Raw genomic sequence first — 56,590 nt, 5'->3', positions numbered from 1 at the left:
GCCCCACAGGGCCGAGACGGGCAGCGGGTGCAGGAACGCCAGCTCGCCGTCGTGCGGCACGACGAGCAGGCCGTCCGGCTTGGCGACGCGGCTGGCGACCTTGGCGAGGAACTTCGTCCGCGCCACCCCGACGGTGATCGGCAGCCCGGCCCGCTCGGCGACGTCGGCACGCAGCCGTTCGGCGATGTGACTCGGCCGTCCGCCGATCCTCGCCAGCCCGCCGACGTCGAGGAAGGCTTCGTCGATCGAGATGCCCTCCACCCACGGCGTGGTGTCGTGGAAGACCTCGAACACCGCCCGGCTGGCGGCCACATACGCCGACATCCGCGGGCGCACGACGACCGCGTGCGGGCACAGCCTGCGGGCCTGCGCGCCGCCCATCGCGGTGCGGACGCCGTAGGCCTTGGCCTCGTAACTCGCGGCCAGCACGACCCCGCCGCCGACGATCACCGGCCGCCCCTTCAGCGCGGGGTCGTCACGCTGCTCGACCGACGCGTAGAAGGAGTCGAGGTCGGCGTGCAGGATGGGCCCCTCGTCCGTCATAGAACATATGTTCTACGATCGGGCGCCGGTGCGTCCAGCTTCGGGGCTCAGCGGCGGGTCTCGTACCTGGTCAGGAGCACGCCGCCGGGGAACGTCCGGGTCTCCACCAGGGCCAGGTTCACCCAGTTGTCCAGGGGCGCGAAGAACGGGGCGCCCCCACCGATCAGGACCGGATGGGTGACGATCGCGTACTCGTCGATCAGCCCGGCGCGCATGGCCGCCGCGGCGAGGGTGGCGCCGCCGACGTCCATGGGGCCGCCGTCCCCGGCCTTGAGCCGGGTGATCTCGGTGACGGCGTCGCCGGTGGCCAGGCGGGCGTTCCCGTCGACCGTGCCGATCGTCGAGGAGAACACCACCTTCGGCATGTCCCGCCAGCGCTGGGCGAACTCGATGTGCGCCGGGGTGGCGCCCGGCTGCTGGTCGGCGGTCGGCCAGTGGGAGTTCATCGTCTCCCACAGCCTGCGGCCGTACAGCGCCAGGCCCATCGCCCCCACCCGGTCGGACCACCACTGGAACAGCTCGTCGCTCGACACGCCCCAGCCGAGGTCGTCTCCGGGCGCGGCGACGTAGCCGTCCAGGCTCAGGTTCATGCCGTAGGTCAGTTTCCGCATGGCGTCAGCCTTCCAGCACGGCATGCGTCGGCGACACCGGCTCCCTGCCGCATGGCCGGCGCCGCTCGCCCGCCCGCCCGCCTGCCGCGGCGGGTGCGCCGCCGGCCGAACTGAGCGTTTTCCCGGTTGTCCACCCTCCGTCGCCGCGCCCACACTCGAAGCCATCGAACAGCCCGACCACTGGGGGCGACATGACCGAGAAGTGCCGATGCGGCGACCACCACGCGTGGGCCGCGCCGAACCCGCAGGACCGGCCCGCCGCGGCGCGGCAGCCGCTGCTGGCTTCGACGCTGGCGCACGAAGACCGGGTGGAGGACGCCGGCGGGATCGACCCGACCGACCGCGTCACGTGCCGCACGCACCGGCGTTGGCTGCACGAGTGCGTGTCCTCACCGGTCCACGCCAACCCGGCGATCGGGTACCGCTGGTGCCGCCGCTGCGACCACCAGGCCCTGGTGGCGGTGGACGAACTGGCCGGCGAGGTGGCCATCCACTGCGGCCTCTGCGGTCGCAGCCCGCGGAGCCGCGCCAACCGGGAGCTCGTGGAGTTGTGCCGTCGTAGCCTTGCGCTGGCCCGCTCGGGCCGGTTCCCGGAGATCTCCGCCGCGGCGTGACTGACCTGCGGCTCGGGCGGTTCCCGGAGGCCGCCGCGGTGTGACCGCCGTGAGGCGCGGGCGGTCCCCGAGGCCGCCACCGCAGCGTGGCTCGGCCCGGTTTCCGGATCTGCCGCCGGGGCGTGGCTGCCATGCGGCTCGGGCACGTCCCCGAGGCTGCCGCGTGACCGCCATGCGGGTCGGGCGGTTGCGGGAGGCCGCCGGGGCGTGACTGCCATGATGCGGAGGTGCCCGAACTCGGAACCACCGCGCTGGTGATCCTGCTGCCCGCCGCCGAGCCGGTGCTGGACGCGGCCCGGCGGGTCGATCCCGCCCTGGTCCGTCCCGGCCTGCCCGCCCACGTGACGGCGCTGTACCCGTTTCTGCCGGACGGCTCCCTGACCGACGAGGTCTTCGCCGCGGTCCGCTCGCTCGCCGCAGCAGTCCCCCCGACTGACGTGCGGCTCGCCGAGTTCGTGACGGCACCCGGCTTCGCGGCGATCCCGACGCCATCGCTCCAGCCGATCGCCGACGCGGTCTGCGCACGCTGGCCGGAGGTCTTGCCGTACGGCGGCCGGTTCGGCCCCCGCCCGGACCCTCATCTGACAGTGGCGATGGGTGGCGACGACGAGGTGCTCGAGCGGGTCGCCTCGGAGGTTCGGCCGCTGCTGCCGGTGGACGACAAAGCGGAGGCGCTGCAGTTGGTGGCCCTGACCCAACGGGGCTGGGAGCCACGGCTGTCGGTGCCCTTCGGCGGGGCGAACAGCGCAGCGAATGCCTTTGTGGAGTGAGTACACCTTCGCAGTGAATGCGCTGCCGCAGTCAATGCGCCCACGGGGCAACTACACAACTGTAGTCACTACACCTTTGGACTTGATGCAGATTTGAAGTTGCTAAACGAGGGCAGCCAGCAGCGGTAGCTCAGCGTGTCGGGTGGGTCGTCTCCGTCGCCGCCGCGTCTTCGAGGTTGCGGTATGCGCGGGCGATCGCCCTCAGCCGGGCCACGTCCGCGGCGAACGGTTCCGTGGACGCGGCGGGCGGTTCGGTCTCCTCGCGCTCGTCCGGGAGGTCGCGCACGAGCCGCGCGGCCGCGGGCGGCGGGAGGTCCGGGGTCACGCCGGCGAGGATCAGGCCGTCGTTGGTTTCGCTCATCGCCGTCAGGAGGCGCTCGCGGCGGGACTCACCCCCCGGGTCGATGCGGACGATCTCCGGGAACCGCCGGGTCAGGTGGGTGCGCAGCGGCCGCAGGAGGCGGAGCGTCCGCGCGTCACGGCGCGCCGCCACCAGACCCGGTACCGCCGGGATCGTCAGCCCCAGGACGATCAGCAGTACCGACACCGCCGGAAAGCCGACGTCGAGGGTGCAGGGCAACGTCGAGAACGGGCCGCGGCACAACGTTTTCGCCGGGTGGTCGGCCTGCAGGGCGTGGATCGTCGCGACCACCTTGCCGGCGAGGTACGCGACCGCGAACGCCGACGCCAGCAGCAACAACACGAGCCCGGCCCGCAGCGCGCCGCCGCTCGCGCGGATCGTCACCGCGGCCACCACGCCGATGTCGAGGACGGCGAACCCGAGGTAGACGGTGTAGGTGAAGACATAGACGACCAGCGTCGGGTGGGTGCCGTACAGCGCGTCGAACACGCCGACGCCGCGCGGCAGGTCGGACGTGCTGAAGAACGTCACGACGAGCAGGGTCAGCGCGACCACCAGCGCGACCACCCGGGTGCGCCGGCCGCGGTCGCGGGTGCCGCTGATCTCCGCGACGGTCAGCCCGATGCCGTACGCGGCGACCATCGTCGCCAGGTTCGACAGCAGCCGGCCGAGGCTCGGGTAGATCTCGCTTTCGACCAGCTGCGCGCGGTTGGACAGGAAGCAGAACGCCGCACCCAGCGCGATGAGCGAGACAGCCAGGCCCGAGCCCGCGCCGGTGCGCCGCGCGCGGACGGCCCGCCAGATTCCGACGAACAGGGCGAAGAGCCCGACTCCGACGAACAGAATGTCGATCACGGAACCGCACTATCCCAGGAGTGCCGCCAGCCGCCTAGCCTGGTCGGCCGCCCGGCCGGACGCACCCGGCTGAACGGCGGGTGGTTCGCTGGTCGCGGCGCTCATCAGGAGCACGGCGATGAGCTCGGCCTCGTACTCGTCGGTGCCGCTCGTCACGCGGGTCAGCAGGTGCGACAACGCCCGCGGCGCGAGGTCCGGGGCGAGCTCGGCGGCCTCGGCCTCCGACATCAGGCAGGTGCCGGTGTGCGCGCACAGCATGTGGGCGAGCTCGTGGGCGATGATGTGGTCCTGGTGCAGCGCCGACGTGTGCTCGGTGTAGGCGATCAGGTCGTAGTCCGGGCGGGCCTGCCACGCGCCGGAGGGCTGCCCGGGCCGGTAGCGGACCGGGACGAGGTCGATCTCGCGCCCGCGCCAGGTTTCGAGGCCGTCGACCCAGGCGTTCATCGACCACGGCCGCGGCAGCGGGACCGCGGCGAGCACGGCCCGCACCCGCTCCCTGGCTCCGGCACGGAGGTCCGTCAGGCCGCGCTCGTCGATGGGTCCTCCCCACTCACCGGGCGCCAGCCGGGTGCACCGGGGCGCGATCACGGACGAGGTCATCGTAGCCGACCGCGGACGGTCACTCCGGCTTCCGGCGCCGGCCTTCGCGGCGCCGGGTGTCGTCGTAACTGCTGAGCTGGTCCAGCAGGGCTGTCACGGTTTCGCGGTCGCGCGGGGAGAGCCGCATGGCCCGCTGGGCGAGGTTCCGGGCCTCGTCGTCGCGCCACGCGACGACGTTCTCGACCTGCCTGTCGACCTGCCCGGCGACGTCGTCGTCGAAGAAGTACGTCACCGGCACGCCGAAGAACTGGGCGAGCGCCTGGATGTGTGAGCGCTTCGGGTCCTTGCGCGCGCCGACGGCGAGCTGCTGCACGTGGGTCGCCGACATGGTCACACCGGTCTGCTCGGCGACGCCGTGCGCGATCTCGCGGTACGAGTACGGCTTGCGGTCCGGCGGGTGCACGGTCGCGATCAAGTGCGCCAGCCGTTCGGCGAAACTGCGCTCCTCGCTCACCACACACCGCCTTCAGCCCATGAAACGTGACACTCGTCAGCGTAGCTGTCCCGAAAACTTGACACAGCCTGTCCCGGAAAGACTACGATACTCCCGATAGGTGTTTCGAAAACAGGACGCAGGACCCGGGGTGGCGCAGCGGCCGCGGGGTGACTCACGTGGCCGCTGGGGGTGGCCACGCGCCTAGCCCCCCTCCGCCGCGCCGCCCCGTTTCAGCGCGCTCCACGGCCGCTGGGTGGCAAGAGAGAGCTCCTTTCCGCCGCGCCGGCCCGCTTCGGCGCGCTCTCATGGCCGCCGGGATGGCCAACCGCCTAGCCCTCCCTCCCCGCGCCGCTTCGGCGCTCGGGTGGCAGCCGCATAGCCCTTCCCCCTGCGCCGCCCCGCTTCAGCGCGCTCCCATGGCGGCGGCCAGGTTCGTCAGGTCGTTGCGCAGTCCCGGGACCGCGTCTTCGGTGACGCACCCGGTGGAGAACTCGACGTAGAGGTCGTGGTCTTCGGGGATGTCCACGTCGAAGTCGAGGTCGTCCGGGCCGTAGTGCTGGAGGTACTGTCCGGGGTCCATCCCGGCCGCCTGCCGGAGGCGGTCTTCGGCGGCGTCGGCCGCCGCCTCGGGCAGCGTGCGGCTCTCCAGCTTCAGGTGCAGGTCGGCCGCGTCCGGGGCGGGGCCGAGGATCAGGTCGTTGGTGCGGTCGCACGGCCATTCGGTGAAGTCGCGGGCGACGCCGGACAGCGGCGCGAAGCCGGACAGGTCGCCGGTCAGGTCCCGGATCGCCGCCGACGTCGGCTCCGCCGGGTACGGCCCGCGGTAGAGCGACTGGTCGAGCAGCTGCAGCCCGAACCAGCCGCCGAAGAACAGCCAGAGGCCGAGCCCGAACGCGAGGAAGCCGCCGCCGACACCCAGCCGGGGCGACCGGTCGTGCGCGAAGGCCGCGGGGTCGACGCCGTACCGCGGCTCGAGGTCCGGCCGCGCGTCGCGCACCGCCGTGACGAACCGGTCGGCGGTGCGGTCGTCGCGCCACCGGACGCGGGTGCGGCCGGCCCGGGTGCCGAGTTCGACGACCTCGCGATCGAAGTCGCCGGCCGGGCGCAGCGCGACGATCAAGCCGATCAGCAGGGACGTCGGCAGCCAGAAGGCCAGCCAGAACGGCTTGGCCGACACGGTGCCGCGCCGCAGGTCCGTGATCTCTTCGTAGGGGACTCGGTCCGTGCCGAACACGACGGCGCCGGGCTCGAACACGGCTTCGCGTGGCCAGCCCCGGCCGAGGACGTAGGCGACCACGGCGACCAGCACGTCGAGCACGGCGCCGATCCAGAAGAACGGCCGCGCCGGGGCGACGGTGATGCCGTAGCCGTGCCACACCCCGAAGCCGAGCGCGACCGCGACGAGGACCCAGGTCCACCGGCGGGCGTGGGACAACGGGAGGACGCGCGTGGCGACGGCAAGGTCCGACATTCGTCGGAGCGTAGGGTTCGCGGGATCGGGCCGGTGCGGCAAAAGTGCCGCCCTGGCGCGGGCTTCGGCCTGATTCGCCGGTCGACGGCGCGCCTCGGCGGCGCCGGGCTCGCCGCCTGAGCCGCGGGGCGGGTGGTGCGCCTCTGGCGGAGGTTCCGGCCCTCGCCCTACTTCGCCAGCAGCCGGCGCACCACCCCCGGCGTAGCGCCCGTGTGCTCCCGCACCGTGCGCGTCAGGTGGGCCTGGTCGGCGAAACCCAGCTCCGCCGCCAGTACCGCCAGGTTCCGCTCCCCCGCGTCCAGCCTCTCGAGCGCCCTGCTCACCCGGAGCCGGTTGCGGTAGCGGGTCAGGGAGACGCCCGTCTCCCGGGGGAACGCCCGGCTCAGCCGGTACGGCGAGACGCCCAGGGACTCCGCCAGCGGGAACAGCCCGGCCGCCGACGGGTTGTCGGCCGCCAGGGCCTCGCGGGCCCGGGCGACCAGACCTCGGTCGTCCGCGCGGCTCTCCCCCGCCGGGGTCGGGGCCGTGGCCGCCTGGGTGATTGCGTGGCCGACCAGACGCAGCAGCTGTTCCGCCAGCGCGTAGTCGGGGTCGGCGGCGGACGCGACGGCTCGGCGGTGGGCCAGCTCCAGCGAGCCGTCGACGTACACAGTGGACCGCGTGCGCCGCTCACCCGCGAGGCGCCGCCACAGCTGCTCGCCGAAGCCCACCGAGGTGCAGACGTCGCCGCCCGCCGGGTGGGCGAAGCTCTCCTCGTCACCGGGCGCGACGAGGTAGGCCGCCGTCGGGTCGGCGTCCGCGACCACCCCGCGCGCGCGGCGGCGGAACCGGCCGCTGCGCACGAGCACCACCCGGTGACCGGCCGACACCTCGGGTGGCGACCAGCCGGGGTGGTCGTCGGCGCACCGGACCACGCTCACCGTGTAACCGGGGCGGGCCACCACTTCGACTGCTTCGAGCACGGAACAGACCCTACGCCGGGGGTACGACAATTCCCGCCGCGCAAGGATCTTCAAGACCGCGACCCGGCCCGCGGGCAGGCTGCCGGACGTGAAGCACGCGCACCTCGACTTCCGCATCGGCGACCTCGACGGCGCCGTCAAGGAGTTCGAGGCGCTCGGCGCCACCCGGCCGGAATTCCAGCCCGGTGGCGCCGACTGGGTGGTGCTCGCCGATCCCGAAGGCCACCTCTTCTGCCTGGCCGAAGGCTGAAACCGGGGTTCAGGTGCGGTACACGCCGAACTCGTACAGCGAATAGCCGTAGCCCGAGCCGCGCTGGGTCCCGTCCACGCGCACGTACCTCGCCGTCGCCGAGACGGCGAGGTCGTCGGCGCCGCCGTCACCGGACGTCGTCGCGTACACCGGGCGCCAGTTCGCCGCGTCGTCGCTGACCTGGATCTCGTACGCCTTCCCGAACGCCGACTCCCAGACCAGCTGGACGTGGTCGAACGACTGCCTGCTGCCCAGGTCGACCTGCAGCCACTGCGGATCGGCCCACGCGCTCGCCCACCGCGTCGCGCCGTTGCCGTCGGTCGCGGCCTGCGGCGGGTAGGGCGCGCCGGGGCCGTCGGCCTGGTAGGTCGAGGCCGTGGTCGCCGCGCCGCGGGCCAGGTTCGTGCCGGGCACCGGCGGGGCGACCACGCGCAGCGAGCGCGTCTCGATGCCGACGTTGCCGTGGCCGTCCCGGGCGTAGAGGTAGAGCTTCCACACGCCCAGCTGCTGCGGCGCGGTGACGGTGAAGGGGCCGTTCCCGGTGAACTGCGCCGGGACCAGGCCCGCGGCGTTGTTGAGGTACTTGCTGTTGTAGCCCATGGTGTAGCCGACCGGGTCACCGTCCGGATCGGACACCGCCGCGGTCACGGTGAACGTGGAGCCGGCCGGGACGTCCGTGCTGCGGCTGAGGTTCATCGACGAGATCACCGGCGGGGTGTTGCCGCCCGTCTGTCCACTGTAGATTCGGCGGACGGCGTACCAGGAGAGCCGCTTCTCGTTGCCGGTGGTGATGTTGAACCAGACGCCGCCGAAGTCGCCCTCGGTGCCGTAGTGGAACAGCGTCGCGCCCAGTGCCACGCCGGGGTGGGCCAGCACGCAGTTCCAGGCGTTGACGTACCCGTCGCGCTTCTGCTGGTCGGTCGGCTCGGCGGGGACGCCGTTGACGTCGTTCGGCACTTCCCACTCGCCGGCCGGGCCGGTCTCGGTGATGATGTACGGCTTCGTGTACCCGCCCGCGAGCCAGTCCTGCTTCACCTGGCACACCTGGGCGTAGGAGTTGACGGAGTACAGGTCGAGGCTCGGCGCGTAGGCCTTGTAGTACGGCCACGCTCCGGTCCACGCGTCGGTCGAGGTCACCGGGTGGTTCGCGTCGATCGCGTGGATGGCCTGCGCCACCTGGTCGACGAACCGCGTGTAGGCGATCCGGTTCTGCTCCAGCTGCGCGCCGGAGTAGCAGTTCTGCATGCCGAGGATCGACTCGTTGCCGACGTTCCACATCAACACGCCCGGGTGCGCCCTGTAGGCGGTCACCCACTTCTGGATCTCGCCGAGCATCGTGTTCTTGTAGTTCGTGTCGGTGGTGTAGTCGACGCAGCCGCCGCTGCCCGGCCCGCCGCCGGGCTGCAGCCAGAAGCCGCTGACGACCTTGATCCCGTTGGCCGCGGCGGCGTCCAGCAAGGGCTGCGTGGTGCCGTCGGTGCCCCAGGTCCGGACCGTGTTGACGCCGATCGAGTGCAGCTCGGGCATCCGCGTGGCCGCCTCGCCGACCGGCGGGCCCCAGGTGAGGCCCTTGACGGTCCACGGCGCGCCGTCGACGGTCAGCCGCCAGTTCCCCTGGGTGCCGGTCACCCGCGTGACGCCGGGGCCGTCCGGCGCCGCCGGGGTGCCGCTGACCTGGAACTCCCAGAGCGAGTAGCCGTAGCCGCCGGCGCGGTGGGTGCCGGAGAGCCGCACGTACCGGCCGTGACCGGAGACGGCGAGGGTCTGCACGCCGCCGGTCGCCGTCGTCGTGCTGTACACGGTCCGCCAGGACGCTGTGTCGTCGGAAACCTGGATCTCGTACGCGGTCGCGTAGGCGGCCTCCCAGTTCAAGGTCACCTGGCTGACGTCGGCGGGCGCGCCGAGGTCGACCTGCAGCCACTGCGGGTCGCTCCAGGCGCTCGCCCAGCGGGTGCCGGGGTCGCCGTCGACCGCCGCGGCCGCCGGGGTCGCGGCGCCTTCGGTGCTCGACGCGGTCGCCGGTCTCCCCTGGGAGAGCAGGGTCGCGGCGTGCGCCGGGGACGGTCCGGCGAGCAGCCCGAGCACGAGCAGGGCCACCAGCGCCGGGACGGCGCGAAGGAGCGGCGGTCGGTCCACGTTGACTCCCGTACGGCAAGGGGGGCGGAGGAGGGAGAGCGCTCTCCGGCGCGACCGATGGTTCGGCACCCCGACCCGCGTTGTCAAGGTTCTCGTCTCGAAACGGACAATGGCTGCCCGTCGCGGGATCCGGGTTCTCCTTGACAGGGCGGCGGCTCGGTGCGCATGCTCTTGGAGAGCGCTCTCCCATCCTTGGCACCTCACCGTGGAGGACCCTTGGCAACGAAAGCCGCGCTCCTCGCCTGCACCGCCGCCACCGTGCTGGCAGGCGCCTTCCTGACCGCGGCCACCTGGTCGCCCGCCGGGGCCGACAACCTGGTGACCCACCACGAGTTCCAGGTCAACTGCTCCCCCAGCCACCACCAGCCGGACGACCCGATCGTCTTCCCGGGCCTGCCCGGCGCGTCGCACGACCACACGTTCCTCGGCAACAAGACGACCAACGCCGCGACCACCACGCAGTCGCTGCAGGCCGCGGGCGTCGGCAACACCACCTGCCTGGCGCCGGACGACCTGTCCGCGTACTGGTTCCCCACCGTCTACAACGGGAACCAGGTGGTGCTGCCGAACTTCGCGCAGGTCGTCTACTACAAGTCCGGCATCCTCGACTACACGAAGGTCGTCCCGTTCCCGCCCGGCCTGCGGTACGTCGCCGGGAGCGTCACGGCGACGCAGGACGAGTTCCAGCACGCGCCCGGCGCGATCGAGGGCTGGGAGTGCGGGGACAGCTTCCACAACTGGGACATCCCGGTGCAGTGCGTGCCCGGCAGCCAGCTCAACATCCGCTACCAGGCGCCGAGCTGCTGGGACGGCGTCCACCTCGACTCGGCCGACCACAAGAGCCACCTGGCGTACCCGGTGCGGGCGACGCTGACGTGCCCGGCCGACCACCCGGTGGCGGTGCCGATGCTGGAGTTCAAGATGGCGTTCCCGGTCAGCGGGGACATGTCGGGCGTGCACCTGGCCAGCGGGCGCGGGTATTCGTGGCACTACGACTTCTACAACGCGTGGGACCCGGAAACCCTGGCGGCGCTGGTGACGCACTGCATCAACGGCGGCCTGCAGTGCGACCCGCGCGGGTTCGACCTGTACAAGCCGGACCGCGGCGGCGTGCTCGGCCCGAACTACCGGCTGCCCGGCCGTCCGTGAGACGGCCGGCCCTGTGGGCGGCGGTGGTGGCGCTGACCTTGGGCGGGTGCGCCACCACCACCACCACCACCGCCCCCGTTTCGCCGTTCGACCCGACGGACGTGGCGTGGCTGCAGCTGGTCGTGCCGATGACCGAGAACGCGCTGGCGGCGGCCCGCCTGGCGCCGGACCACGCGTCCGGCCCGGCGGTCCGCTCGGCGGCCGGCGCGTTCGCGGGAACGCAGGAGAGGCTGCTGCCGCGTCTGCTTGCGGCCCGCGACCGGGCGGGGCTCCCGGCCGTCGACGTCCACAGTGGACATCGGATGCCGGGCATGGTCACGGCGGCCGACCTCGTGGCGCTGCGGACGGACCGGGGTGCCGAGTTCGACCGGCGGCTGGTGGCCCTGTTGCGGGCGCACGCGGCCCAGCTCGTCGTGCTGGCGCGGGGTGAGCAGACGTCCGGCGCGGACGCGGAGACGCGCGAGCTGGCCGGGGAGCTCGGCGCCGAGGGGACGCGGCAGGAACAGCTGCTGGCGAAGACGGCCTGAACCCGGGCATGCCCCGTCGAAGGATTCCCTCGACGGGGCATGCCCGGCACGCCTCAGTACGTGACTGTCACCGGAGCGCGGCCCGGGTGCCCCGGCGCCGTCACCGTCAACGTGTGCGTTGCGGCGTCCCACTTCCAGGCGGACGACGGCGCCCAGCCGTTGCCGACCTTCACCCGGGACGGCGGCGCCGCCACACCGACGAACTTCACCGTCCATTCGCGCTGGGCGACCTGGCCGGCGAACCCGCCCCGCGTCGGCGACACGGTCACCGTGTGCGCTCCGCCCTGCTCGGTGTAGGAAATCTTCGTCGTCGCGCTGCGCGCCGACGAAGTGCCGTCGTCCTCGTAGAGCGAGAACGTCCCCGACGCACCCGGCGCGACCGTCACCGTCACCCGGTTCAGCGGGTTCTGGACGTCGTTGGTGACGTCGGCCGTCCGGGTGGCCACGATGCCGCCCGCCCGGACGAACACCGGCATCGTGCCGAGGTCCGTGGTGACCTGCTGCGTCGTGCCGCCCGCGTACGTCTTGCCGGTGAAGTAGTCCGTCCACTGGCCCGGCGGGAACCAGACCGACGTGGTCGCCGACGTCCCGGGGGACGTCACCGGCGCCACCAGCATGTCCGGCCCGTAGAAGTACTCGCTGCCGGCGGTGGCGTAGGCAGCGGGCTCCTCCGGGTACTCGAGGTACGTCGGCCGCACCACCGGGACGCCGGTCGTCGCGGCCTCCTGAGCGAGCGTGTAGGTGTAGGGCACCAGGTTCTCGCGCAGGTTCAGGAACTTCGTCGCGGAGTCCTTCGCCGCGCCCGTGTACTGCCACGGCAGCCGGTCGCTGTGGTTGCTGTGCAGCCGGTCGATCGGCTGGAACGTGCCGAGCTGCACCCACCGCGCGTACAGGTCGTCGGGCAGCTTGAACGTCTGGTGCTGCTGGCCGCCCGAAGTGTAGGTCTCACTGCCGCGCAGCCCGGTCGTGTCGTTGTGCCCGCCGATGTCGTGGCTGATCGCCGACATCCCGGTCGCGGCCGACTCCGCCGGCGCCGCGCCGACCTCCATCCGCAGCGTGCCCCACGTCGAGGACGTGTCGCCGGTGAAGTGCAGCGTGCTCCGCTTGTCCGCCCACGGCCCGGTCGGCAGCCCGACCGGCCCGCCGTAGCCACCCGCCTGCAGGGAGCCGTACGCCCGCGAGATGACGAACCCGCGGCCGATCGCCGGCGCCGCCAGATCGGCGTACTGCTGGTTGATCCACGCGTCCGGCGTGACGCCGGGCAGGCTCGAGCGCGAGCTGTCGCAGCACCAGTCGAGCCACCAGAAGTCGTTGCCCTGGTCCATCATCCCGGCGTGCAGGTCGAGGTAGGCCTTGAGCTGGTCCGGGTCGCCCCAGTCGAAGACGTAGCAGTCGGTGCCGCAGCCGGACTTGGCAAGCTTGCCCTTCGCGGTCGCCTGGGCCCGGGCGAACTGCGGGTCCGAACCCATGATGCTCGGGTGGATGTTCAGGTTGTTGTGCAGGCCCTGTGCCTTCGACCAGGCGAAGAACTCGGCGGGGTCGGGGAACTTGGTCTTGTCGAACTGCCAGCCGTTCCACGTGTCCGGCGCCTTGAAGTCGGTGTCGGTCACCAGGACGTCCAGCGGGACGCCTTCGCTGCGGAAGCGCGGCAGGATGGTGTCGCGGTAGTCGGCCGCGGTGCGGTCGATGTACTCCGAGTACCAGACGCCGTAGGCCCAGCGGGGCAGCAGCTCGGGCGGCCCGGTCAGGGTCGCGAGGTCGCGGAGGCCGGCCTTGTAGTCGTGGCCGAAGGTGAAGACGTAGCCGTCCTGGTACGGGCTCCCGCCGTGCGACGGCCGCTGCGTGACCGCGCGCGTGCGGGTGTCGTAGAGCGCGGACGTCGTGTCGTCGAGCAGGTACCAGCCGTCGGAGTGCAGGAGCCCTTCGGTGGTCGACGGCAGGCCGTTGTCGCCGTTGACACCGTCGAGGCCGCGCCGGTAACCGCCGAGCGCGAGGTGCGGCGCCGGCGCGGAGGCCCCGGCCGCGGTGACGGCGACGGTGTCGATGTTGACGTGGCAGCTGGTGTCTTCGGGACAGCCGAGGACGACGTCGTTCGTGCCGGCCTTCAGATCGACCGGGACCGACGCGCTCTTCCAGGCGTCCCAGTTGTCGGTGACCGGGAGGGACAGCGTGCGGGTCACGCCGTTCGCGGTGACGGGCGCGGTCCTGGTCTCGTGGCGGCCGTCGCCGCCGGTGCCGTTGGCGTAGCGGACGTGCAGCAGGTAGGTGCCGGCGGCGGGGACGTCCGCGACGCGGTGGGTCAGCGTCGAGCCGCGGTTGAGCTCGGCGACGAAGCCGCGCCCGGCGTACCCCGGGTGGTCGGTCGCCACGACGGCCGAGCCGGTCCGGAGCCCGGCTTCGGCTTCGCAGCTCACGCCGGCCGGGCAGCCGGTGAAGGCGCGGGCCGAGGCGGGCGGGTAGGGCGCGCCGGCGGTCTGGACCGCGAGGCCGTCGAGGTTGACGTTGCCGGAGTCGGCCGCGGTCCGCTGGAGGCGGACGCTGTGGTGGCCCGCGCCGAGGGTGACCGGGATCGAGGCGAGCGCCCAGGTGTCCCAGTCGGCCGTCACCGGCAGGCTCAGGGTCTGCGGCGCGCCGCCGTCGACCGACAGGCTCAGGGTGCGGGTGACGTGCTTGCCGTCCCCGGCCAGGCCGTTCGCGTAGCGGGCGGTCAGCGTGTAGGTCCCGGCCGTGGCGGCGAGGACGTCGGCGGTGGCCGAGGCGCCGGTGCTTTCGAACCCGGCGAGGAACCCTTCGCCGGTGTAGCCGCGGTGGTCGGTGGCGACGCCGAGGCCGTCGGCGGCGAGGTCTTCGGCCTCGCACAGCGCGCCGACCGCGCAGGTCAGGTGGTGCCAGGGCGCCGCGAGCACCGGCGTGGCGCCGGCCGTCGTGCGCACCTCGAGGTTTCCGCCGTCGAACGGCCCGGAGTCCAGCCGGTAGGTGAGCGTCGTCGCGCTCGTGCGGATCGTCAGCACGCCACCCGACACCGTCGAGGTGTACGGCGTGGGCGTGAACGACCCGCGGCCGATGGCGTTGAAGGTGGCGGAATCGGCGAAGCGGCCATCGCCGGCGTACTCCGTGCGGATCACCGTCGGGGACAGCACCTGGAAGCGGGCGTTCCCGGCGGTGACGGTCTGGCGCACGGGCCCGGCGACGGCCGGCGTCGCGACGGTCACCGCCGCGACGGCACTCCCGGCGACGACGAGCGCGCAGGCCCGCCGGATGGATCTCGCTGTTCTGCTCCGCACGGCGGAACTCCGTTCCGGTGAAGGGGACTCGGCGGCGTTACAACGTTGGAAATCTGAGCACAGCAAATCGGCCGATGTCCAGACCGGTCACCGGACCTGTCCCGGACAGATCAGCGGCCGGTGACGCCGTCGATCTGTTCGCGCAGGATGTCGGCGTGCCCCGCGTGCCGGGCTGTCTCGCTCGTCATGTGGGCCAGCACCCACCGCAGGGTGTGGAACTTGCCGTCGATCGCGACCGCCAGCGGGGCGTCGGGGTCGCCGGCGGCCCGGATCGCCGCGTCGCTCGCCTCGATCGCCTCGCGGTAGCCGGCCAGGACCTCGGCCGCGGTGCGCCCGGCCGGGACCTCCATCCCGGCGTCCCCGGGGTCCGGGCCGCCCGCGACGTGGTGGCCGAACCAGACCCGCTCGGCGAAGGTCAGGTGGTGGACGAGCCCGAGCAACGTGGTGCCCGAGCCGACCAGGACCCGGCGCAGCTGCTCCTCCGTGAGCCCGTCGGTCTTCTTCAGGACGCACTCGCGGGCGAAGGAGAGGAACGCCGTGGCCGTGTCGAGTTCGCCGCCGTCGTTGCGCGGCACGGGTTTCCGCTGGGTCTCGAGCATGCCTCCGAACCTAGCCGCTCAGGCCGAGTCGCGGACCACCAGCTCCGGGTCGAAGATCACCGACTCCGCGCGCCGCGCCGGGTCGGCCATCCGCTCGAGGACCATCCGGGCCATCGCCGCACCCATCTCCTCGACCGGCTGGCGGACGGTCGTGAGCCGGGGGCGGCAGCTCAGCGCGACCCGGCTGTCGTCGAACCCGACCACCGCCACGTCGTCCGGCACGCGCCGGCCCGCTTCGCGCAGGACCGTCAGCGCGCCGTACGCCATCAGGTCGTTGGCCACGAAGAGCCCGTCCAGCGCGGGTTCCTCGGCCAGGAGCCGTTCCATCGCCCGTTCGCCGCCGTGCTCGGTGAAGTCGCCCTCGGCGACGGCCACGTACGCGTGCCCGTGGCGGGCCATCGCGTCCCGGAAGCCGGCCAGCCGGTCCTGGCCCGCGGGGGTGCCCGCCGGGCCCGCGATCGTCGCGACGCGGCGGCAGCCGCGCTCGACGAGCCGGCCCGCCGCGAGCCGGGCGCCGTCCTGGTGGGCGACGTCGACGTAGCAGACCGGCGCCGGGCGGGCCGGGCGGGCGAACAGAGCTGTCGGGACACCCGCGTCGGTCAGCACGCGCGGCAGCGGGTCCTCCGCCGGGTGCAGGGAGATCAGCAGCACGCCGCTCACCTGCTCCTGCCGCAGCTTCGGCACCAGCCTCGCGCGCTCTTCGTCGCTGTCGACGAGCATCAGCAGCGGGTGGAGGCCCTGCGGGCGCAGGTGCGAGACCACGCCTTCGACCACCCGGCCGAAGAACGGGTCGCCGAAGACGCCGCCGGTGAACGCTTCGACGTGCCGCTCCGGCTCGGACACCACCAGCGCGATCCCGCCGGTGCGCCGGGTGACCAGCGAGCGGGCGGCCCGGTTCGGCACGTACCCGGTGTCGGCGATGGCGCGTTCGACCGTCTCCCGCAGCTTCGGGTCGACGTTGCGCACGCTGTTGACCACGCGGGACACCGTGGCCCGCGAGACGCCGGCGACCCGCGCGACGTCCTCCAGGGTCGGCGGCTGCGTCGTCACCCCTTCTTTGTAGCACGCTGTGAGAGCGCTCTCCCACCGCCGCGCCGATGACAAATGTCATGGGCGGCCGCTGAGGGACGGCACTGCCCCCGCGGCCCGCCCCGGACGAGCATTTCCGGCATGACCACCACCTCCCGGACGTCCACCGCCGGTTTCCGGCCCGTCCTGCTGCTGACCGGCGCGTACGCCGGGCTTTCCGTCCTCACCCTCGTCGTGATCATCGTGTTCCGGGACCACCCCGCGATGGTGACCGACGCGGTCTGGGTGCGTGCCACCCTCGTCGTCGCCAGTTCGCTGCTGACGTTCGCCTTCGCGCGCAGCGCCGCGCGGGGCTCGCGCAAGGGGCTGCTGAGGCTGCGGATCGTCTCGGCGGTGATGCTCGTGGCGATCGCCGTCATCGTCGCCCTGCCAGGGTTGTTCCCGTTGTGGCTGCGGATCGAGCAGGCGGGGTGCGGGCTGTTGCTGCTCGGCGTCACCCTGCTCGTCAACGGCCGGCGCCCGCGGGCGCGGTAGCGTGCCGGAGGTGGATGCGACGACGGACGTGCGGCGCTGGGTGCGCGGCTGGCGGCTGATGCTGCTCGACGCGGGCATGCTCGTCTACCCGGCGGTGACCGTGCCCGCCGTCCTGGCCCACTCGGCCGGCCCCGCCGCCGTCGCCGGCTGCGCGGTCGTGGCCGCCTTCGCCGCCGGCTACCTGCTCGCGGTGCGGGCGGCCGCACGGCGGGCGGTGCGCCCGTTCTGGCTGCTGCTGGCCGGCTGCACCGCGCTCTTCGCCGCCGCGCTCCCCTTCGCCCACGCCGACGCGTTCTTCCTCGCCGCCGTCGTCGTTTCCCTGGCCGCGCCGCGGCTCCCGCGGTACGCCGGGGTGCTGGTCGCCATGTCCGCGCTCGCCGCCGTCGTTTTGCCGTGGGCGGTGCGGCCGTGGCACAGCGGGCCGGGCTGGACGCAGGCCGTCGCCCTGGTGTTCACCGTGCTCATGGTCTCCGCCTTCGCCGAGGCGTTCCGGGCCAACGCGGCGCTCGTCGAAGCCCGCGCCGAGGTCGCGCGGCTGGCGTCCGAGGCCGAACGCACCCGGATCGCCCGCGACCTGCACGACCTGCTCGGCCATTCGCTCACCGCGATCACGGTCAAGAGCACGCTGGCCCGGCGGCTCGTGACCGCCGACGGTGCCCGCGCGGGCGAGGAGATGACCGCCGTCGAGACGCTGGCCCGCCAGGCGCTGACCGACGTGCGCGCGGCGGTGTCGGGCTACCGCGAGGTGACCCTCTCCGGCGAGCTGGCCCGCGGCCGCGAACTGCTGCGCGCGTGCGGGGTCGCCGCCGACCTGCCGACGGCCACGGACGTCGTGGGCCCGGACCGGCAGGAGCTGTTCGGCTGGGTGGTGCGCGAAGGCCTGACCAACGTGGCCCGCCACGCCCGCGCGACCCGGTGCGCGGTCATGCTTTCCGCGTCCGCTGTGGAGGTCGTCGACGACGGCGTGGGCGGCTCGCCCGGCGGCGGATCCGGGCTCGAGGGGCTCCGCGAGCGCGTCGAGGCGTCCGCCGGGCGTCTGGAAGCCGGTCCGCTGCACCCGCGCGGCTGGCGGCTGCGGGTGACGCTGTGACGATCCGCCTGCTGCTCGCCGACAACCAGGAGCTGATCCGCCAGGCGCTGTGCGCGCTGCTCGCGCTGGAGGACGACTTCGAGGTGGTGGCCTCGGTCGGCCGCGGCGACGAGGTGGTCGCCGCGGCCCGCGCACACCGGCCCGACGTCGCCCTGCTCGACATCGAGATGCCGGGCCTCGACGGGCTCGCGGCCGCGGCGGTGCTGGCCGCGCAGGTGCCGGACTGCCGCGTCGTCGTGCTCACGACGTTCGGCCGCGCCGGGTACCTCCGCCGCGCGATGGACGCCGGCGCGGCCGGGTTCGTCGTGAAGGACGCGCCGGCCGACCGGCTGGCCGACGCGATCCGCCGCGTGCGGGCCGGCGAGCGGGTGGTGGACCCGGCGCTGGCGGTCGCCACCCTGGCCGCGGGCGAATCGCCGCTGACGGCCCGCGAACGCGATGTGCTCATGACGGCGCGGACCGGCGCCACCATCGCGGACATCGCCGCCCGGCTCTACCTCTCCGAAGGCACGGTGCGGAACTACGTGTCGGCGGCGATCACCAAGACCGGGGCCCGCAACCGCGTCGAAGCCGTGCGGATCGCCGACGAGCGCGGCTGGCTCTGATCGGCCCGGTCCGGCGTCCCGGAATCGGATCTTCTGGCGGGCCGGTCCCGTGGCTGGCGTGGGCCGGGTGAAGACCGTTGACCTGTGGTTCGACCCCGTGTGCCCGTGGGCGTGGATCACTCCCGGTGGTTGCTGGAAGTGCGCGCGGTCCGGACGCGGTTCCACGTGTTCGGCCTCGCCGTGCACAACGAAGGCCGGGAGGTCGACGCGTGGTACCGCGGCCGGCTCGACGAACGCCGGGGTCCCGCCCGCGTCGCGCTGGCCGCCGAGCGGGCGCACGGGAACGAGGTCCTGCGCGGGCTCTACACCGCCCTCGGCACGCGGATCCACCGGGACCGGGCGACGGTTCTCGCCGCGTTGGCCGAAGCCGGCCTGCCCGCGTCGTTGGCGGACGCGGCGGAGTCCCCGGACCTCGACGCGGACCTGCTGCAGGGCAACCGCGCGGCGCTCGACCCGATCGGGGAGGACCTCGGCGTCCCGGCCATCCACGTGGACGGCACCGCCTTCTTCGGCCCGGTGGTCAGCCCGGTCCCGCGCGGCGAGGAGGCCGGGGGGCTGTGGGACGGCGTGCTGCTCGTGACCGGCACGCCGGGCTTCTTCGAGCTGAAGCGCGGCCGGAGCCGCCGGTGACGAGCTAGGGCATGTCCTGTAAGAGGTTGAGCTGGATCTCTGGTAGTGGTGCCCGGTGGTCGGACGCGGTGAGTCGACGGACAAGGCATGGGCGGTGATCGAGCCTCTGCTGCCACCGCAGCAAGACGGGGCGGCGGTGGCGGAATCACCGCCAGGTGATCAACGCGATCCTGTGGAAACTCCGCACCGGTGCCCCGTGGCCTGCCCGAACGCTACGGCCCCGGAAAACCGCGCACGAACGTCTGCGGTTGTGGGCTGCGCAGACGACATCGAAGCCCTCGCCCTCGACGGAGAAGGACCGGCCGGTCCCGCGGCGGACTGAGTACCAAGATCCACCTCGCCGTCGACGGACGTGCCCTGCCGATACGGTTCCTGCTCCCCGGGTCAGGCCGGCGACAATCCGCCGCTGGTGCCGTTGCCGGACGGCATCAGCGTCGCCCGGCTCGGGCCGGGACGTCCGCGGTGCCGGCCGGAGACGGTGATCGCGGACAAGGCGTATTCGCATCCCTCGCCCGGGAAACGGTGCTTCAACCGGCTCAAGCAGTTCCGTGACCTGGCTACCCGCTACGGCAAACACGCTGCCTGCTACCAGGCCGAACTCCCCATCGCCGCGATCGTGCTCTGGCTCCGATGACTCACAGGACAGCGCCTAGGCGAGCCGGGCTTCGGCCGCGTCCCAGGCGCCGCCCGCGGGCTCGTAACGCCGGATCTCCTGCGTCTCGCGCACCAGCGCCCGCATCGCGGCGAGGTCCGGCAGGTCCTCCCCCAGTGCCCGCGCCTGCACCAGCACGTTCCCGAGCGCGGCCGCCTCGGCCGGGCCCGCCAGGACCGGCACTCCGCAGGCGTCGGCCGTCGACTGGCACAGGAGTTCGTTGCGGGCACCGCCGCCGACGATGTGGACGACGTCGATCGTGCGGCCGGTCAGGGCCGCCGCCGCGCGGAGGGTGCGGCGGTGGGCCAGCGCCAGGCTGTCCACGATGCACCGGACCACGGCGGCCCGGCTCTCCGGCGGCCGCTGGCCGGTCGCGCGGCAGGCGGCCGCGACGCGGGCCGGCATGTCGCCCGGCGGGAGGAACTCCGGGGCGTCGATGTCGACCACCGCCGCCAGGCCGGGAGCCTCGGCGGCCGCCGCCAGCAGGCCGGGCAGGTCCGCCTCCGGTGCCGACCACGTGCGCAGCGTCTCCGACAGCACCCACAGGCCCATCACGTTGCGCAGGAACCGGATCGTGCCGTCGACGCCGCCTTCGTTGGTGAAGTTCCCGGCCAGCGCGGCGTCGCCCAGTTCCGGCGACGCGAGCTCCAGTCCGGCCAGCGACCAGGTGCCCGCCGAGATGTACGCGAAGTTCGTGCCGGGCGCCGCCGGGACCGCGACCACGGCGGACGCCGTGTCGTGCGAGCCGACCGCCACCACCGGCAGCCCGGACAGCTCGCGCGCCTCGCCCACCACCGTGCCGGGGTCGCGCAGCGGCGGCAGCAGCCGCGGCGGGATGCCGACCCGTTCGGCGAGCGAACCGGCCCAGGTCCGCGCGCGCACGTCGTAGAGCTGGGTGGTCGACGCGTTGGTGCGCTCGGCCCCGATCGACCCCGTCAGCCAGTAGTTCAGCAGGTCCGGGATGAGCAGCATCGTCTGGGCCGCGGCCAGCCGGTCCCCTTCGGACACCAGCTGGTAGAGCGTGTTGAACGGCAGCTGCTGCACTCCGGTGACGTCGTAGAGCTCCCGCGCGGACACCTTCGCCGCCACCGCCGCGGGCACGCCTTCGGTGCGCGAATCGCGGTAGTGGACGGGGTTGCCGAGCAGCGCGCCCCGGTCGTCCAGGAGCCCGTAGTCGACGGCCCAGGAGTCGATGCCCACCCCGGAGAGCGGGCCCGCGTCGCGGATCCCGGCCAGGGTCTCGCGAAAGAGCCCGAGGACGTCCCAGTACAGCGCCGGGCCCGCGCGGACCCCGCCGTTCGGGAACCGCCGGACCTCCTCGACGCTCAGGCGGCCGGGCGCGGCCGTCCCGGCCATCACGCGCCCGCTGGACGCGCCGAGGTCGACGGCCGCGACGCGGGTCACGGGCGCACCACGGTCAGTTCCAGGCCGAGCAGGTCCGCGACGGCCGTCAGCTCGGCGACGCGGTGGCCGGTGCCCAGCGCCCAGTGGTGCGCGATGCCGCTCGCCGACCAGGCGTCGGTCCACTCCCCCGGGTCGCACCCGAAGTCGACGCGGGAGGTCGTGTTGCCGATCCGCAGCAGCGGCCCGGGCACGACCGTGCCTTCGGAGGCGATGAGCGTGAACGTGCCGTCCCGCCGCTGCCCGAGCCCGCACAGCGTCACCGGCCCGTGCTTGACGTCGAATTCCACCGACACGCCCCAGCCGCGCTTGCCGTGGTAGACGCCGAGGCCGCGCAGCAGCGGCTTGCGGGCGCTGATGCCGAGGTGCGCCGGGCCGTCGTGGCCCATTTCGACGACGTTGTCGCGGAAGTTCAGCGCCTGCAGCTCGGTGAACGAGCCGCCCGCGCCGAGCCGGTCCATGACCAGCATGGCCAGCGACGTCCGCAGCTCGTATTCGCCGACGGCCGGGATGCCGCGCGCGGTGAGCAGGGACGCGCCGAGGATGAACCCGGCGCCGACGCGCTCGTGCGTCTCGCCGTCGAGGCCCCGGTGGTAGTAGGCCAGGGAGTCGAGCGAGAAGTCCTCGACGAGCCTGTCCAGGGCGACGGACACCCGCGCGCCCCAGGCGAAGTCTTCGTCCACGACGGACTCGTCCACAGTGAACACTTCGCGGGCGAGCGCGACGCGCGCGGCGGTCTCGTCGTCGGTGACCTTCTCGGCCCGGACCCGCAGGTCGTCGACCTCCAGGATTTCGACGTGCCCGCCGAGCTGGGCCGACACCAGGGTGGGGTCGGTGGAGACGTCCATCATGCCCGGGTAGAGGTGCCCGAGCAGGCCGTGGCGGCCGTGCCGCAGCGCGGCCCGGACGTCGGCGGCCTTGATCCACCGCTCGATCCGCGTCCAGGCGCGCTCGTCCTCGAGGTACCCGGACACCGAGCGGAACTCGACGCCGAGGCGGCGGAACGCGTTGGCCATCTCCGGCAGCGGGCAGGCACCGCAGTAGGCCAGCCACGCGCCGGTGTCGAAGGTTTCGTGGTCCATCGCCTCGGTGGGCTGCAGGTTGAGCAGCAGCACCGGCGCGTCCGAACGCTGCGCGATCGGCGCGAGCATGCTGGACGTCAGGTACGTCGCGAGGAAGCCGATGATCAGGTCGCAGCCGGCCACCCGGAGCGTCTCCGCCGCGGCCGCGCCTTGCTGCGCGTCGGAGACGAACCCGGCGTCGATCACTTCGCAGTCCATTCCGGACAGCCGGTCGGCGACGCGCCGGGCGGACGCCTCCAGCTGGGGCAGCAGCGCGGGGAACTGCGGCCAGTACGCGCCGAGCCCGCCCGCCACGAGGCCGACGCGGGTACGGCGGGGCACGATCCGGTCCAGGGTCATCGGTTCTCCCTTCAGCGCAGGAACGCGGCGGCCACCCCGGCGTCCACCGGCACGTGGAGGCCGGTGGTGTGGGTGAGGTCGCCGCCGGTGAGGGCGAAGACGGCGGCGGCGACGTGTTCGGGCAGCACTTCGCGTTTGAGGATGGTGCGCTGGGCGTAGAACTCGCCCAGCTTCTCCTCGGGAACGCCGTAGACCGCGGCGCGTTGGGCGCCCCAGCCGCCGGCGAAGATGCCCGAGCCCTGGACGACGCCGTCGGGGTTGACGCCGTTGACCCGGATGGCGTGCGCGCCCAGTTCGGCGGCCAGCAGCCGCACCTGGTGGGCCTGGTCGGCCTTCGCGGCACCGTAGGCGACGTTGTTCGGGCCCGCGAACACCGAGTTCTTCGACGAGATATAGACGATGTCCCCGCCGATGCCCTGCGCCACCATGGCTTTCGCCGCCGCCTGGGAGACCAGGAACGAGCCCTTGGCCATCACGTCGTGCTGCAGATCCCAATCGCGTTCGGTGGTCTCCAGCAACGGCTTCGAAATCGACAACCCGGCGTTGTTGACCACCAGGTCGATCCCGCCGAAGGCGAGCACGGTCGCGTCCACCGCGGCCTGGACGGCGCCGGCGTCGGTGACGTCGGCGGTCACAGCTGTGCCCCCGATCTCCGCAGCCACCGCCGCGGCCGCGTCCGCGTTCAGGTCGGCGATCGCGACACAGGCGCCCTCGGCGGCGAGCCGCTGCGCGATCGCCTTGCCGATCCCCGAACCCGCCCCGGTGACCAAGGCGATCCGCCCGGCCAGGGGCTTGGGCTTGGGCATCCGCTGCAGCTTGGCCTCTTCCAGCGCCCAGTACTCGATCCGGAACTTCTCACTCTCCGCAATGGGCGCGTACGTCGAGACGGCTTCGGCGCCGCGCATCACGTTGATCGCGTTGACGTAGAACTCCCCCGCCACCCGCGCGGTCTGCTTGTCCTTGCCGAAGGAAAACATCCCCACACCCGGCACCAGCACGATCGCCGGATCGGCACCGCGCATCGCCGGGGAATCGGGTGTCGCGTAGCGCTCGTAGTAGTCACGGTAGTCCTCGCGATAGGACACGTGCAGTTCCTTCAACCGCGCGACGACGTCCTCGAGGGGCGCAGATGCGGGCAGGTCCACGACCAGGGGACGGACCTTGGTGCGCAGGAAGTGATCCGGGCACGACGTACCCAGCGCAGCCAGCGGCGCCAGCTTCTCCCGGGCCAGGAATTCCAGCACGACGTCACTGTCGGTGTAGTGCCCGACCTGACGCTGATCGGTCGACGCCAAGCCGCGGATCAGCGGCGCCAATGCCGCCGCACGGGCGTGCCGCTCGCCTTCGGGCAGTGCTTCGAACCCGGGGACGACGGCGCCGAACGGCTCGGCCTGGCCTCGGTCGGCCAGGAACTTCTCCGCCGTCCGGATGATGTCCAGGGAGTTGCGTTGGCATTCCTCGGAAGTAGCACCCCAGGCGGTGATGCCGTGCCCGCCGAGGATCACGCCGATGGCCTGCGGGTTGGCGGCCTTGACCGCGGCGATGTCCAGGCCCAGCTGGAACCCCGGCCGTCGCCAGTCCACCCACGCCACCCGGTCGCCGAAGCACTCCTTGGTCAGCGCGGCACCATCAGCCGCCGTCGCCAGGGCGATGCCGGAGTCGGGGTGCAGGTGGTCGACGTGCGCCGCCTCCACGAGACCGTGCATGGCGGTGTCGATCGACGGGGCGGCGCCGCCCCGGCCGTGCAGGCAGTAGTCGAACGCGGCGACCATCTCGTCCTCGCGCTCCACCCCCGGGTAGACGTCCACCAGGGACCGCAGCCGGTCCAGCCGCAACACCGCCAGGCCGGACTCCTTGAGTGTGCCGAGGTCGCCCCCGGAACCCTTGACCCACAGCACCTCCGTCGGCGCGCCGGTCACCGGGTCGGTGACGGCACCCTTGGCGGAGGTGTTGCCGCCGGCGTAGTTCGTGTTGCGCGGGTCGGCCCCCAGCGCGTTGCTGCGTGCGATGAGCTGCTCCGGCACGGTCATGCTCACGCCCCCCACCCGGCCTGCGTGCCGCCCGCCCGTTCGGCCACGATCTTCTCCTGGTACCCGCTGCGGTGGTAGGCCGCGACGGGGTCCGGGTCGAGCCCGGAGTCCTCGCGCAGCTGCGCCAGCAGCGGCCGGACGTCGGTGTTGTAGGCGTCCATCAGCACGGCGTTGGCCTCCAGGACGTTCCCGGACTGCTGGGCCGCCCGCAACGCGGAGCGGTCGACGAGCAGCGCCTTCGCCGTCGCTTCCTGCACGTTCATCACCGACCGGATGATCGCCGGGATCTTGGCCTCGATGTTGTGGCACTGGTCGAGCATGAACGCGATGCCGTACGCGGGGTCGAGGGCGTCGCCGCGGACGATCTCGTACATGATCCGGAACAGCTGGAACGGGTCCGCCGCGCCCGCCATGAGGTCGTCGTCGGCGTAGAAGCGGGAGTTGAAATCGAACGCCCCCAGCTTCCCCGCGCGCAGCAGGAACGCCACGATGAACTCGATGTTCGTCCCCGGCGCGTGGTGACCGGTGTCGATGCACACCGTCGCCTTCTCACCCAGCTCGATGCAATGCGCGTAGGAGGTACCCCAGTCCGGGACGTCGGTGGCGTAGAACGCGGGCTCGAACAGCTTGTACTCCAGCAACATCCGCTGACCCGGACCGAGCCGGTCGTAGGCCTCCCGCAGCGCCGCGGCCAGGCGGTCCTGGCGGTCGCGGAGATCGTCCTGGCCGGGATAGTTGAGGCCGTCGGAAAACCACAGCTTCAGATCCCGCGAGCCCGTCGCGTCCATGATCGAGATCGCCTCGAGGAGGTGATCGGTGGCCTTCCGGCGGATCCCGGCGTCCGCGTTCGTCACCGAGCCGAGCTTGTAGTCCTCGTCCTGGAACACGTTCGTGTTGATCGCGCCGATCTCGATGCCCAGGTCACGCGCGTACGCGGTCAGGGCGCCGTAGTCGTCGACGCGGTCCCACGGGATGTGCAGCGCCACGCTCGGCGCGACCCCGGTGAACCTGTGCACGGTGGCCGCGTCGGCGATCTTCTCCTCGGGGGTGCGCGGGACGCCCGCCTGGGGGAAAACCTTGAAGCGCGTGCCGGAGTTCGCGTAGGCCCACGACGGCGTCTCGATGCGCTGGGCCCGCAGGGCCGCCTTCACATCCACGGTCACATCCACGGCGATCACTGTCCTTCCCGGACGGAGGGGGGTTCGAGGTGGAAGACTTCTTCGAGCAGCTGGAACCCTTCGTCGGGCGGGCCGCCGTCCAGGCCGGTGAAGAACTCCGCCATCTCCGCCTGCCAGCGGGCGTTGACGTCGCTGCGTTGCATGGCGGCCTGCGCGGCGGCGAGGTCGTCGGCCTCGACGTACCCGATCAGCAGGCCGTCTTCGCGCAGGAAGAGCGAGTAGTTGCGCCAGCCGGTGTCGTGCAGGGCCTGCCGCATCTCCGGCCACACCGCGCGATGCCGCTCGGCGTACTCGGCCCTCCGGCCGGGCTTCACCTGGAGGCAGAAGCAGTATCGGGGCACAGTCCGTCCTTTGTGGAGCCCGGCCGGGCCGCGACCCGCGACCCGGCCGGGAGACTCAGAAGTTGAACTTGTCGATGTTGTTCGCGTCGAAGGTCGTCGGCGGGCCGAGGACGATCTCGCCGTTCGCCCCGATGGTGTAGTCACCGAGCTTGCCCGCCTTGAACTTCTCGCCTTCCTTGCCGGTGATCTGGCCCGAGCTGAGCGCGACACCCGCGTAGGCGGCGAGGTAGCCGATGTCGGCCGGGTTCCACAGCGCGAACTGCTTGACCGTGCCGTCCTTGACGAACGCGCGCATCTGGTTCGGCGTGCCGAGCCCGGTCACCGCGACCTTGCCCTTGTAGCTCGACGAGCTGACGTACCGAGCCGCCGCCGCGATACCGACGGTGGTCGGCGACACGATCACCTTGAGGTTCGGGAACGACTGCAGCAGCCCCTGCGCCTCCTGGAACGACTTCTGGTCGTCGTCGTTGCCGTAGGCGACCTTCACCAGCTTCAGGCTCGCGTTCTCCGGCTTCGCCAGTTCCTTCTTGGCGACCTCGATCCACGCGTTCTGGTTGGTGGCGTTCGGCGTCGCGGACAGGATCGCGATCTCGCCGGACCCGCCGGACAGCTCCTTGGCCTGCTTCACCAGCTGCTCGCCGATGCCCTGCGTGGTGGCCTGGTTGATGAAGACGTCGCGGCAGTCCTTGGCGGCGTCGGAGTCGAACGCCACGACCTTGATGCCGGCGCTGCGCGCCTGGTTCAGCGACGGGCACACGGCGTTCGGGTCGTTGGCGGCGATGCCGATGACGTCCTGCTGCTGCTGGATCAGCGTGTTGATGTAGCTGACCTGCGACGACGCGTTGGCGTCGTTCGGCCCGACCAGCTTGTACTCGCCCTTCAGCTCGCCCAGCGCGGTCTTGCCGCCGCTGACCTCGATGTCGCTGTAGGGGTTGTTGAGCTGCTTGGGCAGGAAGGCCATCTTGACGCCTTCCTTGGCGGCGGCGCCGGGGTTGGCCGTGGCGGTGGACTGCTGCGCGCCGGAGCCGCCGCTGTCGTTCTTGGTCGTGCCGCCGCAGGCGGCCAGGACCAGCACCAGCCCGGCCGACACTGCGCCGGTGAGGAACCGTCGGGACATCTTCGTCACCTTTCCGGAGTTACCGCTTGCCGACGGCGACGCACTGCCGTGCGGGCCGAAGTCACGATGTTGGGGAGCAGGACCGACACGATCAGGAGCACGCCGGTCACGATGTTGAGCGCCTCGTTCGACACGTCCTGCAGGCGCAGTGCGTTCTGGAGCGAGGCCAGCAGGACCACCCCGGCGAGCACGCCGGGCAGCGTGCCCTTGCCGCCGAAGATGGACACGCCGCCGAGCAGCACGGCAGCCACGACGGCCAGTTCGAGACCGAAACCGTTGTCGGCGCGGGCGCTGGAGTACCGCAGCGTCCACAGCACCCCCGCGAGACCCGCGACCGCGCCGCTCACGACGTACAGCCAGAACTTGAGCCGCCCGGTGCGGATGCCGGCGAACCGGGCCGCCTGCTCCCCCGCGCCGGCGGCGAACACCCCGCGGCCGATCGGGGTCGCGTGCAGCACGACTCCGAAGATCAGCGCGACGACGACCAGCGGGATCAGCACGTTCGGGATCGGGCCGTCGCCGATCGTGCCGGTGACCCAGCTCGTGTAGTCACGCGGGAAGTCGGCGACCGCGCCGTCGCCCAGCACGACGAAGGCGAGCCCGCGGTAGAGCGCCAGGGTGCCGATCGTGACCGCGAGGGATGGCAGCTTCAGCACGGTGACGAAGAAGCCGTTCACCGCGCCCAGCACCGCCCCCAGCACGATGCAGAGCGGGATGATCGTCTCGATCGACAGCCCCGCGTCCCACAGCGAGCCCATCACCGCCGACGTCAGCCCGAGCGTGCTCGCCACCGAGAGGTCGATCTCGCCGGTGACGATGATGAATGTCATCGGCAACGCGACCAGCGCGATCGGGAGCAGGTCGAGCAGCAGGAAGGTGAAGTTGCGGCTGGTGCCGAAGTTCTCGACGGCGCCGGAGGCGACGATCAGCACGATCACCGTCACCAGGACGACGGCGGCGTCCCAGCTGAGCAGCCGGCCGAGCCGGTTCCCGGGTTCAGACATGGGAATCCCTCTTCTTCAGCGCCTTCGCGACGCGGACGGCGACCAGCCGGTCGGCGCCGATGGCCAGCAGGATCAGCGCGCCGACGATCGCCTGCTGCCAGAACTGGTTGATGTCCAGCACCGCCAGGGCGCTCCCGATCACCGTCAGCAGCAACGCACCGAGGCTCGCACCCCAGACCGAGCCGCTGCCGCCGAACACCGCGACCCCGCCGACGACCGCGGCGGCGACGACGTTCAGCTCGTACCCGGTGCCGGCCGCGGCGTCGACCGTGCCGAACCGCGCGGCGAAGAGCACTCCCGCCAGCCCGGCCAGTGCGCCGCTCACGAGGAAGGCGACGGTGGTGTTGCGGCCGACCTTGATCCCGGCCAGCTCGGCGGCCTGCGGGCTCGACCCCATCGCGTACAGCTCGCGCCCGGCGCGGTAGCTGCGGAGCACAATCCCGGCGAGCACCATCACGACCACCGCGATGAGCACCAGCCACGGCACCCCGAGCACCGACGCGGTGCCGAACTCGAGGAACGACGCGGGCAGCTTGTCCGCGTTGATCTGCCGGCCACCGGCCCAGAAGAAGCTGACGCCGCGGAAGGCGTAGAGCGTGCCCAGCGTGACGACGAGTGCCGGGACCTGGCCGAACCGCACCAGCGCGCCGTTGAGCAGCCCGCAGACCGCGCCGACGACGAGCCCGGCCAGCACGGCGACGATCACCGGCAGGCCGGGGTTGTCCTGCATCAGCGAACCGACGGCGAACGCGGAGAGCCCGAGCACCGAGCCGACCGAGAGGTCGATGTTGCGGGTGATCATCACGATCGCCTGGCCCACGGCCAGCACCGCGAGGATCGCCGTGCCCAGCAGGATGTCCCGGATGCTCTGGCCGGAGAGGAACCTCGAGTTCTGCGTCGCGGTGAACGCCACCAGCACGATCAACGCCAGCACGATCCCGGACTCACGGGCCTTGAACACGTTCGCCGTCCACGACCGTCGTGAGTGGACGGCCGGGCTCGCGGCGGGCGCGGCTTCCCCGGTCACGGTCATGCGGCGGCTCCCTGGCCCATCGCGGCGAACATCACCGCGTCCTCGGTCGCGTCGGCGCGCGGGAGCTCGGCGACGATCCGGCCCTCCCGCATCACCAGCACCCGGTCGGCCATGCCGAGCACCTCCGGCAGCTCCGACGACACCATCACGATCGCCACCCCCTCCGCGGCCAGCGACGACATCAGCCGGTGCACCTCCGCCTTCGTCCCCACATCGATCCCACGCGTCGGCTCATCCACGATCAGCACCTTCGGCGCCATCGCCAGCCACTTCGCCAGCACCACCTTCTGCTGGTTCCCACCCGACAGCGTCCCCACGGGATCACCGAGCCGGCGGTACTTCGTCCGCAGCCGCTCGGTCCAGCGCCGGGCCTCCTGGCGTTCACTCGCCCCGGTCAGGAACCCGAGCTTGGAAAGGGCGCGGGACCGCGGCAAGGTCACGTTCCGCTCGATCGACAGGTCCATGATCAAGCCCTGCTGACGCCGGTCCTCGGGCACGAGCGCCATCCCGGCGCCCATCGCGGCCCGCGGCGAGTGCGGCTTGAGCTTCTTCCCGTTGAGCCGCACCACTCCGGCGTCACGTTCGTCCACTCCGAACACCGCCTGGACGACTTCGGAACGGCCGGAGCCGACCAGCCCGGCGAACGCGACGATCTCCCCCGCGCGGACCGAGAAAGAGATGTCGCGGAAGACGTCTTCCTTGGCCAGGCCTTCGACTTCGAGGACGACCGCGCCCGGCTCGACATCCTGCTTGGGGAAGAGGGCGGCGAGGTCGCGGCCGACCATGCGCCGGACCATCTCCTCGACCGAGACGTCCTCGATCGCGTCGGTGGAGACGTGCTTGCCGTCGCGCATGATCGTCACGCGCTGGCAGAGCTCGGTGATCTCCTCGAACCGGTGCGAGATGAACATGATCGCCGCGCCCTCGTCCCGCAGGGCCCGTGCCACGGAGAAGAGGCGCTCGACCTCCACCAGGCTCAGCGCCGCCGTGGGCTCGTCCATCACCAGCACGCGGGCGTCCGCGCTGAGCGCCTTGGCGATCTCCACGATCTGCTGATCGGCGATCGACAGGCCACGGGCCGGGCGATCGGGATCGATCCGCACACCCAGCCGGGCGAAAAGCCGCTCGGCCTCCGCGCGGACGGCCGCCCGGTCGATCCGGCCGAGGCTCTTGCGCGGGTGCCGCCCCATCACGATGTTCTCGGCGACCGAAAGATCGGGAAACAGCGTCGGCTCCTGGTAGATCACCGCGATCCCGGCCGCCTTCGCGTCGGCCGGGGAGCCGAACTCGACCGGCTCGCCGTTCAGCAGGAGCGTGCCGTCGTCGGGCTTGTGCACCCCGGCCAGCATCTTCACGATCGTGGACTTGCCGGCGCCGTTCTCCCCGACGAGCGCGTGGGCCTCCCCGGCGTGCAGGCCGAAGCTCACGCCGTCGACCGCCGCGACGGCGCCGAACGACTTCGTCACGCCGCGCACCTCCAGCAGAGGAGCCCGGCCCGGGTCCTGCCGCGTCATCGCGACCTCCGGATTGAAAGGTTTCACAAACCTGGCGCGGTGACGCTACTATGCAGCCGAAGACCAAGTCAATGAATCGGCGCAACCGTGGCCAAACGACTTCTCGACCAGGTCGTTCGCCGTGATGTTACGTTTCAACAGCCGGGGGAAGAGGGGGTCCGATGACGGTCCAGGAGTCCGGCGCCGAGCCGAGAGCGGCGGGCATGAAGGACGTCGCGGCGGCCGCGGGCGTCTCCCTCGGCACGGTGTCCAACGTGCTCAACCGGCCCGACCGGGTCAGCCCGGCCACGCGCGCGAAGGTCGAGGCGGCGATGGCCGAGCTCCGCTTCGTCCGCAACGAATCCGCGCGGCAGCTGCGGGCCGGGCGCAGCCGCGTGCTGGCCTACGTCATGCTCGACGGCAGCAACCCGTTCTTCACCGACGTCGCCGCCGGTATGGAAGACGCCGCGGACGCCGCCGGCGACGGCGGCCTCTCGCTGTTCCTCTGCAACAGCGCCCACCTGCGGTCGCGGGAAGAGGCCTACCTCAACCGCCTCGAACAGCAGCGCGTGCAGGGCATCCTCATCACCCCCGTCGACCCGGACGCCCCGCTGCTGCGCGAGATCGCCCACCGCGGGACCCCGGTGGTCGTCGTCGACCGGACGCCCGGCGGCACGTCGCACTGCTCGGTCGCGGTCGACGACGTCTACGGCGGCGAAATCGCCGTGCGGCACCTGGTGGAGCAGGGGCACGACCGGATCGCCTTCATCGGCAACCACACGACCGTGGGCCAGGTCCGTGACCGGCGGCTCGGCGCGTTGCGCGCGCTGGAGGCCGCGGGGCTCGGCGCGGACCACCTCGTCGACCTCACGACGACGGCGCTGACCGTGGCCGACGGCCGGGGCGCGGGCGAGCGGCTGGCGGGGCTGCCGGCCGGGGTCCGCCCGACCGCCGCGTTCTGCGCCAACGACCTGGTCGCCCTCGGCCTGCTGCAGACCTGCGCGAACCTGCGCATGCGCGTCCCGGAAGACCTGGCGATCGTGGGCTACGACGACATCGAGTTCGCCGCCGCGGCCGCCGTCCCGCTGACGTCGGTCCGCCAGCCCCGGCGGCGGCTCGGCCGGACGGCCGCGGAGCTGCTGCTGGCGGAGTCCGAGCCGGGCCACGAGCACCGGCAGGTCGTCTTCACCCCCGAGCTGGTGGTCCGCGCTTCGACCCTCCACTGAGCAACCCGCTGATCGTTTGTGACGTCTCAGCAAGCACAGGCGATAACACCGGGGAGCCCGAGCACGGAGGTCGTCCATGGCCGACTCGTCACCGCGGCTGTCCCGGCGCGGGTTCCTCGCCGCGAGCGGGGCCGCACTGCTCGGCGCCGCCGTCGCCGGCTCGGCCGGGCTCGCCGCGTCCGGGCCGGAAACGGGACAGCTGGGCGATTTCTGGTTGTTCGGGCGGTACGGCGACGGCTGCACCGATCCCGCCTTCGACGAGATCGACCTCGCGCCGGTGCAGCTGCCCCACTGCGTGACGCCGCTGTCGTGGACCGGCTGGGACCCGGCGTCCTGGCAGGACCGGTGGATCTACCGCAAGCACTTCACGGGGACCGCGGGTGACCGGTTCCGGGCCCGCTTCGACGGCGTCATGACCACCGCGGAGGTGCACCTCAACGGCGACCTCGTCGCCACCCACGACGGCGGCTACCTCCCCTTCGAGGTGGACCTGCCCGGGGTGGTGCCGGGCGACAACGTCCTCGCCGTGGTCGTCGACGGGCGGTGGGCCCTGGACGTCCCGCCCAACCTGCCGCACAGCGCGGGGCCGTCGGCGATCGACTTCTACCAGCCGGCCGGGATCTACCGGCCGGCCACGATCGGCGCGGTGCCGCGGGTCCGGCTGGCCGACGTCTTCGCGCGTCCCGTCGACGTCCTCTCCCCCGGCCGGTCGCTGCACCTGACGTGCACGCTCGACGCGCCCGTCGCGGCCCAGGTCACCGCGTCGGTGCGCCAGGCGGGCCGCGAGCTGGCGCGGGGCGACGCAGCGGTCCCGGCGGGCAGCACGACCGTCGAGTTCGACGTCCACGGCCTCGGCGCCGTCCGCCTGTGGGACGTCGACGATCCGGCGTTGTGCGACGTCGTGGTCAGCGTCCGGTCCGGGCCGCGGACGCTCGACCAGCGGGTGGTGCGGACGGGGTTCCGCGAAGCGCGGTTCACCCCCGACGGTTTCTTCCTCAACGGCAGGCGGCTCAAGCTGTTCGGCCTGAACCGCCACCAGTGGTACCCGTTCGCCGGCGGCGCGCTGCCCGATCGCGTCCAGCGCCGCGACGCCGAGATCCTGCGCCGCGAGCTGAACTGCACCATGGTCCGCTGCTCGCACTACCCGCAGTCGAGCGCGTTCCTCGACGCCTGCGACGAGCTGGGCCTGCTGGTGTGGGAGGAGATCCCCGGCTGGGGCCGGGTCGGGGACGACGCCTGGCAGCAGCGGAACCTCCGGGACGTCTCGGGCATGATCACCCGGGACCGCAACCACCCCAGCATCGTCGTCTGGGGCACCCGGGTGAACGAGGCCAACGGCACGACGGCGATGTACCAGCGGACCGGGCGGCTCGCGCGGCAGCTCGACCCGTCCCGGCCGACGAGCGGCGCGCTCGCCACCTCCACCGGCGGGCGGTTCGCGGGCACCGACGTCGAGGTCGTCGCGTTCAACGACTACACGGCCCGGCGCGGCGCGCCGTTCTCGCTACGGCCACCGCGACCGGGGGTCCCGTACCTGGTGACGGAGTCGATCGGCACGCTCGCCGGGGCTCGCGCCTACCGGCGGACCGACCCGGCCGCCACCCAGGACCTGCAGGCGGAGCTGCACGCGAAGGCCCACGACCTGGCCGCGGCCGACGACCGCTACTGCGGGCTGCTCGCCTGGTGCGCGTTCGACTACCCGTCGGGCTGGCAGCGCTCGGTCGGCGGGTCGAAGTTCGCCGGGGTGGCCGACATCTTCCGGATTCCCAAGCCCGCGGCGGCGTTCTACGCGTCGCAGGGCGACCCGCGGGTCCGGGCGGTCGTCGAGCCCGGGTTCGCCTGGGACTTCACCGCCCGGCCGGCCGGGCCGGGGCCGGGCGCGACGATCTGGTCGAACTGCGACCGGCTGCTGCTGTTCCTGGACGACCGGCCGGCCGGGGAGGCCCGGCGCCGCCGGGCGGACTTCCCGCACCTGGAGTACCCGCCGTTCGCCGCCGACCTCACGGTGCCGCGCGGGAGCCGGCCGCAGCTGCGCGTCGACGGCTACGCGGGTGGCCGGCTGGTCGTCACCCGGCGCTTCAGCGGCGACCGGAGCCACGACGTGCTGAGCTGCGTCCCCGACGACCCGGAACTGCGCGCCGACGGCGGCGACGCGACCCGCGTGGTCGTGGCGGCGACGGACCGCTTCGGCACCCTGCGCGCCGGAACGACCGGCACGGTGTCCCTGACGCTGACCGGCCCGGGCGAGCTGATCGGCGATCCGGCGCTGGACTTCGCGGCGACCGGCGGCGCGGCGGCGGTGTGGCTGCGCCCGTTCGCGGGCCCGCCGGGAACGCTCACCCTGACAGCCCGGCACGGCACCCTGGGCACCGCGACCGCGACGGTGACCACCGGCGGGGCCGCGGGGACGCGCTCATGACGTCACCCTTCGCCGGCGAGCACCTCCGCCAAGACCGCGGCCTGGCTGATCGACGGCGAGCCGCTGGCCGTCAGCAGCGTCACCGGGCCACCCCGCGCCAGCTCCCGCAACCGCTCCAGCGCCGCCACCCGGTCCGGCTCCCGCAGCTCCGCCCGGTACCGCTCGGCGAACTCCCGGAACCGCTCCGGATCGTGGCCGTACCAGGTGCGCAGCTCGTCGGAGGGGGCCAGCGCCCGGTACCAGCCGTCGAGGACGACGGCCGTGCGGGCGGTGCCGCGCGGCCAGAGCCGTTCCACGAGCACGCGGGTGCCGTCGGCGGGCCCGACGGGGTCCGACAGGCGCGCCACCCGGACGACCGTGCGCTGCATGCGCGCATTCTGCGTCGCGCCCGCGCGGGCCGCCACTCCGGAAGGCGGGGGTTCCGGTGCGCAACCGCGTGACGCCCACGGGTGACATCGTCGACGTCCCGCTGCGCGGCGCGTGGACCGGCAACCGGGGTGTCCTGCACGACGGCCACGAGATCGTCCGCTTCCACGCGGGCGACCTGTGGATCACCTGCGCGCTCACCTTCAAGGACCGGTGGCGCGAGCAGTGGCTGCCGAACCGCTACACGCACCTGTTCTTCCACGACGAAGCCGTCTCGTTCGCCGCCGGGCACCGGCCCTGCGGCGAGTGCCGCCGCCCCGCGTACACGGCCTACCGCGACGCCTGGCCGGGCCCTCCGCCGTCGGCCACCGCGATGAACCGGCGGCTGCACGGGGAACGGCTCGACCGCGGCACCCACGTCCGCCGGCTGCACCGGCTGCGCTGGGCGGATCTCCCGGACGGCGTGTTCGTGCTCCGCGGCCGGCACCCGGAACTCGTCGTGGACGGGCACCTGGCGGAGTGGACGACCGGGGGCTACCGCACCCGGCGGTCACTGCCCCGGGCAGGCACCGTCCCGGTGCTGACCCCGCCGGCCACGGTCGCGGTGCTGCGCGCCGGCTATCCCGTCCAGATCGACCCCACCGCCCGCTGAACCGAGCAAAGGGCCACCACGGCGACCGGGGATAGGGGTCGCCGAGGTGGCCCTACCCCCAGCTCGCGCCGCCCGTGAGAGCGACTGCCGAACCCGTCGGATTTCACCGGCGACCGAGCCGGCCGTGGACATCGTCGGGGTGGTGTCCTGCAGCCCGGCCAGGATCGCGGACCGGCACTGCAACCCGCTTGCAGTACGCTTGCACGCCCGACCGGGTGAACGGAGGTGACCGGGTGGAGTTCCGCGTCCTCGGCGCCGTCGAGGCGACGGCGGACGGCGTCCCGGTCGACCTCGGCTCCCGCAAGCAGCGCCTGGTCCTCGCCGTCCTGCTCCTCGAAGCCGGCCGCCCGGTGTCGCTCGACCGGCTCGTCGACCTGCTCTGGCCCGCCGCTCCCCCGGCCAGCGCGCGCAACACGGTCCAGGCCCTGATCTCGCGGCTGCGCGCGGTGTTCCGCGCCGCGGACGGCCCCGAACTGGTCAGTGAGGGGCACGGGTACGTCCTGCGCGCCGACCCGGACGCGATCGACGCCCACCGCTTCACCGCCCTCGCCCGCCGGGCCCGCGCGGCCGACGACGAGACCGCCGTCGCCCTGCTCGACGAGGCGCTCGGGCTGTGGCGGGGCGACGCCCTCGCCGGCGCCGCGTCCGCCGACATCGCCGACCGGCTGCTCGCCGGGTGGCACGAGGCCCGCTGGAGCGCGCTGGAGGACCGGATCGACGCGCAGCTGCGGCTCGGGCGCGGCCGGGACGTCCTCGCCGAGCTCACGGCGCTGGTCGCCGCGCACCCGCTGCGGCAGCGGTTCGTCGGCCAGCTGATGCTCGCCCTGCACCGCGAAGGCCGCACCGACGCCGCCCTCGCCGCCTACCGCGGCCTGCGTGCCCGGCTCGCCGGCGACCTCGGGCTCGACCCGGCGCCGGAGCTCACCCGCCTGCACACCGCGATCCTCGCCGGCGACCCGGCCCTGGACGGCGCGCCCGAGCCGCCACCCGGGCCCGTCCGCCCGGCCCAGCTGCCCCACGACGTCCGCGGCTTCACCGGGCGCGCCGCCGAGCTGGCCCGGCTCGACGAACCGGCCGACGCCGGGCCGGGGCCGGACATCCGGGTGCTCACCGGGACCGCCGGGGTCGGCAAGACGGCGCTGGCCGTGCGGTGGGCGCACCGCGTCCGCGACCGGTTCCCCGACGGCCAGCTCTACCTCGACCTGCGCGGGTTCGACGCCGACCACGAGCCGCTGACCCCGGCCGTCGCGGCCGCGCAGCTGCTGCGGGCGCTGGGCACCGACCCGCGCGCGATCCCGCCGGACCCGGACGGGCGGACGGCGCTGTGGCGCTCGCTGCTGGCCGATCGCAAGGTGCTGGTGCTGCTCGACAACGCCCGCGACAGCGCGCAGGTGACGCCGCTGCTGCCGCCGTCGGGGACCGTGCTGGTCACCAGCCGCCAGCGGCTCGGCGACCTCATCGCCCGCACCGGGGCCCGGGCGGTGCCGCTGTCCGTGCTGCCCGCGGACGACTCCCGGCAGCTCCTGGAAACCGTGCTCGGGCCGCCCGCGGTCGCCGCCGAACCGGCCGCGGCCGCGGAACTGGCCCGGCTGTGCGGGCACCTCCCGCTGGCCCTGCGGCTCGCCGCGGCGAACCTGGGGGCCGGTGAGGCGTCCGGCATCGCGGAGCTGGCCCGCGAGCTCGCCGGCGGCGACCCCCTGGCCGGGCTGAGCGTCGACGGCGCCGAGGAAAGCGCCGTCACGACGGCGTTCTCCGTGTCCTACCGGGCGCTGCCCGCCGAACACCGCCTGCTCTTCCGGCGGCTCGCGCTGGTCCCGGGCCAGACGTTCACCCCGCCCGTGGCCGCGGCGCTCGCCGGCGTCACGGAGGGCCGGGCCGCCCAGCAGCTCAAGGCGCTCGCCGCGGCCAACCTCGTCGAACGGCACCTGCCCGGCCGCTACCGCTTCCACGACCTGCTGCGCAGCTACGCGACCGGGCGGGTGACGGCCGACGACCCCGCCGACGACCGGGACGCGGCGCGGCGGCGCCTGTTCGAGCACTACCTCGCGACGGCCGACGCGGCGGGTCGCCTGCTGATCCCGCACTTCCTCCGGCTGCCGCGAGCCGAGCCGGCGCGGGTTTTCGAGGGCACCGAGGACGCGCTGGCCTGGCTGGACACCGAATGGCCGAACCTCGCCGCCGCCGTCGAGCACCCCGCGGCGCGGGAGCACGCCTGGCACCTGGCCGACGCGCTGCGGGCGTTCTTCCACCACCGCGGCCACCACACCGAGTGGATCGACACCGCCACGACCGCGTTGACCGCCGCGCAGGCCGCCGGGGCACGCCAGGCGCAGGCGGCGATGCGGCTGTCGATCGCGCTCGCGGGGGTCAACAGCGGCCGCTACGCCGAGGCCCGCGCGCACCTGACGACGGTCCTCGACGACGGGCTGGCGGCGGACTGGCCTGCCGGGCGCGCGGCGGCGCTCAACAACCTCAGCGCCGTGCACCAGCGGCTCGGCGACCCGCACGAGGCGATCGCGTGCGGCGCGGAGTCGCTGCGGCTGTGCGAAGAGCTGGCCATCCCGGGCGTGACGATGGCGCTGGCCAACCTCGGGTTCGCCTGCGGCCAGGTCGGCGACCACGACGCGGCGTTGCGCCACTTCGGCCGGGCGCTGGAGATCGCCGAACGCGACGGCGCGCGGTTCAGCGTGGCGGTGCTGCTGGTCGACCTCGGGCACGTCCACCGCGACCTCGGCAACGCCGTCGCCGCGGAGTTCTACGACCGGGCGCTGACGGCCAACCGCGAACTCGGCTACCAGTACGGCGAAGCGGCGGCCCTGTCCGGCCGGGCGGTCCTGGAGTCCCGGTCCGGCGACGGCACGCGCGCCCTCGCCGACGCGGCCGAGGCGGTGGAGCTGACGAGACGCATCGGCGACCGCGGCACGGAGGCCTCGGCCCTGGCGGCCTGGGGCGAGACGTGCCTGCGGCTGGGCGACGCGGAGGGCGCGGTGCCGCACCTGACCGAGGCGCTCGACGTCGCCCGGGAGACGAGCTTCACGTGGTGCGAAGCGGCGGCCTTGACGGGGCTGGCCGAGGCGGCGCTGGCGCTCGGGGACGCGGAGCAGGCGCGAGGACACGGCGAGGCGGCGGCCAAGCTGGCGGCCCGGGCGGGCTACCGGCCGCTCGAGACGCGCGCGGTCGACACCCTCGAGAAGCTGAGCGGCTGAGCAGGCCCGGCTGCGGTACGACCGACGACCTGGATGGCCGAGCCAACGAGTGCCTCACACCCCGGCTCGGCCTGCCGCCGCTGCCGGTGGCCGGGGCCGTCCGACGGCGACGACCAGGACGAACGACGGGCTGCACGGGAAGCCCCGCGCCCTCGGCCGGATGGCCGACGCCCCGGGCCGGCCGAGGCCCCCGCGCCCGCGGGGGCCTCGGGCTCCTCAGCAGGTGCCGGTCGGCGGGGCCGCGCACTTGGCCCGCGCCAGGATCGTGCCGAAGTTCTGCTGGTAGGCCGTGCTGATCGCCGGGTTCTCGACCTTGATCAGGATCTCGTCGTTGTCGCGCAGGGCCGCGCCGGAGACGTTGTGCGAGCCCGTGAAGACGATCGAGCGGTGGGCCGTCTCGTTGTAGTGGCCCGTGTAGAGCATGTACTTCGAGTGCACGGTGATCTCGCGGTCGTCGACGGTCGTGCTGAACCGCTTGAGCGTCACGTTCGCCTTGCCCTTGAGCGCGGCGAACGCGGCGGTGCCCATGTCGTCGTAGACGATCCGGACCTGGCAGCCCAGCTTGGCGATCCGGACCAGCTCCGCGACAACCGGGCTGCGCGAGTCGGCGATGTTCGCCTGGACGACGTTGAGCGAGCAGCCGGACTCGTACTTGGTGATCCACTTCAGCAGCTGCGCCCACGTGTCGGTGGCGAACTCCTCGGACCTGCCGCCCTTGGAGTCCGCGCGCGGCGAGAGGTAGCTGGTGACCATGCTGTTCAGCGACTTGAAGTAGCCCGCGTCGTCGTAGTAGTTGTTGTCCTTCTTCTGCGCCAGCATCTTGCGCACGTGCCCCAGGTAGAAGCCGTACAGGTCGGCGTCGCCGTAGGTGAGCAGCGCGTTGTTGAACATGGTGCCCTGCACCGTGGTCAGGTTGTGCGAGCCGATGACGACGACGTCCTTCTTGCCCTCGGTCTCGGAGAACATCCACAGCTTGTCGTGGTTGATCGAGTGCGGGCTGCCGTCGTGGGCGATGCAGCCGGTGTTCAGCCCGCCGGTGCCGCAGAACACGAGCTGGGTGAGCCCGGCGGACTTGAGGATCGGCATCGCCGTGTTCGTCGCGTCGTCGTCGGCGCCGCCGTCGAGGGCGATCCGCACCTTGACGCCGCGGGCCTGCGCCGCCTTGATCGCTTCGGCGACCGCGGGGCGGGTCCAGCTGTAGACGGAGAAGTGGATCTCCGACCCGGCCGGCGCGCCGTCGACCAGCTGCACCAGCCGCGTTTCGATCGAGTGGTCGCGGTCGCCGTTCTCGGGCGGGTTGTTGAAGATCGCTTCCATGCCGCTCGCGGCTTCGGCCGCCGGCGCGGAGCTCGCGACCGAGCCGCCGGACAGCGCGAGCACCGCGCTGGCGGCCGCCACTCCCGCGACGAGTGCCTTGATCTTGGGGATCATGTCTTCCTCCCTGGCGGAGGCCCCAAGCTCGCAACCCGCCGTACAAGATCCGTACACCGGGACGTCGTCGCGCACACACGACGAAACAGGCAGGCCGCCACGCTTGCGCGTTCCACGGCCCCGGCCGAGACTGCCCGGATGGACCAGCCGTTCTCCGCGGCCACCGCCGCCCTCGTCGACCGCGCCCGGCAGCACGCCCTGGGCGATCTGCTCCGCCGCACCGCCCTGCGGCTGCCGGGCAAGCTCGCCGTCGTCGACGGGGACCGGCGGCTCACCTTCGCCGAGTTCGAGGCCGCCGCCAACCGGTGCGCCCACGCCCTCGCCGCCCGTGGTCTCCGCAAGGGCGACCGGCTGGCGCTGCTGAGCCACAACTGCTGGCAGTACGGCGTGCTCGCGTTCGCCACCGCCAAGCTCGGCGTGCTCCTCGTGCCGGTCAACTTCATGCTCGGCGCCGAAGAGGTCGCCTACCTCCTCCGGCACGCCGAGGTCGCCGCGTTCGTCGCCGAGGACACCCTCGAGCCGACCGCGCGGAAGGCGCTGGAGCTCGCCGAGCTGGGCGACGTCGTCCGGGGCCGGATCGGCCCGGGCGGCGGCGGGGAGGACGTCGGCGCGTGGCTGTCCGAAGGGGACACCGGAGCGCCCGCCGTCTCCGTCGCCGACGACGACCCGCTGCGGATCATGTACACCTCCGGCACCGAGTCGCGGCCGAAGGGCGTGCTGCTGTCCAGCCGGTCCCTGCTCGCGCAGTACGTCTCGTGCGTGATCGACGGCGGCATGAGCGCCGACGACGTCGAGGTCCACTCGCTGCCGCTGTACCACTGCGCCCAGCTGGACTGCTTCTTCTCCGTCGACGTCTACCTCGGCGCGACCAGCGTGATCCTGCCCGGGCCGGACCCGGCCGCGGTGCTCGCCGCCGTCGAGCGGAACCGGGCCACGAAGCTGTTCGCGCCGCCGACGGTGTGGATTTCCCTGCTGCGGCACGAAAACTTCGACCGCACGACCTCTCGAGCCTGCGCAAGGGGTACTACGGCGCCTCCGCGATGCCGGTCGAGGTCCTGCGCGAGCTGCGCCGCCGGCTGCCCGACGTCGCGCTGTGGAACTTCTACGGCCAGACGGAGATGGCGCCGCTGGCGACCATCCTGCGCCCGCACGAGCAGCTGGACCGCGCCGGGTCGGCCGGGCGGCCCTCGCTCAACGTCGAGACCCGGATCGTCGACGACGAGGACCGGCCCGTCCCGCCGGGGGTTGTCGGCGAGATCGTGCACCGGAGCCCGCACGCCACCCTCGGCTACTACCGGGACGAGGAGAAGACCGCCGAGGCGTTCCGCGCCGGCTGGTTCCACTCCGGCGACCTCGGTGTGCTCGACGAGGAGGGCTACCTGTCCGTCGTGGACCGCAAGAAGGACATGATCAAGACCGGCGGCGAGAACGTGGCCGGCCGCGAGGTCGAAGAGGCGCTGTACCTGCTCGATGGCGTCGCCGAGGTCGCGGTCTTCGGGATCGGCCATCCACACTGGATCGAAGCGGTCACCGCGGTCGTCGTACCGCGCGAAGGCGTGGCCCTCACCGAAAGGCAAGTGATCGACCACGCCAAGTCACACCTCGCCGGTTACAAATGTCCCAAGTACGTCGTGTTCGCGGACCGTCTTCCCAAGAATCCCAGCGGAAAGATCGTCAAGCGGGAATTGCGGGAACGGCACAAAGGACTGGCCACGAACGACTGAACCACCGAATTCCCCTTGCCGGGCGCGGAAGACTGCGGATACCCGCGCCCGCCGGGGGGTGGCGTGCGAGGAACGCCGGGCGGGGAAACCACCAGGGCCGACCGGCCCGGGAACCGGCTGCCGATAAGCCGTGGCGCGCGGCGTCCGTCGGGTCTAGGAATGAGGCCGTCCATTGTTCCCGACCCGAAGGGACCCGCTCGTGTCCGTTTTCATCGCCGTCCTCCTCGCACTGGCCGCCGGGCTGCTCGTCGGCAGCCGCGTCCACAGCGCCCGCGAGGCCCGCGCCAACTACTCCGCCTACCGGGCCCGCACCGCGAAGGGGTTCGGGGAGATGATCCGCTCCGCCGTTTCCGCGGGTCTCGCGGTGGCCGGGGCCGTCGCGCTCCTCGTCATCCTGCTGAACGTGCTCCAGCAGGCCTGACCCGGAACCCGACTCATGGCGGGTTGTTGCGGCTCCGGCCGCAGAGGACGCTTTCCAGGGCTCCCACGGGTGGAGCCGGGAAAGGACTGCCTCCATGAGATCGAGGGTGCTTTCTGCTGCGCTCAGTGCCCTGGTGGGCCTGCTGGGCACAGTCGCCGTCGCCGCACCGGCCGAGGCCGCCGCGGTCTGCGGTGACCAGGTCGTCGGCAACGGCGGGTTCGAGAGCGGCACGACGCCGTGGACCCAGACGAGCGGGGTCGTCTCCGCCGCCACCACGGCGGAGCCCGCGCACGGCGGGACGATGGACGCCTGGCTGGACGGCTACGGCAGTACGCACACCGACACCCTGTCCCAGGCATTGACGCTCCCCGCCGGCTGCGCGTCGGCGACGCTGTCCTGGTGGTCGCACATCGACACCAAGGAGACGACCACCAGCACCGCCTACGACAAGCTGGTCGTGCAGGCGGGCTCCGACACCCTCGCGAGCTACTCCAACCTCGACAAGAACACCGGGTACGTCCAGCGCACCGTCGACGTGTCGCGCTACCTCGGCCAGACGGTGACGCTGAAGATCACCGGCACCGAGGACTCGAGCCTGGCCACCAACTTCCTCCTCGACGACTTCTCGCTGACCACGACCGGGACGAGCAACCCGCAGTCGCCGGTCGTCACCTCGCCGGGCGCCCAGTCCGGCGCCGCCGGCCAGGCCGTGGCGCTGCAGGTCCAGGCGAGCGACCCGCAGGGTGACGCGCTCACCTACAGCGCGACCGGGCTGCCCGCCGGGCTCGCGATCGGCGCGGGCACGGGGAAGATCACCGGCACACCGACGACGGCGGGCACGTCTTCGGTGACCGTGACGGCCAAGGACCCGGCCGGCAACAGCGGGAGCGCCACGTTCACCTGGACGATCTCCGCGGCGCCGGCGGACTCGACGCGGACGCCGGTCAACCCCGCGTACACGGTGAGCCTGACCTCGAACACCGCGGGCGACACGTGGACCGGCCACCAGAGCGTCAGCTTCACCAACGGGTCGGCGACCGCGCTGCCCGAGGTGTACCTGCGCCTGTGGGACAACTACCACGGCAGCTGCCCGTCGACGCCGATCACGGTCACGAACGTCACCGGCGGCACCCCGTCGGCGTTGAGCGTGAACTGCACCGCGCTGAAGATCAGCCTGCCCGCCCCGCTCGCGCAGGGGCAGTCGGCGACCATCGGGCTCGACCTGAAGATCGTCGTCCCCAGCGGCGCCGACCGGTTCGGCCACGACGGCGCGTACACCATGATCGGCAACGCGCTGCCGGTGCTGGCCGTCCGTGACGGCGCCGGCTGGCACCTCGACCCGTACACGAACAACGGCGAGTCGTTCTACACGCTGATCAGCGACTTCGACGTCACGCTCGTGCACCCGGCGTCGCTGCTGACCCCGGCCACCGGGTCCTCGACCGAGACGACCAGCGGCAGCACGACGACCACGCACGCGGTCGCGAACAAGGTGCGCGACTTCGCGTGGGCCGCCGGGCCGTTCGCGAAGATCACCACGACGTCCGGCAAGGGCGTGCGGGTCAACGTCTACTCGGTCAGCGGGATCTCCACGAGCAGCGCCAACCAGATGCTGAGCCTGGCCGCCGACTCCATCGACGTCCACTCGGGCCGCTTCGGCGACTACCCGTACGGCGAGGTGGACGTGGTGCTGGACAACAACTTCTGGTTCGGCGGCATGGAGTACCCGGGCTTCGTGCTCGACCTCGTCTCGACCACGGCGCTCCCGCACGAGCTGGCGCACCAGTGGTTCTACGGGATCGTCGGCGACGACGAGTACAACTCCCCGTGGCTCGACGAGAGCTTCACCGACTACGCCACCGACCTCTACCGCGGGGTCACCGGCAGCGGCTGCGGCATCACCTGGCAGTCGAGCGCGGAGAAGCTGACCAACTCGATGGCCTACTGGGACGCGCATGCGTCCCGGTACTCCACGGTGGTCTACAACTACGGCAAGTGCACGCTGCACGACCTGCGGCGGCTGATCGGCGACACGGCGATGGCGAACCTGCTCAAGTCGTACGCGCAGTCGCACTGGTACGGCGTGTCGACGACGGCCGAGTTCAAGGCCGCGGCGCAGGCGGCGGCCGGGTCCACGGACCTGACGTCGTTCTGGGCCTCGCACCGCGTGGAGGGCTGAGAAAACCGGTTGGAGTTCCCCGTCCGTGTCCCCCACTGTGGGGGCATGGACGGGGAACGGCTCTTCTGCGACACCGGCTTGGCCGAGCGCATCGAACACGCGGAAGCCCGGTTCGTCGCCGCGTGCGCCGAGGCGACGCGGGCCCGCAGGGGCGGCGGCGCCGGGTTCACGCGCCCGCTCGCCGGGGGCGTCGCGACCTTCGCCGAATTGGGCTCACCGTTCACCAAGGTGGCCGGGCTCGGCTTCGCCGGGCCGCCGGACGTCGCCGCGCTCGAGGAGATCGAGGCGGCTTTCGCGGAGCTGGGCGCTCCGGTGCAGGTCGAGCTGTCCCAGCTCGCCGATGCCGCGACCGGCGCGTTCCTCACCGGCCGCGGGTACCGCCTCGAGTCGTACGAGAACGTGCTCGGGCGGCGGCTGGGCGACGACCCCGGCCCGGTGGCCGGGGAAGTCCGGCCGTGCCGCGACGACGAGCTGGAGACGTGGCTGACCGCGGTGGCCGAGGCGTCCGCCGTGGCCGACGACCAGGGCCTGCCCTCGCACGAGGACTTCCCCCGCGAGCTCCTCGTGAACGCCCTGCGGGACATGGCCGGGGTGCGGCGGTACCTCGCGGAACGGGACGGCGAGTTCGCCGGCGGCGCGAGTTTCCGCGTCACCGACGGGATCGCGCAGTTCACCGGCGCGGCGACCGTGCCCGCGCACCGCCGCCGCGGCGTGCAGACCGCCCTGCTGCGGGCCCGGCTCGCGGCGGCCGCCGGGGCCGGGTGCGACGTCGCCGTCGTCACCACGCAGCCGGGCTCGAAGTCGCACCAGAACGCGCAGCGGCAGGGCTTCGACCTGCTCTACGCCCGGGCAATCCTGGTGAAGGGCACCTCCGCGACCAGGTCCTCCGGGGCGGACAGCCGCCAGGCCTCGTAGAGGAGCTCGGCCAGTTCGTCGGCGTCGATCCCGTCGAGGTACACGACCACCCAGCCGAAGCCGCCGGCGGTGAACTGCACCTCGAACACGTCCGGCCGTTCCGAGACCAGCGCCAGCTGCTCGGAGATCGTCTGCTTCAGGCCGACGGTCCGGGTCCGCGGCCAGAAGTAGCCGAACCGTTTGCCGCGCACGCTGAACGAGGAGTAGTCGCGCGCCTCGGACCGCTGGACCTCCGCCAGCCCGCCGAGCACCCGTTCGAATTCCTCAACCCGCACTGTCACCGTCGCACCCTCCGGCGGACACCGTAGCGCGCCGGTACCGTGCGGGACATGAGCGAGTCCGGGGATCTCCGCGAAGCCGTTCTCGACGACGGCCGCGAGGTGGTCGTCAAGCGGGGGCAGGGCCCCGGCGCGGCCGCCGCCGAGGCCGCAGGCCTGCGCTGGCTGGCCTCGGCGGGCACGGTTCCGGTGCCGGCGGTCCACCGCCAGGACGAGGACTCGCTGGTCATCGACCGCGTCCCGGCCGGGCGCCCGTCGGCGCCGGCGGCGGAACGCTTCGGGCGCGGGCTGGCGCGGCTGCACGCGGCCGGCGCGCCGGCGTTCGGCGCGGCACCCCCGGGCGGCCCGACCGACGCGTGGATCGGCCTGGCGCCGATGAAGAACGTGCCGGGCCCGGACTGGGCTTCGTGGTACGCCGAGCACCGGGTGCTGCCGTACGTCCGCCTGGCGGTCGACGCCGGTACCTTCGGGACGGCCGAGGCCGCGCTGTTCGAACGCGCCTGCGGCCGGTTCCCGGCGTCGGACGAGCCGCCGGCGCGGCTGCACGGCGACCTGTGGAACGGCAACGTCCTCTGGGACGGCCGCGACGCGTGGCTGATCGACCCGGCCGCGCACGGCGGGCACCGCGAGACCGACCTGGCCATGCTGCGGCTGTTCGGCTGCCCGCACCTCGACCGCGTCCTGGCCGCGTACCGGGAGACCGCTCCCCTGGCCGGCGGCTGGGCCGAGCGGACCGGGCTGCACCAGCTGTTCCCGCTGCTCGTGCACACCGTCCTGTTCGGACAGTCCTATGCCGGGCGGGCGGTGGCCGCCGCGCGCACCCTCGGCTGATCAGCCGCAGTGGCCGAGCATCGTCGTCAGGGCGTTCTTCTCCGGCACGGTGATCGTCAGCTCGTAGCTGCTCTTCACGACGATCCAGTCGGTGGCGTAGGCGCACCAGTCCGAGACCAGGGGCGGCTTCCACGCGTCGGGGCCCTTGTCGCCCTTCTGCTCGTTGAGGTTGTCGGTCACCGCCTTCAGCTGCGGGCGGACCAGGTCGTTCGCGAACTGCTCACGGCGTTCGCGCGTCCACTTCTTCGCCCCGCTCACCCAGGCCTGGCCGAGCGGGACGACGTGGTCGATGTCCACATCGGACGCTTTGTGCCAGGTCTCGCCGTCGTAGGGGCTGACCCAGGTGCCGGACTTCGGCGCGCAGTCGGCGCCGGTCTTGACGTCCTTGCCATCGCGCTTGAGCACCTGCTCGCGGACGTCGCAGTTGGCGTCGACCTTGTCCCAGTGCGGGAACTCCTCGCGGTCGTACCCGTCCATCGTGCCGCGCACGGCGATCTTGAGCGCCGCCAGCCGGGTGCGGGCCTCGGCGGCCGAAATCGGCGGCGCGGCCACCGTCCCGGTGGCCTGGGTCCCGGACCCGGCGGCCAGTTCGTCGAGCTTGCAGCCGGTCAGGGCGGCTCCCGCGAGGACGGCCACCAGGGCCAGGGCAAGCGTGCGCGGCATCGTGAACCCCTTTCACGTCTACCGGGAGGTGCCCAGGAGCCTTCGCGGGGAAACGGTGCAGACGGCCTAGTTGACGCGAACCGATCGTGGCAGCTCACGAGCCGTGGAAGACCTGGGCGACGAACACGGCCGCGACCACGCCCACCGTGACGAGCAGGGCCAGCACCACGACCAGGCCCCACGGCACCTGCCGGACCGGCCGCGGCCGCGGGAAGACCGCCGAGACCGGTCCGCGCGGCAGCGGCACCCGGGCACCGGGCTCGTCGTCCGCCGGGGGTGGCGGCGGTTCGGGCGGCGGCACGGACACGACGGCGGGCAGCCGCGGCACCTTCGCCACCGCCGGGAGCCGCGCCGGGAACCCGTCGGCGAGCAGCGCCGCCCGGGGCGGGGCGAGGTGGGCGAGGGAAAGCGCGTAACAGGCGTCGAGGACGTCGTCGGCCGACCAGACGGTCCGCCACCGGTTGTGCTGCACGATGATCCGCCGGAGTCCCCGCGGGTCGGCGAGCACCACGGCGACGCCGGGAACGGTGCCGGGTTCGTGCCCCAGCGGATCCGGCCCGGGCGGACGCGGTTCCGGCACGAGATCGCCTTCGCGGAGCTCGTTCCGCGGCACCGGCGGGACGACCGCGACCAGGCCCGTCACGTACCGGCCGCCGTCGTGCCCGGCGAGCGCGCCCTTGGCCGCCGCCACCCCCGCTCCGGCTCGCTCACCGGGGTCGGGCCGCGGCTCCGGGCCCGGCTCGTGGGCCGCGATGACCACGATCCCGGACCGGGTGAACACGAGCGCGTCGACGAACCGGGGCCCGAGCCGGCTCGGCACCGTGATGCCCGCCAGCGCCAGGCCGGTCAGGTGGTCCGGCCCCGGTCCCCACGAACCCAGCAATCGCACGAGGTGCTCCGCCGCGGCGGGCAGCTCCCGCCGCTCACCGGTGCGCTGGAGGGCCACGAGCACTCCGGTCCCCCTCCCACGAGAACGCCCCTCTCGACGGTAGGAGGCGAACCCGCTCCCGCCCCAGCAGCCGAACGAGTGGTCGAACACCACCGTGCGTAGCCGGGTCATGCTGGACCCCCGCCCCCGACGAGGGAGATGCCGATGCCCCCAGCCGCCTACCAGGGCCGCGCGCTCGACGTCGACCGGCCGTTCTACCGTCGGCTCGCCGATGAACCCGGCCGGGAACGCGTCGACGCGTTCGAGATCCCGATCCGCTCGGGCCGCGCCTGGCGCGTGCCGCGGGGCCACCTGTGCCGGCTGCGCACCGTCGAGGGCCCGCAGGTCGGCGACCTCAACCTGTGGCACGCCGCCGACCCGCGCGAGCGCTTCTGGGCGGCGCGCACCCGCCAGCTGCAGCGCGCGCACGTCAGCACGTTCGACCGGCTGTGGTCGACGCTGCCGTTCCTGCGCCCGCTGGCCACGATCACCGCGGACACCCTGGAGGACCACGGCACCGACGGCGAAGGCGGCCGCGTCCACGACCTGCTCGGCACCCGCTGCGACCCGTACGTGAACCGGCTGCTCACCGGTGAGGACTTCGACTTCCACTGCCACTCGAACCTGGTCCGCGCGGTCGCGCCGTTCGGGCTGACCGAGTTCGACGTGCACGACGTCCTCAACGTCTTCCAGTGCACCGGCCTCAACGACGAGGACCGGTACTTCATGAAGGCCTGCCCCGCCCGCCCGGGCGACCACTTCGAGTTCTTCGCCGAGGTGGACCTGCTGTGCGCCCTGTCGACGTGCCCGGGCGGCGACCTGTCGGTGCCGCTGTGGGGCCCGGGCGCCCGCGACCCGATCGACGTCTGCCACCCGATCGGCGTCGAGGTGTTCAAGCCCCGGCCCGGGCTGCTCGAGAACTGGCGCCCGCCGGAGCGCGCGGCCTACCGCGGCCTGCACGGCGTCCGGCTGCCGGAGTGGGCCGGGGAGACGCCGTCTTGACACGCTTTCCGTTGTCGCGCAGGAGAACCCGCGCGGGCGGTTCATTCGGCGGCCGGTCCGTGTGATGATGGAGGACCGGGTACACCGATCGGCTCGACGAGGAGTGCGAGTGGACCTGCGGACCGAGATCGCGCAGTCGTGGCGGCGGGCGGAGCTGTCCGGGCTGTCGCCGGCGTCGTCCGTCGACCGGCTGGACGTCGCCGACGTCGACAGCCGCAGCCGGCTGCTGCGGGCCGCCTCGCCGGTGCTGGACGAGCTGGCCCGGCAGCTGGCCGGCACGCGCTTCTGCGTCATGCTCGCCGACGAGGACTGCCGGATCGTGGCCCGCCGGTTCACCGAGCGGTCGGTGGAGCTGGCCCTCGAAGGCGTCAGCGCGGTGCCCGGCTGCCAGTTCCTCGAGGAGCGGACCGGGACGAACTCCCTCGCCACGCCGTTCGAGACCCGCCGCGGCGTCGCGGTCGACGGCGACGAGCACTTCCTCGAAGCCCTCAAGCGGTTCACCTGCTACGGCCACCCGATCGTGCATCCGGCGACCCGGCGGCTGGTGGGCGTCCTGGACATCACCGGCCCGGCCGGCGACGCGAACCCGCTGCTCGGGCCGTTCCTGCGCCGCGCGGTCGCCGACATCGAACGGCGGCTGCTCGACGACGCGAAGCTCGCCGAGCAGCAGCTGCTGGCGGCGTTCCAGTCGGTGCAGCACCGGGCGTGCGCGGTGCTGGCCCTCGGCCAGGACGTGGTGCTGGCCAACACGGCGGCGACCGAGCTGGTCGACACGGCCGACCACCGGCTGCTGCAGGAGCTCGGCCGCACCCGGCGCGGGCTGCGGCGGATCCGGCTCACCTCGGGGACCCCGGTCGAGGTGCGGGTGGAGGCCGTGTCGGCGAACGCCGGGCTGCTGTTCGAACTGGCCCCGGTGCGGCCGGCGAGCCCGGTGGTGTCGCGGCCGCGAGCCGCGCGCGGGCTCTTCCCCGCCCCGATCGACGAGCGCCTCCGGCGCGCCGGCCACGCCCGGCGGCGCGTCCTCATCTGCGGCGAGCCGGGCGCCGGCCGCAGCACGGCGGCCCGCGTCGTCGCCGGTGACGAGCCGCTGCACGAGTTCGACGCGTCCGACGTCGTTTCCGGTGCGGCCGCGTGGTGCGCGCGGGTCGAGGCCGCGGTGGGGGCGCGGGGCCTGCTGGTGATCGACGGGATCCAGCTGCTCCCTCCGCTCGCGGCGGTCCGCCTGTCCCGCCTGCTGGACACGACGGCGGCGTGGTTCGCGCTGCTCAGCGGGCCGCCGTCGGAGCTGCGCGGCGACCAGGCGACGCTCGCGGCGCGGGTGCACCGGCGGATCGAGCTGCCCCCGCTGCGGGAACGCCGCGACGAGATCCCGGCGATGGCGCGCGAGCTGCTGCGCGGTTTCGGCGACTCGCTGCGCCTGACGCCGGGTGCGCTGGAGCTGCTGACGGCCCAGCACTGGCCGGGCAACCTCCGCGAGCTGGCCGGCGTCCTGGCCGCCGCGGCCGACCGCCGCTCGGCGGGCGACTTGACCGCGGCGGACCTCGCGCTGGACACCACCCCGGGCGCGGCCCTGAGCGGCTGGGAGCAGGCCGAGTACGACGTGATCGTCCGGACGCTGCGGGCGTGCGACGGCAACAAGGTCCGGGCGGCGAAGCAGCTGGGCATCAGCCGCTCCACGCTCTACAACCGGATGCGCGCGCTTCGCGTGCGCTGACCGGCCACTGTCCGGGATTTGGACACTCCGCCGCCTCCCCGGCTCCGCACAATCCTCACCGAGGGGTGCCCCGCCGCACGTGGAGGAGATGGCCGTGAAGACCAAGGCAGCCGTACTGTTCGACGCCGGGAAGCCGTTCGAGATCATGGAGCTCGACCTCGACGGGCCGGGTCCCGGCGAGGTGCTCATCAAGTACACCGCCGCCGGGCTGTGCCACTCGGACCTGCACCTGATCGACAACGACCTCGTGCCGCGCTTCCCGATCATCGGCGGCCACGAAGGCGCCGGGATCATCGAGGAGGTCGGGCCCGGCGTCACGAAGGTGCAGCCGGGCGACCACGTCGTCTGCAGCTTCATCCCGAACTGCGGCACCTGCCGCTACTGCTCGACCGGCCGCCAGAACCTGTGCGACATGGGCGCCACCATCCTCGACGGCCACCTGCCGGACGGCACCTTCCGCTTCCACGGCGGCGGCCAGGACTTCGGCGCGATGTGCATGCTCGGCACGTTCTCCGAGCGCGCCACCATCTCGCAGCACTCGGTCGTCAAGGTCGACGACTGGCTGCCGCTGGAGACGGCCGTCCTGGTCGGCTGCGGCGTCCCGACCGGCTGGGCCACCGCGAACTACGCCGGCGGTGTGCGGGCCGGGGACACCACCGTCGTGTACGGCATCGGCGGCATCGGCATCAACGCCGTGCAGGGCGCCGCGCACGCCGGCGCGAAGTACGTCGTCGCCGTCGACCCCGTCGAGTTCAAGCGGGAAGCGGCGCTGAAGTTCGGCGCCACCCACGCGTTCGCCAGCGCGGCCGAAGCGGCGGAGAAGGTCAATGAGCTGACCTGGGGCCAGCTGGCCGACCAGGCGCTGATCACCGTCGGCACGGTCGACGAGGACGTCGTGAGCGCCGCGTTCGACGTCGTCGGCAAGGGCGGCACCGTGGTCGTCACCGGGCTCGCCAACCCCGAGAAGCTCACCGTGCACGTCTCCGGCGGGGTGCTGACCCTGTTCGAAAAGACGATCAAGGGCACGCTGTTCGGCTCGGCGAACCCGCAGTACGACATCGTCCGGCTGCTGCGGCTCTACGACGCCGGGAAGCTCAAGCTGGACGAGCTGGTGACCCGCAAGTACACCCTCGACCAGGTCAACGAGGGCTACCAGGACCTGCGCGAGGGCAAGAACATCCGCGGTGTCCTCGTCCACTCCGCATAGCCCGCCGCGCCCGAAGTCCACAATGGACCTCGACGCGTCCTACCGGGTCAACCCGCAGGTGGCGTTGCGCCCCGAGCCGCTGGGGGCGCTCGCCTACCACTCCGGGCGCCGCGAGCTGAGCTTCCTCGCGGCCTCGGACCTGGTCGAGTTCGTCCGCAGGCTGGCGTGGCACGCCAGCCTGCGCGACGCCCTCGACGCGGCGGAGCTGGGCGAGACCCGGCAGGCGCGGATCCTCGCCGCCCTCGAAACGCTGGCCGCCACGGGGGTCATCGTCGCCGTGCCCTAGGGGCGCGGGGTGTTGCGGAGGTTGGCCCGCGCCAGGTCGACCATCTTGCCGACCCCGCCGTTGAGCACCGTTTTCGTGGCGCCCAAGGCGAATCCGCGGACCATCTCGCCCGTGATCCGCGGCGGGATCGACAGCGCGTTCGGGTCGGTCACCACCTCGACCACCGCCGGGCCCGGGTGGGCGAAGGCCTTCTCCAGGGCGCCGCGGACGTCGGCGGGGTCTTCGACGCGCGAGGAGAAGATGCCGCAGGCCGCGGCGATCGCCGCGAAGTTCACCGGCGGGTGGTCGGTGCCGAAGTCCGGGAGGCCGTCGACGAGCATCTCCAGCTTCACCATGCCCAGCGTGGCGTTGTTGAACACCACGACCTTCACCGGCACGTCGTAGGCCGGCAGCGTGAGCAGGTCGCCCATCAGCATCGCCAGCCCGCCGTCGCCCGAGAGGGACACGACCTGGCGGCCCGGCCGGGCGAGCTGCGCGCCGATCGCGTGCGGCAGCGCGTTGGCCATGCTGCCGTGCCGGAACGAGCCCAGCACCCGGCGGCGGCCGTTCGGGGTCAGGTAGCGCGCGGCCCAGACGTTGCCCATCCCGGTGTCGACGGTGAACACGGCGTCGTCGGCGGCGACCTCGTCGAGCACCGAAGCGACGTACTCCGGGTGGATCGGACGCCGGTGCTCGATCTTCGTCGTGTACGCACCGACGACCTTCTCCAGCTTCCGCACGTGTTCGCGCAGCATCCGGTCGAGGAACGCCCGGTCGGTGCGGGGACGCAGCAGCGGCAGCAGGGCGCGCAGGGTTTCCTTGACGTCGCCGTGGACCGCCAGCTCCAGCGGGGTGCGCCGGCCGAGCCGCGAGGCGTCGTGGTCGATCTGCACCGTGCGGGCCTGCGGGAGGAAGTTGTCGTACGGGAAGTCCGTACCCAGCAACACGATCCGGTCGGCCTCGTGCATCGCGTCGTAGCAGGCGCCGTAGCCGAGCAGTCCGCTCATGCCGACGTCGAACGGGTTGTCGTACTGGATCCACTCCTTGCCGCCGAGCGAGTGCCCGACCGGCGCGGCGAGCTTCTCCGCCAGGGCCATGACTTCGTCGTGCGCGCCGCGGACCCCCGCGCCGGCGAACAGCACCACCTTCTCGCCCGGGTTCAGCAGGTCCGCGAGCTCCTGGACGGTCTCCGGGGACGGCACCGCCGGCGACGGCGTGACCAGCGGGAGGCGCTCGGTCAGGGGGCCGGTCGCCTTGCGGTCGGCGAGGTCGCCCGGGATGGTCAGCACCGCGACGCCGCCCTTGCCGACGGCGGCCTGCGTGGCGATCCGCAGCAGGCGCGGCAGCTGCTCCGGGTCCGCCACGACCTCGCTGAAGTGGCTGCACTCGGCGAAGAGCCGGTCGGGGTGGGTCTCCTGGAAGAAGCCGGTGCCGATCTGGTTCGACGGGATGTGCGACGCGATCGCCAGCACCGGCGCGCCGGAGCGGTGGGCGTCGAACAGGCCGTTGATCAGGTGCAGGTTGCCCGGCCCGCAGCTGCCCGCGCACACCGCGAGCCTGCCGGTGACCTGCGCCTCGGCCGCCGCGGCGAAGGCGGCGGTCTCTTCGTGGCGGACGTGCACCCATTCGATGCCGTCGGTGCGGCGGACCGCGTCGACGATCGGGTTGAGGCTGTCGCCCACGATGCCGTAGATGCGCTCGACGCCCGCGTCCCGCAGGGTCCTGACCAGCTGTTCTGCCACGGTTGCCATACCTCCAGCCTGGCCCGGTCCGACGCATGCGTCCAATGCCTGATCGGCTGAAAATCCATACACTGGAGACATGGACGTGCAGACGCTGCGGCTCTTCCGGGAGGTCGCCGGGGGTGCGACCGTCACGGAGACCGCCGCGCGGGCGCACCTCACCCAGCCGGCGCTGTCGCGGGCCCTGCGACGCCTCGAGCGCGACGCCGGCGCCGAGCTGTTCCGCCGGTCCGGCCGGGTGCTGCGGCTGACCCCGGCCGGGCACGCCTTCAAGCGGCACGTCGACCTCGTGCTCGACCAGCTCGACCAGGGCCTGCGCGAGGTCGGCGAGATCGTCGCGCCGGGCACCGGGGTGGTGCCGCTGGCCTTCCTGCACACGTTCGGGACCTGGCTCGTGCCCTCGGTGCTGAACGGCTTCCTGCGCGAGCACCCGGGCGCCCGGTTCGAACTGCGGCAGCACGGCGAGGCCGGGCTGGAGGCGGAACTCCTCGACGGCACGGCGGACCTCGTCATCACCAGCGGCGACCCCGGGCACCCGCAGCTGGAGTGGACGCGTCTGCTCGTCGAGCCGCTGCGGCTGGCCGTGCCGCCGCACCACCCGCTCGCCGGGCGCACCCGGGTCCGTCTCGCCGACGTCGCCGACGAGACGTTCATCCTCCTGCGGCCTGGGTACGCCCTGCGCGAAACGACCGAGCGGCTGTGCGCCGAGGCCGGGTTCGCCCCGCGCCTCGGGTTCGAGGGCGACGAGGTCGAGACGCTGCGCGGGCTCGTCACCGCCGGGCTCGGCGTGTCCGTGCTGCCGCTGCCGCACACGGCGGCGTTCCCGGCACCGCACCTGGAACTGACCGATGTGGACGCTGCCCGCGACATCGGCCTGGCCTGGGCGGCGGGGCGGAATCTCCCGCCGCTCAGCGAAACCTTCCGGCGGCACGTCCTCGCCACCGTGCCCGCCGGGTTCGACCGTCCACAAGGGACTATGTGAGAAGTCCCGTACGACCACGCATCGTGACCGCGGGTGTGCGAGGGTGGGGGCATGGCCGCGCTGAGATCCTTCCTGACGTCCTGGACCTCCGTCACGCCGGTGCTCGGGATCGTCGTGCTGGCGGCGGCCTGGGGCCGCGACCTCGGCCCGGTGTTCGTGGCGATCGTCGCGCTCGCCCTGGGCGCGACCGTGCTCGCCGCGGTGCACCACGCGGAGGTCGTCGCGCACCGCGCCGGGGAGCCGTTCGGGTCGCTCGTGCTCGCCGTGGCGGTCACGGTCATCGAGGTCGCGCTGATCGTCACGATGATGGTCTCGGGCGGCCCGGAAGCCGGCTCGCTCGCGCGGGACACCGTGTTCGCCGCGGTGATGATCACGACGAACGGCATCGTCGGGATCGCCCTGCTCGTCGGCGCGCGCCGGTACGGCACGACGTTGTTCAACCCCGAAGGCAGCGGCGCCGCGCTGGCGACCGTCGCGACGCTGGCCACGCTGAGCCTGGTGCTGCCGACGTTCACCTCCAGCACGCCCGGCCCGGCGTTCTCCCCCGCGCAGCTGACGTTCGCCGCGCTGGCGTCCCTGGCGCTGTACGGGACGTTCGTGCTGACGCAGACCAGGCGCCACCGCGACTTCTTCCTGCCGGTGGCGGCCGACGGCGAGGTCAAGGAGGACGACCACGCCGACCCGCCGTCGAACCGGGCGGCGCTGGGCAGCCTGGCCCTGCTGCTGGTGGCGCTGGTCGCGGTGGTCGGGCTGGCCAAGGTGGAGTCCCCGGCGATCGAGGCGGGCGTGCGCGCCGCCGGCTTCCCGCAGTCGTTCGTCGGCGTCGTGATCGCGTTGCTGGTCCTGCTGCCGGAGACCCTCGCGGCGGTCCGCGCGGCCCAGCGCGACCGGATGCAGATCAGCCTCAACCTCGCCTACGGCTCGGCGATCGCGAGCATCGGCCTGACGATCCCGGCGATCGCGCTCGCGTCGCTGTGGCTGCCGGGCCAGCTGCTGCTCGGCCTCGGCTCGACGCAGATCGTGCTGCTCGCCCTGACGGTGGTGGTCAGCGTCCTGACGGTCGTCCCCGGCCGCGCGACCCGCCTCCAGGGCGGGGTGCACCTGGTGCTGCTGGCCGGGTTCCTGGTTCTGGCGGTCAACCCCTGAGCCGCGCCTCGGGCCGGGTCGGCCGGAACAGCTCGACCGGATTGCCCGACGGGTCGTCGACGATCACCTGGTCGCCGCCGACGCCGGTGACGACCTCGCCGCGCACGGGCACCCCCGCCGCCTTGAGCCGTTCGACCTCCCCGGCCAGGTCTTCGACCTCCAGGGCGAACCGGTTCCACCCACCCGGCGCCGGCCGCACGCCCGCGACCGCCGCCCCGCCGCCCGGGCCGCCGCCGGGAGCGCTCAGCAGCAGCCGGAGGTCGCCGCGGGTCAGCATCGCGAAGCCGGGCGCGGGGTGCATCCGCTCGGCGAACCCCAGCTGCCCGCAGTAGAACGCGATCGCCGCGTCGACGTCCTCGACGATGTACCGGACACTCACCGTGGCCATGGAAGCGGACCTCCTCACCGGACCGTCCAGCACAGCACAGCGGAGCCGTGGAGGCCACCGCGGCGGCTCAGGGGCCCGCGGTGACCTCGATGCCGACCACGCAGGTGTCGTCGTCCGTGTCGGCCGTGCTGTAGGTCAGGAGCGTGTCCAGCTGGTGCTCCAGGCCGCCGTCGTGGCGC

Annotated in this window: 54 protein-coding genes and 1 pseudogene (2 of these 55 cut by a window edge); 27 read left to right on the top strand and 28 right to left on the bottom strand. The window is 73.0% G+C overall.

Annotation, left to right across the window (positions count from 1 at the left end; all coding sequences use genetic code 11):
• Both dinB and ACH54P_RS04165 read right to left on the bottom strand, forming a co-directional pair.
• Positions 1-543, bottom strand: partial view of a DNA polymerase IV gene (dinB, locus tag ACH54P_RS04170; RefSeq protein ID WP_489910985.1) — the 5' portion only. It extends 648 nt beyond the left edge of the window; 543 of the gene's 1,191 nt are visible here — the first part of the coding sequence; its start codon is at positions 541-543; its stop codon lies beyond the left edge, outside the window.
• A gap of 47 nt (positions 544-590) precedes the next feature.
• Complete coding sequence (locus ACH54P_RS04165) at positions 591-1,154, bottom strand: dihydrofolate reductase family protein (protein WP_489910984.1); 564 nt, start codon at positions 1,152-1,154, stop codon at positions 591-593.
• A 191-nt stretch (positions 1,155-1,345) separates the two neighbouring features.
• Between ACH54P_RS04165 and ACH54P_RS04160 the strand changes: the two genes are divergently transcribed.
• Positions 1,346-1,768: a hypothetical protein gene (locus ACH54P_RS04160; protein WP_489910983.1), complete on the top strand. Its 423-nt coding sequence runs from the start codon at positions 1,346-1,348 to the stop codon at positions 1,766-1,768.
• Positions 1,769-1,995: 227 nt separating this feature from the next.
• Positions 1,996-2,538 carry a 2'-5' RNA ligase family protein gene (locus ACH54P_RS04155; protein WP_489910982.1) on the top strand — a complete coding sequence of 181 codons (543 nt, stop codon included), beginning with the start codon at positions 1,996-1,998 and terminating at the stop codon, positions 2,536-2,538.
• 130 nt (positions 2,539-2,668) lie between these two features.
• On the opposite strand, the gene ACH54P_RS04150 is transcribed toward ACH54P_RS04155, so the two are convergent.
• The 5 genes from ACH54P_RS04150 to ACH54P_RS04130 form a co-directional block, all read right to left on the bottom strand.
• A complete protein-coding gene (locus ACH54P_RS04150; RefSeq protein ID WP_489910981.1) occupies positions 2,669-3,754 on the bottom strand; it encodes a hypothetical protein in 1,086 nt (361 codons plus the stop codon).
• 9 nt (positions 3,755-3,763) lie between these two features.
• Positions 3,764-4,354 carry a hypothetical protein gene (locus ACH54P_RS04145; RefSeq protein ID WP_489910980.1) on the bottom strand — a complete coding sequence of 197 codons (591 nt, stop codon included), beginning with the start codon at positions 4,352-4,354 and terminating at the stop codon, positions 3,764-3,766.
• Positions 4,355-4,373: 19 nt separating this feature from the next.
• Positions 4,374-4,808, bottom strand: coding sequence for an XRE family transcriptional regulator (locus tag ACH54P_RS04140; protein WP_489910979.1), 435 nt, complete (start codon positions 4,806-4,808; stop codon positions 4,374-4,376).
• Between the two features lie 385 nt (positions 4,809-5,193).
• Complete coding sequence (locus tag ACH54P_RS04135; protein ID WP_489910978.1) at positions 5,194-6,261, bottom strand: hypothetical protein; 1,068 nt, start codon at positions 6,259-6,261, stop codon at positions 5,194-5,196.
• Between the two features lie 167 nt (positions 6,262-6,428).
• Complete coding sequence (locus tag ACH54P_RS04130; RefSeq protein ID WP_489917111.1) at positions 6,429-7,253, bottom strand: helix-turn-helix domain-containing protein; 825 nt, start codon at positions 7,251-7,253, stop codon at positions 6,429-6,431.
• 16 nt (positions 7,254-7,269) lie between these two features.
• Between ACH54P_RS04130 and ACH54P_RS04125 the strand changes: the two genes are divergently transcribed.
• Positions 7,270-7,473 (top strand): VOC family protein, encoded by a 204-nt coding sequence (locus tag ACH54P_RS04125; RefSeq protein WP_489917109.1) that lies wholly within the window; start codon positions 7,270-7,272, stop codon positions 7,471-7,473.
• A 9-nt stretch (positions 7,474-7,482) separates the two neighbouring features.
• Here ACH54P_RS04125 and ACH54P_RS04120 read toward each other — a convergent pair whose 3' ends face one another.
• Entirely contained in the window at positions 7,483-9,609 is a 2,127-nt protein-coding gene (locus ACH54P_RS04120; protein WP_489910977.1) for a discoidin domain-containing protein, read from the bottom strand.
• Positions 9,610-9,825: 216 nt separating this feature from the next.
• Between ACH54P_RS04120 and ACH54P_RS04115 the strand changes: the two genes are divergently transcribed.
• Together ACH54P_RS04115 and ACH54P_RS04110 are read left to right on the top strand one after the other, a co-directional pair.
• Complete coding sequence (locus ACH54P_RS04115) at positions 9,826-10,758, top strand: DUF1996 domain-containing protein (RefSeq protein WP_489910976.1); 933 nt, start codon at positions 9,826-9,828, stop codon at positions 10,756-10,758.
• Entirely contained in the window at positions 10,755-11,285 is a 531-nt protein-coding gene (locus ACH54P_RS04110; protein WP_489910975.1) for a DUF305 domain-containing protein, read from the top strand. The genes ACH54P_RS04115 and ACH54P_RS04110 overlap by 4 nt, the downstream gene beginning before the upstream one ends.
• 53 nt (positions 11,286-11,338) lie before the next feature.
• On the opposite strand, the gene ACH54P_RS04105 is transcribed toward ACH54P_RS04110, so the two are convergent.
• From ACH54P_RS04105 to ACH54P_RS04095, 3 genes are all read right to left on the bottom strand, one after another.
• A complete protein-coding gene (locus ACH54P_RS04105; protein ID WP_489910974.1) occupies positions 11,339-14,569 on the bottom strand; it encodes a TIM-barrel domain-containing protein in 3,231 nt (1,076 codons plus the stop codon).
• A 110-nt stretch (positions 14,570-14,679) separates the two neighbouring features.
• Positions 14,680-15,168 carry a DinB family protein gene (locus ACH54P_RS04100; protein ID WP_489910973.1) on the bottom strand — a complete coding sequence of 163 codons (489 nt, stop codon included), beginning with the start codon at positions 15,166-15,168 and terminating at the stop codon, positions 14,680-14,682.
• An 18-nt stretch (positions 15,169-15,186) separates the two neighbouring features.
• A complete protein-coding gene (locus ACH54P_RS04095) occupies positions 15,187-16,218 on the bottom strand; it encodes a LacI family DNA-binding transcriptional regulator (RefSeq protein WP_489910972.1) in 1,032 nt (343 codons plus the stop codon).
• 120 nt (positions 16,219-16,338) lie between these two features.
• Between ACH54P_RS04095 and ACH54P_RS04090 the strand changes: the two genes are divergently transcribed.
• The 6 genes from ACH54P_RS04090 to ACH54P_RS04065 all read left to right on the top strand — a co-directional run bounded on the left by ACH54P_RS04090 (position 16,339) and on the right by ACH54P_RS04065 (position 19,690).
• Positions 16,339-16,731 carry a hypothetical protein gene (locus ACH54P_RS04090; protein WP_489910971.1) on the top strand — a complete coding sequence of 131 codons (393 nt, stop codon included), beginning with the start codon at positions 16,339-16,341 and terminating at the stop codon, positions 16,729-16,731.
• Between the two features lie 10 nt (positions 16,732-16,741).
• Positions 16,742-17,821, top strand: a complete 1,080-nt coding sequence (locus tag ACH54P_RS04085) for a sensor histidine kinase (RefSeq protein WP_489910970.1) — start codon at positions 16,742-16,744, stop codon at positions 17,819-17,821.
• Complete coding sequence (locus tag ACH54P_RS04080) at positions 17,818-18,426, top strand: response regulator transcription factor (protein WP_489910969.1); 609 nt, start codon at positions 17,818-17,820, stop codon at positions 18,424-18,426. The genes ACH54P_RS04085 and ACH54P_RS04080 overlap by 4 nt, the downstream gene beginning before the upstream one ends.
• 138 nt (positions 18,427-18,564) lie before the next feature.
• Positions 18,565-19,056 (top strand): mycothiol-dependent nitroreductase Rv2466c family protein, encoded by a 492-nt coding sequence (locus ACH54P_RS04075; RefSeq protein ID WP_489917107.1) that lies wholly within the window; start codon positions 18,565-18,567, stop codon positions 19,054-19,056.
• 155 nt (positions 19,057-19,211) lie between these two features.
• Entirely contained in the window at positions 19,212-19,538 is a 327-nt protein-coding gene (locus tag ACH54P_RS04070) for a hypothetical protein (RefSeq protein WP_489910968.1), read from the top strand.
• On the top strand, positions 19,466-19,690 hold the full coding sequence (locus tag ACH54P_RS04065) for a hypothetical protein (RefSeq protein ID WP_489917147.1): 225 nt from the start codon (positions 19,466-19,468) through the stop codon (positions 19,688-19,690). Before ACH54P_RS04070 ends, ACH54P_RS04065 begins: the two co-directional genes overlap by 73 nt.
• Before the next feature lie 15 nt (positions 19,691-19,705).
• Here ACH54P_RS04065 and ACH54P_RS04060 read toward each other — a convergent pair whose 3' ends face one another.
• The 9 genes from ACH54P_RS04060 to ACH54P_RS04020 are packed head-to-tail and all read right to left on the bottom strand — an operon-like array spanning position 19,706 to position 30,747.
• The gene (locus tag ACH54P_RS04060; RefSeq protein WP_489917105.1) at positions 19,706-21,064 is read right to left on the bottom strand and encodes a rhamnulokinase; all 1,359 of its coding nucleotides are present in this window, start codon (positions 21,062-21,064) and stop codon (positions 19,706-19,708) included.
• Between the two features lie 44 nt (positions 21,065-21,108).
• A complete protein-coding gene (locus ACH54P_RS04055; RefSeq protein ID WP_489910967.1) occupies positions 21,109-22,530 on the bottom strand; it encodes an arabinose isomerase in 1,422 nt (473 codons plus the stop codon).
• Between the two features lie 11 nt (positions 22,531-22,541).
• Positions 22,542-24,560, bottom strand: coding sequence for a bifunctional aldolase/short-chain dehydrogenase (locus tag ACH54P_RS04050; RefSeq protein WP_489917103.1), 2,019 nt, complete (start codon positions 24,558-24,560; stop codon positions 22,542-22,544).
• A gap of 2 nt (positions 24,561-24,562) precedes the next feature.
• The gene (gene rhaI / locus ACH54P_RS04045) at positions 24,563-25,729 is read right to left on the bottom strand and encodes an L-rhamnose isomerase (RefSeq protein WP_489910966.1); all 1,167 of its coding nucleotides are present in this window, start codon (positions 25,727-25,729) and stop codon (positions 24,563-24,565) included.
• Between the two features lie 5 nt (positions 25,730-25,734).
• Complete coding sequence (locus ACH54P_RS04040; protein ID WP_489910965.1) at positions 25,735-26,079, bottom strand: L-rhamnose mutarotase; 345 nt, start codon at positions 26,077-26,079, stop codon at positions 25,735-25,737.
• Between the two features lie 55 nt (positions 26,080-26,134).
• The gene (rhaS, locus tag ACH54P_RS04035) at positions 26,135-27,196 is read right to left on the bottom strand and encodes a rhamnose ABC transporter substrate-binding protein (protein ID WP_489910964.1); all 1,062 of its coding nucleotides are present in this window, start codon (positions 27,194-27,196) and stop codon (positions 26,135-26,137) included.
• Between the two features lie 5 nt (positions 27,197-27,201).
• A complete protein-coding gene (locus tag ACH54P_RS04030) occupies positions 27,202-28,200 on the bottom strand; it encodes an ABC transporter permease (RefSeq protein ID WP_489910963.1) in 999 nt (332 codons plus the stop codon).
• The gene (locus ACH54P_RS04025) at positions 28,193-29,233 is read right to left on the bottom strand and encodes an ABC transporter permease (protein WP_489910962.1); all 1,041 of its coding nucleotides are present in this window, start codon (positions 29,231-29,233) and stop codon (positions 28,193-28,195) included. Before ACH54P_RS04025 ends, ACH54P_RS04030 begins: the two co-directional genes overlap by 8 nt.
• A complete protein-coding gene (locus ACH54P_RS04020) occupies positions 29,230-30,747 on the bottom strand; it encodes a sugar ABC transporter ATP-binding protein (protein WP_489910961.1) in 1,518 nt (505 codons plus the stop codon). The genes ACH54P_RS04025 and ACH54P_RS04020 overlap by 4 nt, the downstream gene beginning before the upstream one ends.
• Before the next feature lie 161 nt (positions 30,748-30,908).
• Between ACH54P_RS04020 and ACH54P_RS04015 the strand changes: the two genes are divergently transcribed.
• On the top strand, positions 30,909-31,952 hold the full coding sequence (locus ACH54P_RS04015; RefSeq protein WP_489910960.1) for a LacI family DNA-binding transcriptional regulator: 1,044 nt from the start codon (positions 30,909-30,911) through the stop codon (positions 31,950-31,952).
• Between the two features lie 76 nt (positions 31,953-32,028).
• Entirely contained in the window at positions 32,029-34,371 is a 2,343-nt protein-coding gene (locus ACH54P_RS04010) for a glycoside hydrolase family 2 protein (protein WP_489910959.1), read from the top strand.
• A gap of 2 nt (positions 34,372-34,373) precedes the next feature.
• Here the strand turns inward: ACH54P_RS04010 and ACH54P_RS04005 are convergent, their stop codons facing one another.
• Entirely contained in the window at positions 34,374-34,739 is a 366-nt protein-coding gene (locus ACH54P_RS04005; RefSeq protein WP_489910958.1) for a DUF488 domain-containing protein, read from the bottom strand.
• A 56-nt stretch (positions 34,740-34,795) separates the two neighbouring features.
• Between ACH54P_RS04005 and ACH54P_RS04000 the strand changes: the two genes are divergently transcribed.
• The gene (locus ACH54P_RS04000; RefSeq protein ID WP_489910957.1) at positions 34,796-35,389 is read left to right on the top strand and encodes a hypothetical protein; all 594 of its coding nucleotides are present in this window, start codon (positions 34,796-34,798) and stop codon (positions 35,387-35,389) included.
• Between the two features lie 233 nt (positions 35,390-35,622).
• Positions 35,623-38,595: an AfsR/SARP family transcriptional regulator gene (locus ACH54P_RS03995; RefSeq protein WP_489910956.1), complete on the top strand. Its 2,973-nt coding sequence runs from the start codon at positions 35,623-35,625 to the stop codon at positions 38,593-38,595.
• A 216-nt stretch (positions 38,596-38,811) separates the two neighbouring features.
• On the opposite strand, the gene ACH54P_RS03990 is transcribed toward ACH54P_RS03995, so the two are convergent.
• Complete coding sequence (locus ACH54P_RS03990; RefSeq protein WP_489910955.1) at positions 38,812-40,026, bottom strand: phospholipase D-like domain-containing protein; 1,215 nt, start codon at positions 40,024-40,026, stop codon at positions 38,812-38,814.
• Between the two features lie 138 nt (positions 40,027-40,164).
• Here ACH54P_RS03990 and ACH54P_RS03985 point away from each other — a divergent pair.
• From ACH54P_RS03985 to ACH54P_RS03965, 5 genes and pseudogenes are all read left to right on the top strand, one after another.
• A pseudogene (locus ACH54P_RS03985) lies at positions 40,165-41,261 on the top strand (AMP-binding protein); the annotation flags it as partial.
• Positions 41,262-41,414: 153 nt separating this feature from the next.
• Positions 41,415-41,750, top strand: coding sequence for an AMP-binding enzyme (locus ACH54P_RS03980; protein ID WP_489917101.1), 336 nt, complete (start codon positions 41,415-41,417; stop codon positions 41,748-41,750).
• A 199-nt stretch (positions 41,751-41,949) separates the two neighbouring features.
• On the top strand, positions 41,950-42,171 hold the full coding sequence (locus tag ACH54P_RS03975) for a hypothetical protein (RefSeq protein ID WP_489910954.1): 222 nt from the start codon (positions 41,950-41,952) through the stop codon (positions 42,169-42,171).
• A 106-nt stretch (positions 42,172-42,277) separates the two neighbouring features.
• Positions 42,278-44,350, top strand: coding sequence for a putative Ig domain-containing protein (locus ACH54P_RS03970; protein WP_489917099.1), 2,073 nt, complete (start codon positions 42,278-42,280; stop codon positions 44,348-44,350).
• Positions 44,351-44,395: 45 nt separating this feature from the next.
• The gene (locus ACH54P_RS03965) at positions 44,396-45,265 is read left to right on the top strand and encodes a GNAT family N-acetyltransferase (RefSeq protein ID WP_489910953.1); all 870 of its coding nucleotides are present in this window, start codon (positions 44,396-44,398) and stop codon (positions 45,263-45,265) included.
• Here the strand turns inward: ACH54P_RS03965 and ACH54P_RS03960 are convergent.
• Positions 45,190-45,546 carry an MmcQ/YjbR family DNA-binding protein gene (locus ACH54P_RS03960; protein ID WP_489910952.1) on the bottom strand — a complete coding sequence of 119 codons (357 nt, stop codon included), beginning with the start codon at positions 45,544-45,546 and terminating at the stop codon, positions 45,190-45,192. The two genes, ACH54P_RS03965 and ACH54P_RS03960, sit on opposite strands and share 76 nt — an antisense overlap.
• A 48-nt stretch (positions 45,547-45,594) precedes the next feature.
• Here ACH54P_RS03960 and ACH54P_RS03955 point away from each other — a divergent pair, with 48 nt between their 5' ends.
• A complete protein-coding gene (locus tag ACH54P_RS03955; protein ID WP_489910951.1) occupies positions 45,595-46,374 on the top strand; it encodes a fructosamine kinase family protein in 780 nt (259 codons plus the stop codon).
• Here ACH54P_RS03955 and ACH54P_RS03950 read toward each other — a convergent pair whose 3' ends face one another.
• Together ACH54P_RS03950 and ACH54P_RS03945 are read right to left on the bottom strand one after the other, a co-directional pair.
• Entirely contained in the window at positions 46,375-47,037 is a 663-nt protein-coding gene (locus tag ACH54P_RS03950; RefSeq protein ID WP_489910950.1) for an HNH endonuclease family protein, read from the bottom strand. It abuts the gene before it with no gap.
• A gap of 94 nt (positions 47,038-47,131) precedes the next feature.
• Positions 47,132-47,983: a hypothetical protein gene (locus tag ACH54P_RS03945; protein ID WP_489910949.1), complete on the bottom strand. Its 852-nt coding sequence runs from the start codon at positions 47,981-47,983 to the stop codon at positions 47,132-47,134.
• A 141-nt stretch (positions 47,984-48,124) separates the two neighbouring features.
• On the opposite strand from ACH54P_RS03945, the gene ACH54P_RS03940 reads away from it, so the two are divergent.
• The 4 genes from ACH54P_RS03940 to mftB all read left to right on the top strand — a co-directional run bounded on the left by ACH54P_RS03940 (position 48,125) and on the right by mftB (position 52,174).
• Positions 48,125-48,967, top strand: a complete 843-nt coding sequence (locus ACH54P_RS03940; protein ID WP_489910948.1) for an urea carboxylase-associated family protein — start codon at positions 48,125-48,127, stop codon at positions 48,965-48,967.
• Between the two features lie 109 nt (positions 48,968-49,076).
• Entirely contained in the window at positions 49,077-50,681 is a 1,605-nt protein-coding gene (locus tag ACH54P_RS03935) for a sigma-54-dependent Fis family transcriptional regulator (RefSeq protein WP_489910947.1), read from the top strand.
• 94 nt (positions 50,682-50,775) lie between these two features.
• On the top strand, positions 50,776-51,888 hold the full coding sequence (locus tag ACH54P_RS03930) for an NDMA-dependent alcohol dehydrogenase (RefSeq protein ID WP_489910946.1): 1,113 nt from the start codon (positions 50,776-50,778) through the stop codon (positions 51,886-51,888).
• A 22-nt stretch (positions 51,889-51,910) separates the two neighbouring features.
• Entirely contained in the window at positions 51,911-52,174 is a 264-nt protein-coding gene (gene mftB, locus ACH54P_RS03925) for a mycofactocin biosynthesis chaperone MftB (RefSeq protein ID WP_489910945.1), read from the top strand.
• On the opposite strand, the gene ACH54P_RS03920 is transcribed toward mftB, so the two are convergent.
• A complete protein-coding gene (locus ACH54P_RS03920) occupies positions 52,171-53,904 on the bottom strand; it encodes a pyruvate dehydrogenase (RefSeq protein ID WP_489910944.1) in 1,734 nt (577 codons plus the stop codon). The genes mftB and ACH54P_RS03920 overlap by 4 nt on opposite strands.
• Before the next feature lie 70 nt (positions 53,905-53,974).
• Between ACH54P_RS03920 and ACH54P_RS03915 the strand changes: the two genes are divergently transcribed.
• Both ACH54P_RS03915 and ACH54P_RS03910 read left to right on the top strand, forming a co-directional pair.
• A complete protein-coding gene (locus ACH54P_RS03915; protein ID WP_489910943.1) occupies positions 53,975-54,877 on the top strand; it encodes a LysR family transcriptional regulator in 903 nt (300 codons plus the stop codon).
• A gap of 51 nt (positions 54,878-54,928) precedes the next feature.
• Entirely contained in the window at positions 54,929-56,023 is a 1,095-nt protein-coding gene (locus ACH54P_RS03910; RefSeq protein ID WP_489910942.1) for a calcium:cation antiporter, read from the top strand.
• Here ACH54P_RS03910 and ACH54P_RS03905 read toward each other — a convergent pair.
• Both ACH54P_RS03905 and ACH54P_RS03900 read right to left on the bottom strand, forming a co-directional pair.
• Entirely contained in the window at positions 56,013-56,411 is a 399-nt protein-coding gene (locus tag ACH54P_RS03905) for a VOC family protein (protein WP_489910941.1), read from the bottom strand. The two genes, ACH54P_RS03910 and ACH54P_RS03905, sit on opposite strands and share 11 nt — an antisense overlap.
• 67 nt (positions 56,412-56,478) lie before the next feature.
• On the bottom strand, positions 56,479-56,590 hold the 3' portion of the coding sequence (locus ACH54P_RS03900) for a SpoIIE family protein phosphatase (RefSeq protein ID WP_489910940.1). The gene runs 2,270 nt beyond the window's last position; 112 of the gene's 2,382 nt are visible here — the last part of the coding sequence; its start codon lies off the right edge, out of view; it ends in the stop codon at positions 56,479-56,481.

This window comes from Amycolatopsis sp. N2S4-7, assembly GCF_058119595.1.
Note: the sequence above shows the minus strand (reverse complement) of the source record. Positions and strands in the feature narration are given on the sequence as shown.

What these genes read in the sequence shown, in the direction of transcription:
- ACH54P_RS04020 (WP_489910961.1), bottom strand. Translation starts at nt 30,747, where the DNA reads ATGACGCGGCAGGACCCGGGCCGGGCTCCTCTGCTGGAGGTGCGCGGC.
- ACH54P_RS04015 (WP_489910960.1), top strand. Translation starts at nt 30,909, where the DNA reads ATGACGGTCCAGGAGTCCGGCGCCGAGCCGAGAGCGGCGGGCATGAAG.
- ACH54P_RS03940 (WP_489910948.1), top strand. Translation starts at nt 48,125, where the DNA reads ATGCCGATGCCCCCAGCCGCCTACCAGGGCCGCGCGCTCGACGTCGAC.
- ACH54P_RS04005 (WP_489910958.1), bottom strand. Translation starts at nt 34,739, where the DNA reads ATGCAGCGCACGGTCGTCCGGGTGGCGCGCCTGTCGGACCCCGTCGGG.
- rhaS (WP_489910964.1), bottom strand. Translation starts at nt 27,196, where the DNA reads ATGTCCCGACGGTTCCTCACCGGCGCAGTGTCGGCCGGGCTGGTGCTG.
- ACH54P_RS03955 (WP_489910951.1), top strand. Translation starts at nt 45,595, where the DNA reads ATGAGCGAGTCCGGGGATCTCCGCGAAGCCGTTCTCGACGACGGCCGC.
- mftB (WP_489910945.1), top strand. Translation starts at nt 51,911, where the DNA reads ATGGACCTCGACGCGTCCTACCGGGTCAACCCGCAGGTGGCGTTGCGC.
- ACH54P_RS04100 (WP_489910973.1), bottom strand. Translation starts at nt 15,168, where the DNA reads ATGCTCGAGACCCAGCGGAAACCCGTGCCGCGCAACGACGGCGGCGAA.
- ACH54P_RS04030 (WP_489910963.1), bottom strand. Translation starts at nt 28,200, where the DNA reads ATGTCTGAACCCGGGAACCGGCTCGGCCGGCTGCTCAGCTGGGACGCC.
- ACH54P_RS03920 (WP_489910944.1), bottom strand. Translation starts at nt 53,904, where the DNA reads ATGGCAACCGTGGCAGAACAGCTGGTCAGGACCCTGCGGGACGCGGGC.
- ACH54P_RS03910 (WP_489910942.1), top strand. Translation starts at nt 54,929, where the DNA reads ATGGCCGCGCTGAGATCCTTCCTGACGTCCTGGACCTCCGTCACGCCG.
- ACH54P_RS04090 (WP_489910971.1), top strand. Translation starts at nt 16,339, where the DNA reads ATGACCACCACCTCCCGGACGTCCACCGCCGGTTTCCGGCCCGTCCTG.
- ACH54P_RS03950 (WP_489910950.1), bottom strand. Translation starts at nt 47,037, where the DNA reads ATGCCGCGCACGCTTGCCCTGGCCCTGGTGGCCGTCCTCGCGGGAGCC.
- ACH54P_RS04050 (WP_489917103.1), bottom strand. Translation starts at nt 24,560, where the DNA reads ATGACCGTGCCGGAGCAGCTCATCGCACGCAGCAACGCGCTGGGGGCC.
- ACH54P_RS04060 (WP_489917105.1), bottom strand. Translation starts at nt 21,064, where the DNA reads ATGGCCGGGACGGCCGCGCCCGGCCGCCTGAGCGTCGAGGAGGTCCGG.
- ACH54P_RS03990 (WP_489910955.1), bottom strand. Translation starts at nt 40,026, where the DNA reads ATGATCCCCAAGATCAAGGCACTCGTCGCGGGAGTGGCGGCCGCCAGC.
- ACH54P_RS03905 (WP_489910941.1), bottom strand. Translation starts at nt 56,411, where the DNA reads ATGGCCACGGTGAGTGTCCGGTACATCGTCGAGGACGTCGACGCGGCG.
- ACH54P_RS04135 (WP_489910978.1), bottom strand. Translation starts at nt 6,261, where the DNA reads ATGTCGGACCTTGCCGTCGCCACGCGCGTCCTCCCGTTGTCCCACGCC.
- ACH54P_RS04025 (WP_489910962.1), bottom strand. Translation starts at nt 29,233, where the DNA reads ATGACCGTGACCGGGGAAGCCGCGCCCGCCGCGAGCCCGGCCGTCCAC.
- ACH54P_RS04010 (WP_489910959.1), top strand. Translation starts at nt 32,029, where the DNA reads ATGGCCGACTCGTCACCGCGGCTGTCCCGGCGCGGGTTCCTCGCCGCG.
- ACH54P_RS04145 (WP_489910980.1), bottom strand. Translation starts at nt 4,354, where the DNA reads ATGACCTCGTCCGTGATCGCGCCCCGGTGCACCCGGCTGGCGCCCGGT.
- ACH54P_RS04165 (WP_489910984.1), bottom strand. Translation starts at nt 1,154, where the DNA reads ATGCGGAAACTGACCTACGGCATGAACCTGAGCCTGGACGGCTACGTC.
- ACH54P_RS03915 (WP_489910943.1), top strand. Translation starts at nt 53,975, where the DNA reads ATGGACGTGCAGACGCTGCGGCTCTTCCGGGAGGTCGCCGGGGGTGCG.
- ACH54P_RS04055 (WP_489910967.1), bottom strand. Translation starts at nt 22,530, where the DNA reads ATGACCCTGGACCGGATCGTGCCCCGCCGTACCCGCGTCGGCCTCGTG.
- ACH54P_RS03965 (WP_489910953.1), top strand. Translation starts at nt 44,396, where the DNA reads ATGGACGGGGAACGGCTCTTCTGCGACACCGGCTTGGCCGAGCGCATC.
- ACH54P_RS04160 (WP_489910983.1), top strand. Translation starts at nt 1,346, where the DNA reads ATGACCGAGAAGTGCCGATGCGGCGACCACCACGCGTGGGCCGCGCCG.